This is a genomic window from Novosphingobium sp. Sphag1I (assembly GCF_056279125.1).
Genome location: NZ_JBWBQS010000021.1, coordinates 1 through 55645 on the forward strand (window position 1 = coordinate 1; position 55645 = coordinate 55645).

Annotated in this window: 58 protein-coding genes and 3 pseudogenes (1 of these 61 cut by a window edge); 39 read left to right on the forward strand and 22 right to left on the reverse strand. The window is 59.8% G+C overall.

Annotation, left to right across the window (positions count from 1 at the left end):
- Window positions 1-324: 324 nt before the first annotated feature.
- Window positions 325-3216: a Tn3 family transposase gene (locus tag ACZ9HU_RS19370; RefSeq protein ID WP_476107426.1), complete on the reverse strand. Its 2892-nt coding sequence runs from the start codon at window positions 3214-3216 to the stop codon at window positions 325-327.
- Window positions 3217-3341: 125 nt separating this feature from the next.
- On the opposite strand from ACZ9HU_RS19370, the gene ACZ9HU_RS19375 reads away from it, so the two are divergent.
- From ACZ9HU_RS19375 to ACZ9HU_RS19385, 3 genes are all read left to right on the forward strand, one after another.
- Complete coding sequence (locus ACZ9HU_RS19375; RefSeq protein ID WP_008832583.1) at window positions 3342-3962, forward strand: recombinase family protein; 621 nt, start codon at window positions 3342-3344, stop codon at window positions 3960-3962.
- Entirely contained in the window at window positions 3959-4489 is a 531-nt protein-coding gene (locus tag ACZ9HU_RS19380) for a GNAT family N-acetyltransferase (protein WP_007686150.1), read from the forward strand. The genes ACZ9HU_RS19375 and ACZ9HU_RS19380 overlap by 4 nt, the downstream gene beginning before the upstream one ends.
- 224 nt (window positions 4490-4713) lie before the next feature.
- A complete protein-coding gene (locus tag ACZ9HU_RS19385; protein WP_476107429.1) occupies window positions 4714-4989 on the forward strand; it encodes a hypothetical protein in 276 nt (91 codons plus the stop codon).
- Here ACZ9HU_RS19385 and ACZ9HU_RS19390 read toward each other — a convergent pair.
- From ACZ9HU_RS19390 to copC, 6 genes are all read right to left on the reverse strand, one after another.
- Window positions 4956-5786, reverse strand: a complete 831-nt coding sequence (locus tag ACZ9HU_RS19390) for a lytic transglycosylase domain-containing protein (RefSeq protein ID WP_476107431.1) — start codon at window positions 5784-5786, stop codon at window positions 4956-4958. The two genes, ACZ9HU_RS19385 and ACZ9HU_RS19390, sit on opposite strands and share 34 nt — an antisense overlap.
- Before the next feature lie 349 nt (window positions 5787-6135).
- The gene (locus ACZ9HU_RS19395; RefSeq protein ID WP_476107432.1) at window positions 6136-6564 is read right to left on the reverse strand and encodes a DUF411 domain-containing protein; all 429 of its coding nucleotides are present in this window, start codon (window positions 6562-6564) and stop codon (window positions 6136-6138) included.
- Between the two features lie 61 nt (window positions 6565-6625).
- A complete protein-coding gene (locus tag ACZ9HU_RS19400) occupies window positions 6626-7306 on the reverse strand; it encodes a PepSY domain-containing protein (RefSeq protein WP_476107433.1) in 681 nt (226 codons plus the stop codon).
- Between the two features lie 73 nt (window positions 7307-7379).
- Window positions 7380-9698: a heavy metal translocating P-type ATPase gene (locus ACZ9HU_RS19405; RefSeq protein WP_476107434.1), complete on the reverse strand. Its 2319-nt coding sequence runs from the start codon at window positions 9696-9698 to the stop codon at window positions 7380-7382.
- Window positions 9699-9734: 36 nt separating this feature from the next.
- A complete protein-coding gene (gene copD / locus ACZ9HU_RS19410) occupies window positions 9735-10670 on the reverse strand; it encodes a copper homeostasis membrane protein CopD (RefSeq protein WP_476107435.1) in 936 nt (311 codons plus the stop codon).
- 4 nt (window positions 10671-10674) lie between these two features.
- Window positions 10675-11058 (reverse strand): copper homeostasis periplasmic binding protein CopC, encoded by a 384-nt coding sequence (gene copC, locus ACZ9HU_RS19415; RefSeq protein WP_476107436.1) that lies wholly within the window; start codon window positions 11056-11058, stop codon window positions 10675-10677.
- 138 nt (window positions 11059-11196) lie between these two features.
- On the opposite strand from copC, the gene ACZ9HU_RS19420 reads away from it, so the two are divergent.
- The 8 genes from ACZ9HU_RS19420 to ACZ9HU_RS19455 all read left to right on the forward strand — a co-directional run bounded on the left by ACZ9HU_RS19420 (window position 11197) and on the right by ACZ9HU_RS19455 (window position 18266).
- Entirely contained in the window at window positions 11197-11469 is a 273-nt protein-coding gene (locus ACZ9HU_RS19420) for a hypothetical protein (protein ID WP_476107438.1), read from the forward strand.
- Window position 11470: 1 nt separating this feature from the next.
- Window positions 11471-11905, forward strand: coding sequence for a periplasmic heavy metal sensor (locus ACZ9HU_RS19425; RefSeq protein WP_476107439.1), 435 nt, complete (start codon window positions 11471-11473; stop codon window positions 11903-11905).
- Window positions 11902-12468 carry an RNA polymerase sigma factor gene (locus ACZ9HU_RS19430; RefSeq protein WP_476107440.1) on the forward strand — a complete coding sequence of 189 codons (567 nt, stop codon included), beginning with the start codon at window positions 11902-11904 and terminating at the stop codon, window positions 12466-12468. The genes ACZ9HU_RS19425 and ACZ9HU_RS19430 overlap by 4 nt, the downstream gene beginning before the upstream one ends.
- Window positions 12469-12533: 65 nt before the next feature.
- Entirely contained in the window at window positions 12534-14465 is a 1932-nt protein-coding gene (locus tag ACZ9HU_RS19435) for a copper resistance system multicopper oxidase (protein ID WP_476107441.1), read from the forward strand.
- Window positions 14462-15580 carry a copper resistance protein B gene (locus tag ACZ9HU_RS19440; RefSeq protein WP_476107442.1) on the forward strand — a complete coding sequence of 373 codons (1119 nt, stop codon included), beginning with the start codon at window positions 14462-14464 and terminating at the stop codon, window positions 15578-15580. Before ACZ9HU_RS19435 ends, ACZ9HU_RS19440 begins: the two co-directional genes overlap by 4 nt.
- 21 nt (window positions 15581-15601) lie before the next feature.
- Window positions 15602-17125, forward strand: a complete 1524-nt coding sequence (locus ACZ9HU_RS19445; RefSeq protein ID WP_476107444.1) for a PAS domain-containing sensor histidine kinase — start codon at window positions 15602-15604, stop codon at window positions 17123-17125.
- Complete coding sequence (locus tag ACZ9HU_RS19450) at window positions 17115-17723, forward strand: response regulator transcription factor (protein ID WP_476107512.1); 609 nt, start codon at window positions 17115-17117, stop codon at window positions 17721-17723. Before ACZ9HU_RS19445 ends, ACZ9HU_RS19450 begins: the two co-directional genes overlap by 11 nt.
- A gap of 93 nt (window positions 17724-17816) precedes the next feature.
- Window positions 17817-18266 (forward strand): response regulator, encoded by a 450-nt coding sequence (locus ACZ9HU_RS19455; RefSeq protein WP_476107447.1) that lies wholly within the window; start codon window positions 17817-17819, stop codon window positions 18264-18266.
- A gap of 13 nt (window positions 18267-18279) precedes the next feature.
- Here ACZ9HU_RS19455 and ACZ9HU_RS19460 read toward each other — a convergent pair whose 3' ends face one another.
- From ACZ9HU_RS19460 to ACZ9HU_RS19470, 3 genes are all read right to left on the reverse strand, one after another.
- A complete protein-coding gene (locus ACZ9HU_RS19460) occupies window positions 18280-19305 on the reverse strand; it encodes an MFS transporter (RefSeq protein WP_476107449.1) in 1026 nt (341 codons plus the stop codon).
- 197 nt (window positions 19306-19502) lie between these two features.
- A complete protein-coding gene (locus tag ACZ9HU_RS19465) occupies window positions 19503-20303 on the reverse strand; it encodes a copper resistance protein B (RefSeq protein WP_476107514.1) in 801 nt (266 codons plus the stop codon).
- 107 nt (window positions 20304-20410) lie between these two features.
- Window positions 20411-22096: a copper resistance system multicopper oxidase gene (locus ACZ9HU_RS19470; protein WP_476107517.1), complete on the reverse strand. Its 1686-nt coding sequence runs from the start codon at window positions 22094-22096 to the stop codon at window positions 20411-20413.
- Between the two features lie 85 nt (window positions 22097-22181).
- Here ACZ9HU_RS19470 and ACZ9HU_RS19475 point away from each other — a divergent pair, with 85 nt between their 5' ends.
- Window positions 22182-22475, forward strand: coding sequence for a hypothetical protein (locus ACZ9HU_RS19475; RefSeq protein ID WP_476107451.1), 294 nt, complete (start codon window positions 22182-22184; stop codon window positions 22473-22475).
- Between the two features lie 138 nt (window positions 22476-22613).
- On the opposite strand, the gene ACZ9HU_RS19480 is transcribed toward ACZ9HU_RS19475, so the two are convergent.
- From ACZ9HU_RS19480 to ACZ9HU_RS19510, 7 genes are all read right to left on the reverse strand, one after another.
- A complete protein-coding gene (locus ACZ9HU_RS19480) occupies window positions 22614-22982 on the reverse strand; it encodes a hypothetical protein (RefSeq protein ID WP_476107453.1) in 369 nt (122 codons plus the stop codon).
- 110 nt (window positions 22983-23092) lie between these two features.
- Entirely contained in the window at window positions 23093-23530 is a 438-nt protein-coding gene (locus ACZ9HU_RS19485; protein ID WP_124811422.1) for a four-helix bundle copper-binding protein, read from the reverse strand.
- A gap of 215 nt (window positions 23531-23745) precedes the next feature.
- Window positions 23746-24105, reverse strand: coding sequence for a hypothetical protein (locus ACZ9HU_RS19490; protein ID WP_476107455.1), 360 nt, complete (start codon window positions 24103-24105; stop codon window positions 23746-23748).
- Window positions 24106-24116: 11 nt separating this feature from the next.
- Window positions 24117-24569: a MerR family transcriptional regulator gene (locus ACZ9HU_RS19495; protein WP_124811420.1), complete on the reverse strand. Its 453-nt coding sequence runs from the start codon at window positions 24567-24569 to the stop codon at window positions 24117-24119.
- Window positions 24570-24713: 144 nt separating this feature from the next.
- The gene (locus tag ACZ9HU_RS19500) at window positions 24714-25058 is read right to left on the reverse strand and encodes a hypothetical protein (protein ID WP_292694195.1); all 345 of its coding nucleotides are present in this window, start codon (window positions 25056-25058) and stop codon (window positions 24714-24716) included.
- Window positions 25059-25159: 101 nt separating this feature from the next.
- Complete coding sequence (locus tag ACZ9HU_RS19505) at window positions 25160-25522, reverse strand: hypothetical protein (protein ID WP_476107458.1); 363 nt, start codon at window positions 25520-25522, stop codon at window positions 25160-25162.
- Window positions 25523-25639: 117 nt separating this feature from the next.
- The gene (locus tag ACZ9HU_RS19510; RefSeq protein ID WP_476107461.1) at window positions 25640-27016 is read right to left on the reverse strand and encodes an MBL fold metallo-hydrolase RNA specificity domain-containing protein; all 1377 of its coding nucleotides are present in this window, start codon (window positions 27014-27016) and stop codon (window positions 25640-25642) included.
- A gap of 476 nt (window positions 27017-27492) precedes the next feature.
- Here ACZ9HU_RS19510 and ACZ9HU_RS19515 point away from each other — a divergent pair, with 476 nt between their 5' ends.
- Window positions 27493-28149: an LOG family protein gene (locus ACZ9HU_RS19515; RefSeq protein WP_292694200.1), complete on the forward strand. Its 657-nt coding sequence runs from the start codon at window positions 27493-27495 to the stop codon at window positions 28147-28149.
- Window positions 28150-28295: 146 nt separating this feature from the next.
- Window positions 28296-28610 (forward strand): hypothetical protein, encoded by a 315-nt coding sequence (locus ACZ9HU_RS19520; protein WP_292694203.1) that lies wholly within the window; start codon window positions 28296-28298, stop codon window positions 28608-28610.
- A gap of 119 nt (window positions 28611-28729) precedes the next feature.
- Here ACZ9HU_RS19520 and ACZ9HU_RS19525 read toward each other — a convergent pair whose 3' ends face one another.
- Entirely contained in the window at window positions 28730-28948 is a 219-nt protein-coding gene (locus ACZ9HU_RS19525) for a hypothetical protein (RefSeq protein ID WP_292923840.1), read from the reverse strand.
- A 194-nt stretch (window positions 28949-29142) separates the two neighbouring features.
- Here ACZ9HU_RS19525 and ACZ9HU_RS19530 point away from each other — a divergent pair, with 194 nt between their 5' ends.
- From ACZ9HU_RS19530 to ACZ9HU_RS19555, 6 genes and pseudogenes are all read left to right on the forward strand, one after another.
- A complete protein-coding gene (locus ACZ9HU_RS19530) occupies window positions 29143-30462 on the forward strand; it encodes a type II restriction endonuclease (RefSeq protein WP_084280823.1) in 1320 nt (439 codons plus the stop codon).
- 90 nt (window positions 30463-30552) lie between these two features.
- Window positions 30553-30795 (forward strand): DUF2933 domain-containing protein, encoded by a 243-nt coding sequence (locus ACZ9HU_RS19535; RefSeq protein ID WP_124811417.1) that lies wholly within the window; start codon window positions 30553-30555, stop codon window positions 30793-30795.
- Complete coding sequence (locus ACZ9HU_RS19540) at window positions 30792-31454, forward strand: methyltransferase family protein (RefSeq protein ID WP_138012913.1); 663 nt, start codon at window positions 30792-30794, stop codon at window positions 31452-31454. Before ACZ9HU_RS19535 ends, ACZ9HU_RS19540 begins: the two co-directional genes overlap by 4 nt.
- 24 nt (window positions 31455-31478) lie before the next feature.
- Window positions 31479-31793, forward strand: coding sequence for a YHS domain-containing protein (locus tag ACZ9HU_RS19545; RefSeq protein WP_138012912.1), 315 nt, complete (start codon window positions 31479-31481; stop codon window positions 31791-31793).
- Complete coding sequence (locus ACZ9HU_RS19550; protein ID WP_138012911.1) at window positions 31783-32064, forward strand: DUF5676 family membrane protein; 282 nt, start codon at window positions 31783-31785, stop codon at window positions 32062-32064. Before ACZ9HU_RS19545 ends, ACZ9HU_RS19550 begins: the two co-directional genes overlap by 11 nt.
- 201 nt (window positions 32065-32265) lie before the next feature.
- Window positions 32266-32415, forward strand: a pseudogene (locus ACZ9HU_RS19555) (transaldolase family protein); the annotation flags it as partial.
- Here ACZ9HU_RS19555 and ACZ9HU_RS19560 read toward each other — a convergent pair.
- Window positions 32375-33528, reverse strand: a protein-coding gene (locus ACZ9HU_RS19560; protein ID WP_476107468.1) for an IS3 family transposase whose coding sequence is annotated in 2 segments (ribosomal slippage) — window positions 32375-33276 and window positions 33276-33528 — 1155 coding nt in all. Because the reading frame shifts where the segments join, the coding sequence is not laid out codon by codon here. The pseudogene ACZ9HU_RS19555 and the gene ACZ9HU_RS19560 sit on opposite strands and share 41 nt — an antisense overlap.
- Before the next feature lie 338 nt (window positions 33529-33866).
- On the opposite strand from ACZ9HU_RS19560, the gene ACZ9HU_RS19565 reads away from it, so the two are divergent.
- Window positions 33867-34235: a DUF1622 domain-containing protein gene (locus ACZ9HU_RS19565; RefSeq protein WP_072384129.1), complete on the forward strand. Its 369-nt coding sequence runs from the start codon at window positions 33867-33869 to the stop codon at window positions 34233-34235.
- Between the two features lie 14 nt (window positions 34236-34249).
- On the opposite strand, the pseudogene ACZ9HU_RS19570 reads toward ACZ9HU_RS19565, so the two are convergent.
- A pseudogene (locus ACZ9HU_RS19570) lies at window positions 34250-35064 on the reverse strand (IS5 family transposase).
- A 218-nt stretch (window positions 35065-35282) separates the two neighbouring features.
- On the opposite strand from ACZ9HU_RS19570, the gene ACZ9HU_RS19575 reads away from it, so the two are divergent.
- The 15 genes from ACZ9HU_RS19575 to ACZ9HU_RS19645 all read left to right on the forward strand — a co-directional run bounded on the left by ACZ9HU_RS19575 (window position 35283) and on the right by ACZ9HU_RS19645 (window position 50235).
- Window positions 35283-35669, forward strand: a complete 387-nt coding sequence (locus ACZ9HU_RS19575; RefSeq protein ID WP_292943967.1) for a hypothetical protein — start codon at window positions 35283-35285, stop codon at window positions 35667-35669.
- A gap of 10 nt (window positions 35670-35679) precedes the next feature.
- The gene (locus ACZ9HU_RS19580) at window positions 35680-37671 is read left to right on the forward strand and encodes an FAD-binding oxidoreductase (RefSeq protein ID WP_476107474.1); all 1992 of its coding nucleotides are present in this window, start codon (window positions 35680-35682) and stop codon (window positions 37669-37671) included.
- Window positions 37671-38354: an iron reductase gene (locus ACZ9HU_RS19585; RefSeq protein ID WP_476107476.1), complete on the forward strand. Its 684-nt coding sequence runs from the start codon at window positions 37671-37673 to the stop codon at window positions 38352-38354. Before ACZ9HU_RS19580 ends, ACZ9HU_RS19585 begins: the two co-directional genes overlap by 1 nt.
- The gene (locus tag ACZ9HU_RS19590) at window positions 38342-39046 is read left to right on the forward strand and encodes a cytochrome c3 family protein (protein ID WP_476107477.1); all 705 of its coding nucleotides are present in this window, start codon (window positions 38342-38344) and stop codon (window positions 39044-39046) included. The genes ACZ9HU_RS19585 and ACZ9HU_RS19590 overlap by 13 nt, the downstream gene beginning before the upstream one ends.
- Before the next feature lie 614 nt (window positions 39047-39660).
- On the forward strand, window positions 39661-42084 hold the full coding sequence (locus ACZ9HU_RS19595) for a glycosyltransferase family 4 protein (protein ID WP_476107478.1): 2424 nt from the start codon (window positions 39661-39663) through the stop codon (window positions 42082-42084).
- A gap of 33 nt (window positions 42085-42117) precedes the next feature.
- Window positions 42118-43566 carry a F0F1 ATP synthase subunit beta gene (atpD, locus tag ACZ9HU_RS19600; protein ID WP_476107480.1) on the forward strand — a complete coding sequence of 483 codons (1449 nt, stop codon included), beginning with the start codon at window positions 42118-42120 and terminating at the stop codon, window positions 43564-43566.
- Window positions 43563-43982: a F0F1 ATP synthase subunit epsilon gene (locus ACZ9HU_RS19605; RefSeq protein WP_072384140.1), complete on the forward strand. Its 420-nt coding sequence runs from the start codon at window positions 43563-43565 to the stop codon at window positions 43980-43982. The genes atpD and ACZ9HU_RS19605 overlap by 4 nt, the downstream gene beginning before the upstream one ends.
- The gene (locus ACZ9HU_RS19610) at window positions 43979-44266 is read left to right on the forward strand and encodes an AtpZ/AtpI family protein (protein WP_083554958.1); all 288 of its coding nucleotides are present in this window, start codon (window positions 43979-43981) and stop codon (window positions 44264-44266) included. Before ACZ9HU_RS19605 ends, ACZ9HU_RS19610 begins: the two co-directional genes overlap by 4 nt.
- Window positions 44242-44529, forward strand: a complete 288-nt coding sequence (locus tag ACZ9HU_RS19615) for an N-ATPase subunit AtpR (RefSeq protein ID WP_476107484.1) — start codon at window positions 44242-44244, stop codon at window positions 44527-44529. Before ACZ9HU_RS19610 ends, ACZ9HU_RS19615 begins: the two co-directional genes overlap by 25 nt.
- On the forward strand, window positions 44526-45215 hold the full coding sequence (locus tag ACZ9HU_RS19620; protein ID WP_072384142.1) for a F0F1 ATP synthase subunit A: 690 nt from the start codon (window positions 44526-44528) through the stop codon (window positions 45213-45215). Before ACZ9HU_RS19615 ends, ACZ9HU_RS19620 begins: the two co-directional genes overlap by 4 nt.
- Window positions 45212-45454, forward strand: coding sequence for a F0F1 ATP synthase subunit C (locus ACZ9HU_RS19625; RefSeq protein WP_072384143.1), 243 nt, complete (start codon window positions 45212-45214; stop codon window positions 45452-45454). The genes ACZ9HU_RS19620 and ACZ9HU_RS19625 overlap by 4 nt, the downstream gene beginning before the upstream one ends.
- Before the next feature lie 9 nt (window positions 45455-45463).
- Window positions 45464-46216 carry a F0F1 ATP synthase subunit B family protein gene (locus ACZ9HU_RS19630; protein ID WP_476107486.1) on the forward strand — a complete coding sequence of 251 codons (753 nt, stop codon included), beginning with the start codon at window positions 45464-45466 and terminating at the stop codon, window positions 46214-46216.
- On the forward strand, window positions 46200-47717 hold the full coding sequence (locus tag ACZ9HU_RS19635; RefSeq protein WP_476107487.1) for a F0F1 ATP synthase subunit alpha: 1518 nt from the start codon (window positions 46200-46202) through the stop codon (window positions 47715-47717). The genes ACZ9HU_RS19630 and ACZ9HU_RS19635 overlap by 17 nt, the downstream gene beginning before the upstream one ends.
- The gene (locus ACZ9HU_RS19640; RefSeq protein WP_476107488.1) at window positions 47714-48586 is read left to right on the forward strand and encodes a F0F1 ATP synthase subunit gamma; all 873 of its coding nucleotides are present in this window, start codon (window positions 47714-47716) and stop codon (window positions 48584-48586) included. Before ACZ9HU_RS19635 ends, ACZ9HU_RS19640 begins: the two co-directional genes overlap by 4 nt.
- A gap of 56 nt (window positions 48587-48642) precedes the next feature.
- Complete coding sequence (locus ACZ9HU_RS19645; protein ID WP_476107489.1) at window positions 48643-50235, forward strand: oleate hydratase; 1593 nt, start codon at window positions 48643-48645, stop codon at window positions 50233-50235.
- Between the two features lie 169 nt (window positions 50236-50404).
- On the opposite strand, the gene ACZ9HU_RS19650 is transcribed toward ACZ9HU_RS19645, so the two are convergent.
- Both ACZ9HU_RS19650 and ACZ9HU_RS19655 read right to left on the reverse strand, forming a co-directional pair.
- Entirely contained in the window at window positions 50405-51694 is a 1290-nt protein-coding gene (locus tag ACZ9HU_RS19650; protein WP_476107519.1) for a glycoside hydrolase family 130 protein, read from the reverse strand.
- A 263-nt stretch (window positions 51695-51957) separates the two neighbouring features.
- Window positions 51958-52772: pseudogene (locus ACZ9HU_RS19655) on the reverse strand (IS5 family transposase).
- A 721-nt stretch (window positions 52773-53493) separates the two neighbouring features.
- Between ACZ9HU_RS19655 and ACZ9HU_RS19660 the strand changes: the two are divergent.
- The 3 genes from ACZ9HU_RS19660 to ACZ9HU_RS19670 form a co-directional block, all read left to right on the forward strand.
- A complete protein-coding gene (locus ACZ9HU_RS19660) occupies window positions 53494-53856 on the forward strand; it encodes a hypothetical protein (protein WP_292632550.1) in 363 nt (120 codons plus the stop codon).
- 352 nt (window positions 53857-54208) lie between these two features.
- Window positions 54209-55441: a TolC family protein gene (locus tag ACZ9HU_RS19665; RefSeq protein ID WP_138012902.1), complete on the forward strand. Its 1233-nt coding sequence runs from the start codon at window positions 54209-54211 to the stop codon at window positions 55439-55441.
- Window positions 55438-55645 carry the 5' portion of an efflux RND transporter periplasmic adaptor subunit gene (locus tag ACZ9HU_RS19670; RefSeq protein WP_476107491.1) on the forward strand. Its footprint extends 1025 nt past the window's final position, so 208 of the gene's 1233 nt are visible here — the first part of the coding sequence; its start codon is at window positions 55438-55440; its stop codon lies off the right edge, out of view. The genes ACZ9HU_RS19665 and ACZ9HU_RS19670 overlap by 4 nt, the downstream gene beginning before the upstream one ends.

Consider the following 55645-nt stretch of genomic DNA (forward strand, 5'->3'; position numbering starts at 1 on the left):
AATGCCAGTCCATGCCATGATACACTCCATCTCTTCGCAAAGGGGCGTGAATCACAACATGCTGGTATTGCTCAACAACTTTCGGGGCGGGCTCTAAAACTTGTCTAAGGCCACCTAAAATGCCTTCAGACTTTTCTTGATAGATCCAATCTGCCACCAAGACTGCCGCATTCGGCATTTAACCGGTACATCTTCGGCAGGGGATAAACCGGTGCCCTGTGAAAAAGGTGAGATATGGCGCAGGTCTCTTCCGTTATCGCAGACCGGTCCTCTGTTTCGTCACATTTAGCCCCCATGGGGGTGTTTGCGGGAGGGGGCGAAATCCTACGCTAAGGATTTTGGCCAGCGATATTCGCCGGTGAGGTTGATGTGCTCCCAGCCCAGGGGGGATACATGGGCGAGGAGATCGGGCGGGACAGCGGCGCCATTGGCGGCTCGGCTGCTGACGACATCCCCGAGCTTCATCGTGTTCCAGAAGATGATGATGGCGGCGAGCAGGTTCATGCCGGCGATGCGATAGTGCTGACCTTCGCCTGATCGGTCCCGGATTTCGCCACGCCGATGGAAGCTGATGGCGCGCTTCAGCGCATGATGGGCTTCGCCTTTGTTGAGGCCGATTTGGGCCTGGCGTTGCAAACCGGCGTCGAGAATCCAGTCGATCATGAACAGCGTCCGTTCGACACGGCCGACTTCCCGAAGAGCAAGGGCCAATTCATTCTGGCGAGGATAGGAGGCCAGCTTCCGCAGAATTTGGCTGGGGGCGACAATGCCGGCGGCGATCGTGGCCATGACGCGCAGGATGTCGGGCCAGTTCCGCTCGATGAGCGGCTCATTGATTTTACCGCCGACCAGGCCCCGCACATTGGCTGGCGTCGCACCGGGAGTGAAGGCATAGAGCCTTTTTTGTGGCAGGTCGCGGATGCGTGGCGCGAACCTGTAGCCGAGAAGTGAGCAGGCGGCGAAGACGTGATCGGTAAATCCGCCCGTATCAGCAAAGTGCTGACGGACATGGCGGCCTGCGTCATTCATGAGCAGCCCGTCGAGAATATAGGGGGCCTCGCTGACGGTCGCCGGGATGACCTGGGTAGCAAACGGCGCATATTGATCGGAGACATGGCTGTATCCTTTCAAGCCTGGGACATTGCCGTATTTGGCGTTGACCATGTTCATGGCTTCGCCCTGCTCGGTGGCGAGGAAGAACTGTCCATCGCTGGAGGCGGAGTGCCCCTGTCCCCAGAACGCGGCCATGGGAAGATCGGCATGTGCCTCCACGATCATGGCGAGCGCCCGATCATAGGCACTGCCTTCAATATGCCAGCGCGCGATCCGCAGCAATTCCCAGAAACTGTGCGTATTGGTCGCCGCTGCCATCTTGCGCAGGCCGAGATTGACGCCCTCTGCCAGCAGAACGTTCATCAGCCCTATCCGGTCCACGCAGGGTGTGCCGGTGCGCAAGTGGGTGAAGGCTTCGGAAAATCCGGTCCGCTCATTGACTTCCAACAACAGGTCGGTAATCCTTGCGGGCGGAAGCTGCTGATATAGATCGAGCACGAGATCCTCTGCACCTTCCGGCGTGTCGGCCTTGAGCTTGTCGATCTGAAGTCTGCCATTCTCGATGATGCCGCCGGGGATTGCTCCAGCCCGGGCCGCACGGCCGAGTTCCTTCAACCGTTCATCCAGTCGGGCCTTACGTTCCGCAAGCCATTCATGCGGTCGCAGCGGCACGGTAAGGCGAGCGGTCTGCTCTATCGCCTGGGCCGGGACCAGTATTTGCTTAAGGTCGGCATAGCGACGTGACCCCGCCAGCCATATATCGCCAGACCGAAAGGCATCGCGGATATGGAACAGCACGGCGATCTCCCACAGCCGGTGGTCCCCGGCAGGCTGAACGCGAAGATGGCGATGCCATTTCGAGTTCGGGCGCAGGAAGTCGATTGGCGGCGCGGCCTTGATGCCGCGTTGAAGGATTGCGACTGCCGCCAAAAGGGGCGTCGCGATCGGCGCCGCCTGCATGTCGAGGAGGCGCAGCATCCGGGGTGCATAGAGGCGGAAGCGGTGATAGCCGTCCAGCACACGGCTGAGCGGGTCGGCCGCGAGCACGTTGGTCAGTGCGCCCGCTGTGGCGACGAGGGTTCTGAACCGCTCCCAGCCAAACCCCATGGCGATGATCCCGTCCAGCGCCGTGCCATCGTCCTGTGCCCCCAGCAATGCACCGCCGATTTCGGCAAAGGATTTCAGTGTGTCCCGAACGGCCGCCTTTTCGTCGGCGATCCTGGTGCTGCAAAGGCGCTCGGATGCTCGATAGAGACGGCCGACGATGCGGTCATGGGTTTCCACCACGGCATCGGCCAGCGATGCCCGCCATTCCAGCGCGCACACCGCGAGGATCGCTAGCCGCCTTTCTTCGGGCAGGTCCCGCATACCATCAGCATAATAGCGCTCGCCCTGCCGGCGCAGCCGGGCCACTCTATGCGGAGGCACGCCGGTCACAAGGTCTGCGGGAAGATCGACGTCCTGAAGATATTCCAGTCGATCCATCAGACGATTGGCAGCGGCGGAGTTCGCGCCAACCTCAATTTGCCGCAGCCAGACAAACCGAGTGATGCGGCCGTCCACCGTATCCTCCAGCAAGGCGGCCAACTGCTCGCCAAGAGCCGGCGTGATCCGTCCAGCGATACGCTCCTCAATCCGGCGCTCGGCATCGACCAATGCATCGGCGCACAACCGCTCGATCGTTGAGGGAGCTGGAAGAATTGTGCGTGTGCGGCGGCATTCCTCGACAAAGTGGCGGGCGAGATCCTCGTTCGATGTTGCCGTCTCGGCCTCCCGCGCGATCCATTCACGCAGATCCCGCGCGCCGCGACCTGAAAAGGCGCGGTAGCCATAAATTCTGCGCAGATCTGCCAGATGCTCGTGCCGCGTTTCCTCGCGCGAGGCATAGGGAAGCAGATCATCGCCGCTCAGCCCGAGCTGGGCCGCGATAAAATCTGTCACTGGCGCCGGGATTACTTCGCCCGGTGCCAGCACCCGACCGGGAAAGCGCAGCACGCACAGTTGCAGCGCAAAGCCGAAACGGTTGTGGGCGCGACGGCGCTGGCGGATATGTCCGAGGTCCTCGTCGCTGAGGGTGTAATGCCGCAGCAACTCGCCCTGATCGACCGGCAAACGGAGTAGCGCGTCGCGCTGGCGATCGGTCAGGGTCACGCGACGGGGCATGCATGTTCCTTTTTCTATCCGACTCAATGTTTGAGATAGCTTGATTGCGATGCTGGTTGAGATACACAATGGCATAGTCAAATGCCTATGCTCGCCCCGCCACCTCAAACCTTCGTTTGTGATCCATGCTGATCGGCTACGCCCGCGTGTCCAAAGCCGACGGCTCGCAGTCGCTCGACCTGCAGCACGATGCCCTTCGCGCTGCCGGTGTCGAGCCAGGCAATATCTATGATGATCGTGCATCCGGTAGCCGTGATGATCGCCCCGGTCTTGCCGCCTGCCTGAAATCGTTGCGCGACGGCGATGTCCTCATCGTTTGGAAGCTCGACCGGCTCGGCCGAACGCTCACCCACCTGGTCAGCACGGTGCAGAATCTGTCGGATCGCGGTATCGGTCTGCGGGTGCTCACCGGCAAGGGCGCGCAGATCGACACCACGACGCCATCGGGCCGGATGGTGTTCGGCATTTTTGCCACACTGGCGGAGTTTGAGCGGGATATGATCCGCGAGCGCACCATGGCTGGCCTGGCCGCTGCCCGCGCGCGGGGACGCAAGGGTGGCCGCAAGTTCGCCCTCTCCAAGGCCCAGGTGCGGCTCGCTCAGGCTGCTATGGCCCAACGCGACACGTCCGTTTCCGACCTCTGCAAGGAACTCGGGATCGAGCGCGTCACTCTCTACCGCTATGTCGGTCCCAACGGGGAACTCCGGGATTACGGTCAGCGCGTGCTTGCTGCCAAAACGCGATGATGATGACGGGAGCCCCGATCAAACTTACCCAAGCGGACGCCGCAGACGTTGCAGACCTGTACAACCGTTGCAGCGACTATTTCCTGTTGCAGGACGGGGCCGCGCCCACGCTGGACGATGCTCGCGAGCTTTTCTCCGATGTGCCGCCCGAAAAGAGCGCCCACAATCAAGCTGTCCTGGGATGGAAGGGGCCTGGCGGCCTATATGCAATCGCGGCCATCCTCCGCGATTATCCGCGTGATGGCACATGGTATCTCGGCTTCATGATCGTAGATGCCGCACAGCGTGGTCGTGGCGTCGGACGCTCAATTTACTCGACGGTCGAAAGCTGGGCCGCTGCGAGAGGTGCCACAGAGATTCGGTTGGCCGTGCTGGAAGCGAATGAAGCGGCAGAGCGATTTTGGCGTTCTCTCGGCTTCATTGAGTATCGGCGCGTTGGGCCAGACACCTTCAAAATGCGTAGCCATCGCCGGATAGAACTGAGCCGTCGCCTTTCTGGCGCGACCGTAGAAGGCAGCAACAAGTAAGATCTCGCGCCGGCTATCTGGGCGAGCTTGGCGTAGGATTCCGCCCCCTCCCGCAAACGCCCCCTTCTATCTCGAGGTATTGACCTGCCGGCGAGGCTCGATCGAGGTGGATCTGCGTCCGGCGGTAATCCACGAAGCTGCACGGCGAGCATATGACTTGCTTCTCTCGCACCAGGAGCGGGTCATGCAGAACAGCCAGACCCTTCAGGCCTGATCGAGTACGCATGGGCCCCGAGAACATTGCAGCGTGGACCCATCTCTATGCCGCAGTTGGGCTGCTCGCTGCGATTTGCTCGGGGTGTGCGCTCCTCAAGACGATCTACGACATCCGTACGGGAGTGATGGCGCCGCCGACGGGTTTAGTGCTGCGCTGGTTGCTCTGGTTCCCGAAGGTTTGGCTGCATTTTCAACTCAGCTACCTCTGCGGGTTTCCAAGCATTCTGGCCATCGCCATCCTGTATGCGCACTATATCGGATTTGCCGCATTCATGCCCTCGTAGGTTATGAGAGACACCTCGCGGTAGCCTGAGGTTCGTACTGCGATGTTGGCCGCCATAGCCCGCGCGGCAGCGGTCGAATTTGAGCCTCCAAGTTTGGTGAGGCGCACCCAATTGGTTGTGATGGCCTGCACGTAATTACGGGTTTCCGGGATTGCAGGAATATTGCCCAGCGAGAGTGAACGACGTTCTGGCCCCGCATTGTACGCAGCCAAGGCCAGATCGACGCGTCCAAAGCGATCAAGCTGCTGGCGAAGGTAGCGTGCCCCTGCCCTCATGTTGGCCAGCGCATCCCAAGGGTTACTAAGCTCTAGATTTCTCGCTGTTGCCGGCATGACCTGCATCATGCCCATCGCACCCGCCCCACTTAGTGCCCAAGCCTTGTATCCTGATTCCTGAGCAATGACCGCGTCGAGAAGGCTCTCAGGAAGCCCGTTTTCGCAAGCTATTGCGGTCATTGCTGCAAAATAGGCTACGCGGCGGTTCTCCACCTCAGGAGACAACCACCAGGTCGGGCGATACCTATTCTGCAGGCACGATGACGAGGTGGAAGGCGCCAGGATCGCCAGAGGTTTCGGTTCGAAAAGTCCTGACGGGTCGTTTCCGCCAATAGCGTGGGTTCTATCAGCGCTTCGGCGCGCATCGGCCGGCTCAACCAACCCTTCAAAGTGGGTGCTTAACGCGGCTCCGACAGCCCCTTGCTCATTTCTGGCTGTCGCGGAAAACGGAGAAAAATTGACAAGGTAGACTTCCCTAGCCTTCGCGGCCGAGACGCAAATCATTGCGGCAACGACGATCAAACTACAATTGGATGAAATCACGACGCACCCTTCCAAGGTGGCGTGCGGATCTGACAGGGAATGCGCGGTATCAGAAAATCAAAGATCGAAAGCAGAGTCAATCTCTGCGTAAACCCATCAGACGAGCCAAGCAGCGGCCCAACGACAGATATGTCGCGTTGCCTAGGGATGGAGCAGATGTTCCGTAAAGTGTTATTGCGGCTTCAGCGAGCCTCTTTTCTTGACGCTGCATGGCCCCGGACGTTTGCTATCACAAGAATACGATATCGTCGCCTCGCAGACCCGGAAAATCGAGCAGCTGAACAGAACTTTGACACGCCAAAGGCAACTCTACGAGCCGCCTCGCCCCTCAATGTCTTGCATAGATCCGCGTCCCGTCTCCGCCAAAGGCGATGACGTTGTATCGCTGGGCTGGAACGCCCGGAACATCCATTCCCGCAGACCCAAGAGGCATCCCCGCTACAGCCAAGCCCTTAACTCCGGCAGGCCGCAGCTTGAGCACCCGCTGCATATCGGAAATTGGCACATGGCCTTCAAAGATCATCCCGTCGATAACGGCGGTGTGGCAAGATGCCAATGCGCTCGGGACGCCAGAGTTGCGCTGGAAGGCCACCCTGTTGCGATCATCGATCACCCTCACATTGCGACCAAAGGCCTTTTTCACCTGCGCCGCCCACTTCTCGCAGCAACCGCAACCCGGATCGCGGTGCATCACCACGTCACTTGCGGCAAGCGCGGGGCTCGCAAGCAAAGCCAAACCCAGAATTATTGATTTCACTTCGTACCTCCAATCATTCGTGATCAATTAATTACAAGAACAACTTTTGCCTTGAACTGGATCAAATTGTCGCCCGGCGCCTTCTTATCTTGATCGGGAACCGCATGATGAGGAGCGCGAGGCCGGTGAGAGCAAAAATCATGCCCGAGGCAGCGAATGACACTAGCCAGATGTTGTTGAAATTGTCGTGCTCCTTCCAGTCCATGATGTGCAAGCCCCACAAGAAGTCGTAGACCCGCCAGGTGCTGGTCCGGACCGCGAGGATCCTCCCGGTCTCACCGGAAACATAAACGTGCGTTGTACCGTCGATGGCAACTTGCCAGGCGGGTAACGGTCCCCGGAATTCCGGTGACAGGTCCTCGACTTGGGTGACTTTGAGCGCAGGGTTCCCGCCGCCCTTCCAGCTTTCCCGAGCTATTTCAGCCGCCTGATCCATAGAGATCCTTGGCATTCGGACGCCGGTAGACGGATCGAACAACAAGGTCCTTCCGTTTGTCTTCGCTTCGGCCACCAGGCGGCCGTGGTGCATGCGAAGAGTAAGCTCTTCGACTGGGCCGGGTATCGTGCTCAGCAACTCGCCAAGCGGGCGCACAGCCGAAATACCAGCGATTGGCGGCTGTGCCTTGCGATCGACAAGGTGTTCTCCGCGCACGCGCTCTATGGGCAAAGCACTCATCACAAGGCCGCTCGTCATCCAGATGAGGACCTGCAATCCAACGATCAGAGACAGCCATTTGTGCATGCGGCTTGCTGTCAAATGCACTCTGGTACGTAGGGATCTCATGAAAATCTGACGTCCTGTTGTCGCGGCTTGCTTAAATGGTGGCCCGGTTAAGTCGAAGCGCATTCGTCACCACGCTAACGGATGACAGCGCCATTGCTCCCGCCGCAATCATTGGTGATAGCAGGATGCCGAACAGCGGATAGAGAAGACCTGCCGCCACCGGTACGCCGGCGGCATTATAAATAAAGGCAAACACCAGATTCTGGCGGATGTTCGACATTGTCGCCTGGCTCAGGCGGCGGGCGCGGACGATGCCCATAAGATCGCCCTTGAGCAGCGTCACGCCGGCACTTTCGATGGCGACGTCAGTCCCTGAGCCCATGGCAATCCCGACGTCGGCCGCGGCAAGCGCCGGGGCATCATTCACGCCGTCGCCTGCCATGGCAACCACGCGGCCCTCGCTCTTCAAGCGCGCGACAACAGCGCTCTTCTGATCGGGGAGAACGTCCGCCTCGACCTCGTCTATCCCGAGCCTGCGCGCGACCGCCTCCGCCGTGGTCCGGTTGTCACCCGTCAGCATGACAACGCGGATGCCTTCGCGGCGCAAGGCATCGAGTGCCTCGGGTGTCGTCGGCTTCACCGGATCGGCGATCGCGATGGCGCCAGCGGCCTGTCCATCAACGCCGACAAAGATCGCCGTCGCGCCTTCGCGTCGCAGATTGTCTGCTGCTGCCGCAAGCGCAGACGTGTCGATGTTCTGCTCAGTCAGGAAGCGTGCGTTGCCGAGCACGATCCGCTTGCCGTCGACTGTGCCCAGAGCGCCCCGCCCTGTGGGGGAGTCGAACTCGGCGACCTGGGCCAGCACGAGGCTACGCGCCTTCGCGGCCTCGACGATGGCGAGCGCAAGCGGATGCTCGGACGATTGCTCGACCGCCGCAGCAAGACGCAGCACGTCTTCTTCCGAGTGACCTGGCGCAGGCACGATCGCAGTCACCGCCGGACGGCCCATGGTCAGCGTCCCGGTCTTGTCTACAACTAGTGTGTCAACCTTCTCCAAGTGCTCGAGTGCTTCGGCATTTTTGATGAGCACGCCAAGGCCTGCACCCCGGCCGACGCCAACCATGATCGACATTGGCGTGGCGAGACCCAGGGCGCAGGGACAGGCGATGATCAACACGGCGACGGCGGCAACCAGGCCATAGGCAAAGCGCGGCTCTGGCCCCCAGATGCCCCATCCGGCAAACGCGAGCACGGCGATGGCGATAACGACGGGCACGAACCAGCCCGAGACCTGATCGGCCATGCGCTGGATCGGCGCGCGCGAGCGCTGCGCCTCGGCGACCATCTGGACAATGCGGGCGAGCATGGTGTCGCGCCCCACCTTGGTCGCGGCAATCACCAGTGCGCCGGTCTGGTTGAGCGTCCCGCCGATAACGGTGTCACCCTTGGCCTTGGTAACGGGCATGGATTCGCCGGTCACCATGGATTCATCAAGCGAAGAGCGGCCATCCTCGACCGTTCCATCGACAGGCACCTTTTCGCCAGGACGGACACGCAAGCGATCACCGACCCCTATAGCTTCGAGGCTGACCTCTTCATCGCTGCCATCGGCAAGAAGGCGTCGCGCGGTCTTGGGAGCAAGGCCCAACAATGCCTTGATTGCGCCAGAGGTGCGCTCGCGGGCCCTGAGTTCCAGGACCTGACCCAGGAGAACCAGCACGGTGATCACCGCAGCGGCTTCGAAATAGACGGCAACACTCCCATCGGCATTGCGGAACGCCGGTGGGAACAACTCAGGCGCAAGCGCGGCGAACATACTGTAGACCCATGCGACCCCGGTGCCCATCGCGATCAGGGTAAACATGTTAAGGTTCCGGGTCTTGAGCGATGCCCAACCCCGCACGAAAAAAGGCCAACCCGCCCAAAGCACGACCGGCGTAGCCAGCACGAGTTGGATCCAGGTCGAGAGCTGCATCGGTACGATGTGATGAAGCGCGGGGAAAATGTGGCCGCCCATCTCCAGCACCAGCACGGGCAGCGCCAGTACAAGGCCGATCTTGAACCGCCGGGTCATGTCGATCATTTCTGGGCTGGGACCGCTGTCGAGACCTACTTCCGCCGGCTCAAGCGCCATACCGCAGATCGGGCAAGCCCCTGGGTGATCCTGCCGAACCTCGGGGTGCATCGGACAGGTCCAGATCGTGCCGGCGGGCGCTTCGACGGACTCAGCGGGCGCCAGATAGCGCTCTGGATCAGCGACAAATTTGGTGCGGCATTTGTCGCTGCAAAAGTGGAACGCTCGATCACCATGATGGGCATGATGTAGGGTCACGGACGGATCGACATTCATGCCGCAAACGGGATCACGCACAGTTTCTGGTTGATGGTTGCCAGTGTGATTAGGAGTCATGTGTCTGTTCTCCAGCTACCGCGCATATCGGAGGGTTCACGATGCCCCCGGCATTGGGTTTGGTGCCAACGTCCCGAGCCATGCCACCAGGATCAATATCCCGATCCCCAAGCCAAATTCCAGAACTATGCTCCGTCGCAGCGGCTTAAGGGTTCGCTCAGGATCACGCCTCTCGACGGCTGCGATGAGGGAGGGCGTGAGCCGGAACCGATTGACCGCAGCCAAGGCGAGCATGCCGACGAACAAGATTATTTTGAGGGCCAGAAACTGCCCATAGGGCGCCGCCAGAGCAGCCCAGGGATCTCCGTCGCGCAAAATGAAGTAAGCGTTTGCGAGGCCGGTCAGCAGCAAAACCATAACCAATGTGGACCCCAGCGTTGCAAAGTCGGCAAGCACTCTGCAAGTCTGCCGTGCCTTGCCGACTTCGCCACTTCCCGGACGAAACAGCATCCACAAGAATCCTGCCAATGCGCCGATCCAGATGGAAGCCGCGATGAGATGAAGAATGTCGGCTGCCAGATGCACCCATCCGACCGTCCCATCGGTTGCCGCGCCGTGACCGGACCAGGCCAAGGTGGCCAAAGCCACCCCGCTTACCAATGCCTGAGCCGTCGAACTGGACAAACGCCACAGGGATGCTGCCAGAGCCAAAATAATCGCCGCTACCAGGGCGGCAAGGCGGACCTTGAGAGCCAGGCCCAATGCCGTTTCATCAAGCAGAGATTGAACGGTGGCTCGGTCCACCTCGGCAAGCGGCATACCGGTCATGCTGCTGACCTGCATGGCGAAGCCAATAACCGACAGCGCCGCCGCCAAAACCGCTAAAATCAATATTACCCATGAATGTCGGACATCGGCATCGGACGGGTGATCACCGCCGAGCGACAGGCGCTTGAATGCGGTCAGCCCGAACAATAGTCCAAGGCTGACGAACAGCGCCCACCTCAGGGCTATGATCCCCCAGTCCGCCACGCGATCAGCGCACGGTAAAAGCGAGAGTGCCGCTAATGCGATGTGTGTCGCTCGAGACCACATGCCACTGCACGCTATAGGTGCCCGCCATGAGGGGCCTCCCGAATGTCGCGATCAGGGCCTTGCCATCATCACTGACCGAAGTCTTGTAACCGGTCATTTTCATGTTGTGGTTGGGCATGCCTGGCATGCCGGTCATCGTGACTTCCATGCCCGAAACAGCGGCGACGAGAGGCTCGCTGAACGTCAGGGTGATGCGATTGGTCGGGGCAGTGGCGGCCTTGTCGGCCGGCAGTGCTGTCACGAGCTTCGGATGGGCGAGCGCCGGCGTGGCAATCGCGGCTCCGGCAACCAGGACGCTTGCAATCAAACTGCGAAACTTTTTCATGAATGGCTCCTTTGGGGGCTCAGGGTGCCCATGTTGAATACGCGCCGCGCTTGGACACCCCTCAAAATTTTCTGGGTCCCGATGAGGGCATTTCACCTTTGCTGCGTATTCATCCATGGATATGGGAGAATTTGAGCCATGACAGACATTGATCGACTTCTTGAACGACTGCGCGACGAGCCGACCCCCGCTCGCCTCGCGTTGATTGACGACGCTGTCCTGTCGGAGCTTGCCAGACGGCGGGCCATCGTTCCAATCAACCGAACAGGCCTCAGCCTCGCGGCAGCGATAGCCTTGTTCATCGGGGTTGGTGGTTCGATGATGTCCGGTGCACCTGCCGACGCCGCACCCATTTCCCCTCTCGGCGTTCCGGTCGCTCTGGCACCTTCAACCTTGCTGATGTCGCGCTGACATGGCTTGGCGAAAGACCCTCGTTTTCGCGCTCGTTGCATTCGCATTCGCGGTCATTGGAGCACTTGCGGGTCAGGCCTTGATCCGCTCTGGCTCGCCGGAAAGCGAGTTGCATGAGATGCTGCACCACCAGCTTGAACTCGATGGCAAACAGGAAGCACAGATCGAGGTGATCGAGCAGCGTTTTGCGGTGCGTCGCCAGGCTTTGGAACTGGAACTTCGCGCGGACAACGCACGTCTCGCCGAGGCGATCGAGTCCGAGCATGGATATGGCCCAAAGGTATCCGAGGCAATCGACCGGTCGCACGATGCGATGGGGCAGATGCAGAAGGAAACGCTTGAACATATCTTTGCGATGCGATCAGCCCTGACCCCGGAACAGGCGTCCAAATTTGATCGGGCGATCGTCAAGGCGCTCACAGGCAGGGAGCAGTGACAGGGCAGCTCTCTGAGCTCGAAGATCAGGACTTGGCTTCGTTAGCCATCGGCGGAAACCAGACCGCTTGTAGCGAGCTTGTCCGCCGGCATCGTGATTGGGTGTACAGGCTTGTTCGCGCGCAGATCGGCGATGCGGATGAAAGCCTGGATGTCACACAGGGGGCATTCATCGCGGCGTTTGGCGCCCTTGACCGCTTCGATCGGGCGCGCCCTTTCAAGCAATGGCTGGCTCGTATTGCTTTGAACAAGTGCAAGGACTGGAGGCGGCGTGCGCTGGTGCGCAGGTTTATGCTTGCAGCAGCCCCTTTGACGGAAGCTGAAGAAGTGGCTGATCCGGCTCCAGGAGCTGACATAGCGGCCTCCGACCGATCCGAATTAAAAGCGACCCTGAAGGCAATTTCCGAATTGCCCGCTTCATTGCGCGAACCCCTCATCCTCCGGACCATTGATGCGCACACACAGGCGGAAACCGCGCAGATCCTGGGGTTGAGCGAGAAGGCTGTCGAAGCGAGAGTTTATCGGGCGCGAGCACGCTTGACGGACAAACTCAAAAAAATTTGAGGGGTCGAGCAACGGGCTGCGTATTCAATGACAGCGGCCCCGATCTCATAGGCAGAAACACCCTCATGACAGTCATTGTCGGACGTAGAGAAATCCTTCGTGGCTCAGCCCTGGTGGGAGGAAGTATCGCCCTTGCCTCCTTCTTTCCGGCATGGGCCAAACCTGTATCTTCCGGCATCGCAGCGCCGCTTCCCACCGTCAGCGGTGAAGACATCAAGCTCACAATCGCCCGCCAATCGATGATGATTGACGGGAAGGCGTTCCGCGCGATCGGTGTGAACGGCACGGTTCCAGCGCCCCTGATCAGGCTGCGCGAAGGTCAGCGGGTGCGGTTGCACGTCCACAACCAGCTTGAGGAAGACAGTTCGATCCACTGGCACGGTCTGCTCGTTCCACCGGAACATGATGGCGTGCCCGGGGTGTCATTCCCCGGCATCAAGCCAGGCGGAAGCTATCTTTATGAGTTCGATGTAAAGCAAAACGGCACTTACTGGTACCACAGTCACTCGGGACTGCAGGAACAGGAAGGCCATTACGGACCGATCGTGATCGATCCGGCGGGGATGGATCCTGTCCAATATGAGCGGGAGCATGTCATTGTGCTTGCGGATCATAGCCCGCTTTCTCCTGCTGCGATCTTCCGTCGGCTGAAGGCCAATCCGGGCCATTTCAACTTTCAACGTCAGACCTTGTCAGGCCTGCTCGGAGGGAAGGATCAGCCCCTCAAGGAGCGTCTCGACTGGGGTCAGATGCGCATGGATCCGGCCGATATTTCTGACGTGACCGGCTCGACCTATACATTCCTGGTCAACGGGCATGGACCGGAAGACAATTGGACGGCCCTCTTCAAACCGGGCGAGCGCGTGCGCCTGCGGGTAATCAACGCGTCAGCCATGACCACCTTCAATGTCAGAATTCCGGGTCTCACCCTGCAAATTGTGCAGGCTGACGGGCAAAATGTCATGCCTGTCGATGTTGACGAGTTCCAAATCGGGGTTGCCGAGACCTACGACGTTGTCGTCCGCCCCACCGCAGACTTGGCCTATACCTTTGTCGGCGAAGCCGTTGATCGTTCCGGCATGGCCCGTGCCACATTGGCTCCGCGCCCAGGCATGAGCGCTGCGGTTCCGGCCCTTCGCAAGCGCCCATTGGCGACGATGAAGGACATGGGAATGGACATGCCCGGCATGGGGGGGATGGACATGAAGGGTCGCGGAGTTGACCCAACCGCTGAACAGAACGCGTCCGCAGGTCTGGCAACGGCTGCTGCCGCTGCCGCTGCCGGATCGGCGATGGAGATGGGGACCACGAGTGCGCCATCCGGCCCCGCAGACATGTCGGGTATGGATCACTCCTCGATGGCCAGCATGGACCATGGCGGCATGGCGGGAATGGACGGAGCGTCCGGGATGGCGGACCATTCAGGCCACCAGATGGGATCAATGAAGATGCGCGACTTCGGCAATGCGCCGCAAGTCAAGCGTGACCCTGGAGTCCAGACAATCTCCCCCATGCCAGTCGATCGCATGGGGGACCGGGGACAGGGCCTGCAGGATGTCGGCCACAGGGTGCTCGTGTATACAGACCTTATAGCACTCGAGCGAAATCGCGACGTCAGGGCTCCGTCGCGCAGCCTCGATATCCATCTTACCGGGAACATGGAACGCTTTATGTGGTCGTTCGACGGGCGGAAGATGTCAGACGTTCATGAGCCGATCCCTTTCACCGAAGGCGAGAGGGTGCGCGTCAATCTGATCAATGATTCCATGATGGCGCACCCCATCCATATTCATGGACACTTCTTCGAATTGGTCACCGGCCATGGCGACCGTGCGCCAAGAAAGCACACAGTTATCGTGCAACCTGGCGGGATCGCCACGTGGGACTTCACGGCCGATGCTGTCGGCGACTGGGCATTCCACTGTCATCTCCTTTACCACATGCATGCTGGCATGATGCGCGTTGTCAGTGTCCGTCCCAAGGGAGACGCGGCATGAGCACGCTTCGCACAGCATTAATAACGGCGGCCACCTTAGGCCTGTCCGTTCCGGCGTGGGCACAGGACCATTCGATGGACAACATGCCGGGCATGGAAATGCCGGCTCCAAAAAAGGCAACCCCCAAAAAAGCCAAGGCGTCTCCCGCAAAACCAAAGCGAGCGACGCCTGCTCCCGTCGAGAAACCCCCGGCACCTGCAGCCCTGCCTGCGGCACCTGAGGTCGATCACAGCAAAATGAACCACGGACCAACAAGCGACGCCGTGATGGACCATGGGGCGATGGACCATGGGACAATGGGCGAAATGCCGATGCCAGCTGCGGAAGGCGAAGCGGCCCCAGAAGGCATGGCCATGTCGGGCACTGCATTGCCTGCTGGAAGTGCGCCGCCACCCCCTGTCCCAACGGATCGCTATGCCGACCGTCAATTCCCTTCCGACGAAATGGCGCGCGCTCATGCGGAAATGATGAAGGAGAGCGGGGGGCTCAATTTCGGCGCGGCACTTCTCAACATCGCAGAATATCAGGCTCATCGCGGCCGTGATGGCTATCGATGGGATGGTGAGGCCTGGTACGGCGGCGACATCAATCGGCTGTGGATCAAGAGCGAAGGTGAAGGCGAGCTTCGCCGTGGTCTGGACAGTGGCGATGTGCAACTTCTGTACAGCCATGCCATCGACCCCTACTTCAATCTGCAGGCCGGTGTACGGCAGGATATAGGACCATCGCCGCGCCGCACCTATGCAACCATTGGTTTTGAGGGCTTGGCTCCCGGGATGTTCGAGGTCGAAGGCGGCGTCTTCCTGTCGAACAAGGGCGAGGTCATTGGACGGGTCGAAGGCTATTACGACCAGCGCATCACACAGCGCCTCGTTTTCCAGCCACGCGTCGAGATCAATTTCTCCGCGCAGGACATTCCGGAGATTGCGATTGGCTCTGGCCTGTCAAATGTCGAACTCGGCGCGCGGCTCAGATACGAGATCAAGCGTCAGTTCGCGCCCTACATTGGCGTTTCGTATTACCGCAAGCTTGGAGACACAGCCAGCTACGCGAGGGCTCGTGGGGAAGATGTTCACGCCACAAGCTTCGTGGCGGGCGTCCGGTTCTGGTTCTAGTCTGGAGGCGAACAAAGGGGCATGGATGAAATTGCCGGCGGCAATGCGGAACTGAGCGATCTTGTGCGCCTTGCGTTTGCGCAATCGGCGAAGCACGTTCAGCTCATTCTTGATCCGCACGGAAAGATCCTCGCGCTCAATGGCGAAGGCCATCGAGCGGACCAATGGGCGTCTGCCGAGTGCGTGGGCAGCTCGCACGAGTTGTTTTATTCATCTGAAGAAAGGGCCGCGGGCCTGCCCGATATTGATCTGGCCACAGCGGCGCGCGAGGATGGCTACGAGCGGGAAATGTGGCGTTTGCGGCGCTCGGGCACCGAATATCTGTCGCGAATGACGATTACGGCCTTGCGACATGAGAACACTCTGCACGGCTTCCATGTCATTGCCCGGGATATCACGCACGAGGCGGCCATTCGCGCGGTGAACGACACGCGTGAGCAGCACCTCCAGTCGATCCTGGATACCGTCCCGGACGCGATGATCGTCATCGACGAACTCGGACTGATCGTATCCTTCAGTGCCGCCGCACAGCGCCTCTTCGGATATGAAGAAAGCGAGGTCGTGGGCTGCAATGTGAGCTGCCTAATGCCTCCGCCCGACAAGGAGCGGCATGACGACTATATCCGGCATTACCGAGACGGAGGAGAGCCTCGTATCATCGGGATCGGGCGCACGGTGACAGGCCGTCGTCGTGACGGAACAGACTTTCCCATGCACCTCTCGGTCGGCGTCGCCGGGCATGACGGAGACCGCGTCTTTACTGGCTTCGTCCGTGATCTCTCCGAGAAAGAACGCGACGATCTCAAAATGCGCGAGCTGCAGGCCGAACTGATCCATGTGTCGCGTCTCAGCGCGATGGGGACCATGGCATCCACCCTGGCGCATGAACTGAATCAGCCGCTGACGGCAGTTGCCAACTACCTTGAGGAAACGAGAGACATTCTCTCCGATCCCCAAGGCACCCCGATGGCGATAGTTCAGGAGGCCCTGTCGGAGGCGGCCAAGGAGACCTTTCGGGCCGGTTTCATTGTCAGGCGTCTGCGTGAATTTGTCGCGCGCGGTGAAGTCGACAAGGATGTTGAGAAGCTAAGCCAAGTTATCGACGACGCAGCCCAGCTGGCTCTTGCGGGCGCCAAGGAAAGGGGTGTTCGCACCCTAGTGAACCTTGATCCGCGCGCGAGGCATGTGTTGGTGGACAAGGTCCAGATCCAACAAGTCCTGGTCAATTTGCTCCGAAACGCCGTCGAAGCGATGGCCTCGTCAACAGTCCGGGATCTTCATATCGCAACTTGCAAGCGTCCCGACGGGTTCATCGAGATCAGCGTTCGGGATACGGGGCCGAGTGTCGCCGCAGAAATCAGGCCCCGCCTTTTCGAAGCCTTCGTCAGCAGCAAGATTGACGGGATGGGGCTGGGGCTATCGATTTGCCGAACGATCGTTGAGGCCCATGGTGGACGCATTGCAGCAGAATATCCGGACGATGGCGGCACCATTTTCAAGTTCACCCTGATCGATGCCGATGCGGAGGAAGATGATGAACGCTGACCGCGTTGTGCACCTTGTGGATGACGAGGAGGCAATCCGGAAGTCTGCCGGGTTTGTGCTGTCCCGGGCCGGGTACAAGGTTCATCCCTACGGCTCTGGAGTCGAGTTTCTCAAGCACGCAAAACACGCTCCAATTGGCTGCGTTTTGCTGGACGTGCGGATGCCGGACATGGATGGGCTCGAGGTTCAGCGGGTGATGGCCGAGCGCGGGATCAACATGCCGGTCATCGTTCTGACCGGACATGGTGATGTAACCACGGCTGTGCAGGCCATGAAGGCCGGCGCCGTCGAGTTTCTCGAAAAGCCTTTTGAAAAGGCCACACTGCTCGATGCATTGGAGCGCGCATTCGGGCGACTGGAGCAGAATGACGCGCGTGAAATCGAAGAGCGGGAGGCTCACACCAAGATTGCAGCGTTGACACCGCGCGAACGGGAAATTCTCGAAGGCCTCGCCAAGGGCTACCCGAACAAGACGATTGCATATGACCTTGGCTGCTCGTCCCGCACGGTCGAAGTGCACAGGGCGAGCCTGATGCAGAAGCTGGACGTCCACAGCCTTTCCGATCTTCTGCGAATAGCTATTGCAGCGGGCCTTTAGCGGATTCGAGCCGCGGCTGCGATATCTACGTACGGACTGCTTTCGCGCACTCTGCGACTGTCGCTGGAATCGATTTTCACAATCTCGGAACCCATGTCCGACGGACTCATCAACCTCGACGTAAAGCGACTCAAGGTTCTCGTCACCGACGATGAGGCTAGCATTCGCCGATCGCTGCAACTTTTGCTGCACGCGAAGGGCTACGACGCGCACTGCTACACAACCGCGTCTGCCTTACTGGCAGATCACGAGGCGCGCTCGGCCGATTGCATCATCGCCGACTACAATATGCCTGATATCGACGGCATCAGCTTACTCCAAGCGCTCCGGAAAACCGGCTGGCGCGGGGACGCCATCTTGATTACGGCCTATTGCAGCGATGACCTGACGCGGCGCGCCAAGGCTTGCGGATATGCAGAAGTTGTCGCGAAACCCTTTATCAGGCGGCCCATCCTCGACGCGCTGCAACGCTTCTGCGAATGTCGTCAGGCTGGCGATTGTGCGCATCAAGGCGGCAGCTGCGCACCTGATTGCGATTGCTGAATGCGCCCCGGACTTACCCGGGTGAAGTATCCTTGCGCCAGATGAGGGGCAGCGCAAAGAGCAAGACCGTACAAACGGCGATAATGCTCCAGAGGACAGTTTTGTGCCATTCGCTGCGTAGGAATGCCGTCGCGATTGGCACGCCGACCTGGCTGATACTTGCAAAGCCGTGCTGAAGGCCAAGTCTGAAGCCCGAACGGCTCCTAGACGTGCTGATCCAGAAGCTGGCAATCAGTCGCAAAGTCGCTGCACTCCACCCCGCGGCAAAAATTGTGGCCGCAATGGCAGGGCCAGTGCGCGCAGCGGAGAATTGCCAAAGCGCGATGCCTTGCACGATCAACATCACCGCCGCGAGGCCGACAGGCCGATCTACAAGCCAGTTGAACCGGGCATGAAAGCCTTGGGCACCCAACATGGCCAGACCGCAAAGACTGAGCATCCATGCGATATGCTCACGCTGGAACAGCGCATCGGGGCGATGCAGAACGAGGCTGAGATGAATGGCTGCGAGGCCGCCCGTTCCGGTGATTGTAAGACCCAGCAACAGTAACACGAGCAACGTCGAATTGTCATTTGTTGGCAGGTCGTCGTGGGGCACTCTACAATAGTGGCTCTCGGACGATCCAACCATCACCAAAGAGCCCACTAAGCCTATGCCGATACCGAAAGCCAGGAGCGGCATGTCGGGTAATATCCGTGCCGATCCCTCGGCAAGGAGGGGACCCGCAAAGTCTCCAAGGAACAAGGAGGCTGTCAGCATCGTAAAAAGGCCCGCCTTCTCATGCGGATCGCAGGCGACTTGATGGCCGACCAGAAGGCAGAGCGGAACAATCGCGCCAAAAGCCAATCCCGCGACGGCACGCAGACCATATAACACAACAAGTGACGTAGCACCGGTGAGCGCCGTGGATGCCGCCAGCGCCAAGACTGCAAAGAACAGAAACAATTGGAATCGGTAGCGGTCGGCAAGTGCCCCGGCGAAAGGGGCCGCGATCATGCCGCCCAGCGGAAAAATGGCGCTAAGAACCGCCACGTGCATCGCATGATTGATCGCGCCCCTGCCACCAAGCTCCTGGTCAACAAGGTCAGGGAGCCAGGGGAGAAATGCTGTGTTTGCCGCAGCTGCCGCACCTATTGCTAGCATTGCAGGAGCCACGGCTACTTTCACGGATCGGCGGGGCGGACTGTCAGTGTTCAGACGGGTTCCAGTATGTGCAGAGAGCTTGGGACCTCCCCTTACCACCACAACCGCAGACCAGCTACAAACCGGTGCTCGCCTGGTCCTTCTCCACGCGACCGCCTGAAATCAGCAGTGCCCCCGAGCGCTCGTTCCCAGACATAGCCGATGTACGGTGCGAACTTTCGCGAAACCTCGTAGCGCATACGCGCGCTCAATTCGACGTTGCTGAACCCGCTGCCCAACTCGCGATCTCGAGATTGCTTGCTATAGACATTGGCCTCGACCTGAGGGGTCAGGATCAAACGATTGGTCAGCAGCGCTTCATAAGACAACTTGGCACGAGCCGCCAAGCGCCCGTCCGAGCCTACATAGCCCGTCAACTGCACATCGAACCAATAAGGGGCCAAACCCTCTACGCCGGCAGCAAGCCAGGTAGTCGCTCCCTTGCCGATATCCTGGCGCACACCGACCAACGTTCCCCAATAAGGCCCGGTCGAATGCCACCAGAGGGCTTCGGCGCCCGATTCGGGATCAAGCCGTTCTTCCTTGCTGTTTTTCAAGCCCTGAGACCTGAGCCATAATTTGTTGCTGTCGGTTCCGTTGATCACCAGGACCGACCAACCGATACCCTGACCTTCGTTGCCGCTGGCAAACTCCAGTTCGTCTACGAGAACTTTCGGGATCGAGATCTGATCGGCCATTTCGTAGTTGGGCAAAGTCGAATTGCGGTAGCCGTCAGAATAATCGTCGGAGTTTCGCGCGTCCGCAGGGGCCTTGCCGCCCTGCATCCCGCCCATCTCCATTTTCGTGGGAGCAGCGGGCATATCCATGCCCTGCATGTCGCCCGACATATCCATGCCGGAATGATCTTCCTTCGGCGCAGGAGGAGCTTCCTGTGCGGCCGCGGGAAAGGCTGCGGCGAGGCTTGCGATAGCGGCAAGAACAACAATGTTCGTTGTGGTGCTCATGCGACGACAACCTCGCGGAACATGCCGGCAGCCATGTGGTAAAGCAGATGGCAATGGAATGCCCATCGGCCCATGGCGTCTGCGGTTACGCGAAAGCTCAGGCGCTGCGCAGGCTGCACAACGATCGTGTGCTTGCGCACCTGGAACATGCCTGCCGCGTCCTCCAGGTCACTCCACATCCCGTGAAGATGCATGGGGTGGGACATCATCGTGTCGTTCACGAAGGTGACCCGCAGGCGCTCGTTTGGCCGGAAATGCAATGGCTTGGAATCGTTGAGCTTGATCCCATCAAGCGACCAAATGAACCGCTCCATGTTACCCGTCAGGTGCAGTTCGATATCACGCCCAGGCTCGCGGGGATCAGGGTCTCCATTCGGGCTCTTGAGGTCGGCATAAGTGAGCACGCGCCATGGACGACCGCGCAATCCAGCGCCGGGATCGTCGAGGTTGGTGCGCGGATTATCCACCCGCATGTCATTGTTGGCGCCATACTCGGTGCGCGCATGCCTCGCCGGCGGCGGCATCTCCATCATGCCGTGACCAGTGTGTCCGCCTGCCATTGCCGCCATCGCGCCCATCATATCGATAGGTTCCAACCAAGGACGCTGATCTAGGGCAGGAATCGGGCCGGTCATGCCCGGTGAGGGCGCGATCGTGCCCCGCGCAAAACCTGTCCGGTCCATCGATTGCGCGAAGATCGTGTAAGGCTTGGCATCGGGCATGGTAAATTCGACATCATAGGTCTCGCCCGGCGCGATCCGGAATTCGTCGACTGTGACCGGCTCCACCTTCTGGCCGTCCGTTGCAACGATCGTCAGGGGCAATCCGGGAATGCGAACGTCGAAGAACGTTGCGGTGCCGGCACCGACAAAGCGTAAGCGAACCCGCTCACCGGGGCTGGCCACCCCAGTCCAATTGCCCGCCGCCGTCGTTCCGTTCAGAAGATAGGTATAGGTAGCGGCCGAAACGTCGCTGTAGTCAGTCGGGTTCATCCGCGACGCATTCCACATCTGCCGCTTCTTGATGGCCGCCGCGAGTCCGATTTCCCCGGCATCCTTGACGAAGTCGCCGACAGTGGGCTGTCCGAAATTATAGTAATTGCTCTGCTTCTTGAGATTGAGGAACACCTGCAAGGGCGGCTCATCGGTCCAGTCGCTCAGCATCACGACATAGTCTCGGTCTGGACGCCTGACCTGTCTTTCCCGTGGCTCGATCACGATGGCCCCAAAAAGCCCAGTCTGCTCCGCGAGTGTATGTGCATGGTACCAGAACGTGCCAGACTGACGGATGGGGAAGCGGTACGTGAAGGTTTCACCCGGTGCGATCCCGCCAAAGCTGATGCCCGGTACTCCGTCCATCTCGGCCGGTACGATCAGGCCATGCCAGTGCACGCTTGTCATTTCGTCCAGCTTGTTGTGGACTCGCAGCGTCACGGTATCGCCCTCTCGGAAGCGCAACGTCGGCGCGGGAACGCGGCCATTCACTGCCGTCGCAATACGACGTTTGCCCGTATAATTTACGGGCAAACCTGCAATCTCGAGATCGAATTCCGTACCCGAAAGCGCGGCGCCGCCGTCTGATCCGGAGGCCCAGGCGGGCAACGCAAGACTGGAGGCCACCCCTCCAACAAGGAGGCCTTGAACAAACCGTCGACGTCCAATTGCAGGCATAACGAATGGCATATTCACGAGAAGGAGATCCTTATATAATTGACGTTGGGTTTGCGAACTACTGACTTTTAGGAGACTTGTCCGTAGTACTATTGTGATGTCGCGGAAGAATAAACCAATAGCTTTTCTTAAGATCGCCTTCTACTATATGAACATGGGCAAAATGCTCGTCGAATATCTGATCGACTTCCACATGTCCGACCAATTTGCGATATCGGTGCGCCTGCCGATATACCTCCAAAACTTGGCCCTGATGCGCTCCATCAAGCCTTCCGAGGCAGACCACAGCTCCGCCAGAATCGACACGGACGACCTCACCACGCATGAAGAAGCTATGGCCGATGCCAAGCGCATATGCTGGCGATACTGCAACGACTACTGCAGCCATTGAAACTGTCGCAAGAACCTTCCGCATCATGGCATTTCTCTCATTTGGCTATCTGGTGACATGGTGCGGCGATGCATGAAGGGCCCGCCGCAGGGGCGCGCGGCGGGCCGCCCAGCCCCGGACATTTCCGTGAGCCGAACTCTACATGTCGCTCATTGGCATAGGCTTATCCGCCGACTTCATGCTTTTGGGTGGGCAACAAGCTTTTCCCGATGGCATGGGCATCGGTGTCTGGCTTTGTGCAGCATCGGGTGCCATTCCGCCTCCAGAAGATTGCTGCATGTTCTGCATGCCCATTTGATGATCATGCATCATCCGATCATGCATCTGCTGCGCGCCATGATCCATGCCCTGCATGTGCTCCTTACTTGGAGCTGACGGAGTCGGTGTAGCCTTGGGCTTTGGCGCCTGCACCACTTTCATGCCGGGAGGAAGTTCATCGGCCAACACGTAGCCGGATCCGGCCACAGCCAGCCCCAAAAGAGCAAGATAAATTGCTGACCAACGCATATTCCGATCTCCAGCTATTGCTGCGTTACTTCGTGAACACCAAATTGAGACCACGTTGATGCAATGCTGGCATCCGTATCGGTATACGTAATGTGCGAAGCTAGATCCTATTATCCCATCGTCGCCATGTGCCTGCAGCTTTCCGAACAGCTCCGACAACTCTCCACACAACGTGCCAGAGAGGGGTTGCTACCTTGTTGGCCACAGGCGCGGGCACACCTCTCGCAAACCTCGGCACAAGCCTGACAGAGCACCGCATGCAAGGGCGAACGTCTGATCATGGAGTTTGCCGTAGTTTGGCAGATCTCCGCACAATCGCTCAACATCGCAGCGAGTTGCAATGCAGTGGCGCTGGCCCCCATCACGGTAAGGCCAGCGGCTGTCTCCAGGCACATCACATGCGACGCCCAGCACAGATCGATGCAATCCTTCATCGGCATTGGCATAGGCATGCCGCGTTCGCCATCATTCTTGCCACTGGCCTGACCAGTAACACCTGCCACTAGCAGAACAGCTCCCCCTCCCAGTAGTTTGCGTCTTTCCAACATACATTTTCTCCGGATCAAGGTAAAATTCACTCATCCAGACACTGGATTTATTCTCCTGTAATGCCTTAATTGGAACCCAAGCTACTTGCAGAAAAATTTGAAGCCCGCGAGACTGTGGCATGCCAGGACACTATCGTCCCAGCCGACCGCGAGCCGACAGCGTCGGCTCGCGGCCAGTCAAGGTGACACCGTGGGCTCTCCTCCGCCCATCCTGATCACATATCTTTCATTCCCCCGCCCTGCATGCCCGCGGCAGGATCTGCCGGCGGGGTGCTGGGGGCTGGTGAAGCAGGATGGTTCATGCCTGGCCCCATCCGCATGTTGTCGTGATCCATCCTCTGCCGCTGATCTGTTTCCATGCGATTGTGCATATCTTCCGCAGCTGCTGTGGCGCTTGCAGCTGTGGCGTCATCACGCACAGATGATGTCTGGCTATCTGTGGCATTTGTTGCCGCGCTGGACGTTGGGGTCGGCGTGGCCCCCTTATCCTTGCCGTTACAGCCGGCAAGCACAAGGGTGCCTGCCACTACCAGACTGCCGGTCATCCACCGAGCCTTACGATTCCAATTGGTCATGATCGATCCTTTCACACGAGTTGGTCCACTGGGCATTCTGCCAAATCACTGTTCAAGTGCTCGGCAGAACTCTTCTCGGTTCTCAGCCTCATCCAGAGGGGTTGCGAACAGGAAGCTTGAGAGGCGCTTGATTGATCGGCAAGCAACTGCTCAACTTGCCTTAAGCGGCCGATGTTGCTCTCTGCGGCGATCAGTTTTCCGCGGGTTACAGCCAGCAAATCTTCGACGCGCGACGGAGCAGCTGCGGATGCTTCGAGCAGGTCTCGCGTCTGCTCGAGCGTAAAACCGAGATCCTGCACCGACCGAATGAATTTCAGACGGGCGAGCTCATCGTCATTGTACAAGCGGTATCCTGCCTGACTTCGCGCGGATGCCTGGAGAAGGCCAAGCCTTTCATAGTAGCGGATCGTGTCGCGACCCACCTCCGCTGCAGCAGCGAGTTCGCCAATCTTGAAATTGGCCATAGCATCCGTCTCCAATCCGCAGGCCCAAGCTTATCTTTCATTTGTACCTGCAGCCAATGATGTTCACTCTTGCCGATCGCCGCCTTTTTTGGGCGTGTTGTCTACAAGCAACGCTGTGCGTTCACTGACCGATCAATGGTGTCGTTATAAATCTATAATATCGATCATGTTTATTTCACCATCAACTACCGATACATGAGCATAATGGTCATCTATTATCTGATCGATTGATACGTGACCTACAGTCTTCTGGCGATATTGCCCGGCGTGACGCCTGCGAAGGTAGACCGGTGCGGGGCGATAGATCTTAAACACTTGTCCGATTTCAGCACCGTCAACGCGGCCAATGCAAACAATGGGCCCGCGATAGTCAATTCCGATGATCGAACCTCGCATGAGCCAGGTATGGCCAATGCCTTGAGCGCTTGCTGGTACGCTGGCTGCGAAGAGGGGCACCTCAAATGCCATCATCACGTGAGCCTTGGCCACGCAATCCTCCAGTTCTTGTCACCAGCGCCGGTTGCTGCTGGCCCCTCCGTGCAGAGAACCCAACAGCAGCACGTTCAGGCGTCGGTCATGACCACGAGGGATCAGTGGCTGCGAGCCAGTTCGACGATGTCGTTCTTCGCAGGCATTCCGTCCACGACAGTGACATGGGCGAAATGGTCATCAAAAACATGGTCGATGCGAACATGACCGACATCTTGGCGATGGTAGCTAGGAGCGCCTGTGCCCTTGTTCGGACCCGGGTGATAGACGGCACGGACCACATTCAGGGTCTGGCCAACTTCTGCGCCATCGGCCTTGCCGATGCAGACGACAGTGCCGGTCTTGTCGACGGCGACAACAGTACCGCGCATGAACCACGTGTGGCCGATACCTTGAGCGAGGACCGGGGCAGCTCCAAGCATCGATATGCCTGCAATCGCAACCATGAGAGACTTCTTGATCATTTTCGACTCCTTCGTGAATTATTTAAGGCCGCCCCCAGGCCTTATGGGGAAGAGCCGTTCTTCAAAGTCCGGAGTAAGGACCAAGCTCCAAGCTCAACATACGTAATGGTCACATTTTCATGAGCCATGCGCGCGGGAGGTGAGATCGCCCCAGCTTCCGAGAGCAGGCGTGGTACATGTCCAATCTAGCTCGTGCCGAATCCGTTCGGCCAGACTGGCAGAGGCACTCGCCTCTCCGTGCGTGACGAACGTCATTTTCGGTGCTTGCGGCATGCCAGAAAGCCAACGCAAGATCTCGTTGCAATCAGCATGGGCCGACAGCATCGAAAGATTGGTTACTTCGGCAAAAACCGGCACGATCTCGCCGTAAATCTTTACCGAGGTCGCCCCGGCGACAAGCGCCGCACCTCGGGTACCGGCTGCCTGGAAGCCTGCAAAAAGCAGCAGGTTCTTCGGATCCGGGGCAAACTGTGCGAGGTGGTGAAGGACACGCCCGCCGGTCGCCATGCCACTTGCCGAAATGATGACCTTGGGATTGCTATCCGCCGTCAGCGCCTTCGACTCGTCGGCATCGCGTACATAGTGCGCTACGGCGCACGCGGCTTTGCATTCATCATGCGACAGGCGATGATCCCCCGAGTTTGCGCACATGATGCCGCTGGCGTCGATTGCCATGGGGCTGTCGAGGTAGACAGGCACGCCCTGAAGACGACCGGCCTTCTTCAAGAGAGACAGGTAGTAAAGGAGCGATTGGGCCCTCCCCACCGCGAAGGCCGGGATTACGACCGTACCCCCCCGGGCAACGCATCGCTCAATACACTCACCCAAGGCTTCTTCAGGTGAAACAGCGTCGTGCTCCCGATCGCCATAGGTAGATTCGACGACCAGAAAGTCAGCCAGCGGCGGAGGAGCGGGATCGAACATCACAGCGTCGTCATAACGCCCAAGGTCGCCCGAAAAGACGACCTTGGTTCCTTTCCAGTCGATCTCGATCGAAGCTGCTCCGAGAATATGCCCGGCGCGGTGGAAGCGGGCCGAAACTCCCGGGGCAACTTCGATGGACTCATCGAATCTGACGCCCTGAAAGTGCTCCAGCGCGTTCAACGCATCGTTCTGGGTATAAAGTGGCAGCGCAGGTTGGTGCCGCGAAGAGCCTCGACGGTTTGCGAACTGGGCATCCTTTTCCTGCAGGTGGCCGCTGTCCGGTAGAAGTAGTTCACAAAGCTCGGCTGTTGCCCGGGTGGTGAGAACCCGGCCCCTCCAACCATCACGGACCAAACGCGGAATGGCACCGGAATGATCGAGATGCGCGTGCGTCAGCAGGATCGTCTCTACCCCTGCAATTTCTGGCGGAGGGGGAGCCCAGTTGAGGTTGCGTAAATCGCGACCGCCCTGGAACAGTCCACTATCCACCAACAAGCGCGTGCTGTCATCCTCGAGGAGATAGCGCGATCCGGTGACGGTGCCGCTCGCCCCGAAGAACCCGATCGCCAATCCTCCGCCAGCAGGTCTTGGCTCCACCTCAAACGTGGCTTGAGGGGCCCGCTTGGCACGAAATGCCCCCGAGTTTTGTCCTTCTGGTGTCGATTCTTGTGCCCGTGCATGGACATCGCTCCCGCGCTTGTGGATTTCTGCATGGATTGGCTAGCCCATTGGGCTGCGACCATACGTAATGATCGCAGACGGACACAGCCGGGAACATGTGATGTTTACATATGGCGCGGCATTCGTCGCGCCAGCACTGAGACAGTCTCGCGAACGCAGCCTGAAAAAACCGATGACCACAAGATACATGCTTTGAACGGGACAAGAATGTGACTCCAGATGATACCCCATTCTGCAGCGCTCTAACGCCACATCCCTGTGAGCATTGCTTCCCCAGCCACCACGCAGCGGATTTGCCATCTTACAGGCTCGCCGCCTTGGATCAGGACTTCATTCTTGGGGACTCAATGCGCGGAGTTCGCTTCATGCTCGAATACGAGAAGGTGGAGGAAGCGTTGCGCGAATGGGGCGTCCTTTCAACCATTGTCGTATTTGGAAGTGCTCGCGTTCGAGAGGCGCAGACAGGCAGGAGGGGCGCCTGGTATGACGAAGCCCGCAAGTTCGGCCGGCTCGCCTCCAAGAAGGGGGGCGCGCTGACCCGCAATGGTGGCAAACGCATGAACGTGATCGCCACAGGAGGAGGACCAGGGATCATGGAGGCGGCCAACCGCGGCGCCCATGACGTCTGCGCGCCTTCTATCGGCTTCAATATCACGCTCCCTCACGAACAGGTCCCAAATCCTTACACGACGCCCGAACTCACATTCCGTTTTCACTATTTCGCGATCCGCAAGATGCATCTGGCCATGCGCGCCAGTGCGCTGGTGGTCTTCCCAGGTGGATTTGGAACCATGGACGAGATGTTCGAAATTCTGACATTGCGGCAGACCGGCAAGGCTCCTAAGGTCCCTATCATCTTGTTTGATCGAGCTTATTGGCAAAGCGCCATCAATTTGGATGTTTTCGCCGAGAACGGCATGATCGACAGCGAAGACCGCGACTTGTTTTCGTATGCCGATAGCGCCGAGGCTCTCTGGGCAACCCTCATTGACCAGGGGCTCAGTCCGGCTATTTCCGACTAAGCCCCTGCCCGGCTCCACCCGACCTGCGGGGAATTCCGCGCTAGATCCGAAGCATTCGTTATATACGTATATCGATGCCAATCTTGATCGCCACATAAGGCCCCTGAGGCTGGCCTAACCAAGGCTGCCAAGGAAAGGACCGCTGTATGCGCAAGACAACGATGATTTTTGCCGCCCTAGGGTTGCTGGCTTCCGGCACCGCTCCGGCATTAGCCGATCAAATGCCCCCCGGCATGAAGGATTTGCCCGCTCACAAACATCCTGCAAAGCCGAAGCCCAAGCACTCTGCAGGGTCTCAGCACCGTCCGGCGGGCCAGACGGGCGGACATAAAATGTCCGGTGGTCACATGATGTCCGGAGGGAATATGATGAAAGGCGGACACATGATGCAGGGGGGGCAGATGCCAATGACCTCGCCGACGCCGCCTGCTCCCAAGAAATCAGGTGGCGGCTGCTGCTGAATACCGCGATAACTCCGAGATAGTAATCGCTGGCACCTCATGCTTCCAAGGTCCGCCGCCTCGTTGGGTGGCGGACCTTTATCATATTTAGATAAGCTTACATCCTTTGGGCTCGCAATCTATTGCGTCTTGCCGAGGATTTCCATGCACCGAGAATGCGATATGTTCATGGGATTCAACCCCATGCCTTTCATCTCCTGATGGTCATGCCGGGTCCCGAGACCCATATCACTTTCCATCTTCCGGCAGCTTTCCACCTCAGCCGAGGTAGCGGGAACAGAAGCACAGGCCCCCAAAGCCATCGTGACCATGGCTGCAATTGGAATGTATTTTTCCATAGATCCGTCCCATCATGAACAAGGTGTTCCTCCTGCGGGCAGATCTTTATCGTTTCATAATGGCGCCTATCCAAATGTCAGTCAACCAACTCGGCTGCGTGAGCCGGATAGCCTGATGCAATTATGTCACAAATGAAAGGCGGGGACCGGGAAACTCCTTGCGCTTTCGAAAGCGCAATCGCATCCCTGCAGCCATGAGCCAACTAATCGAAACGAATGATCAATCCTGCGTTCCGAATGCCTTGGTGCGCCAATTGATCCTGCAGTGGCGCGAAGATCCCGGTGCGACTTACAGGGGTTGGTTCCTCTGGGAGGAGCGCCTGAAGAACTTCCGCTCAATCCGCCGCGGCATAGCACAAGTCGTATCTGAGATCGAGCAAGGCACATTTGGCGTGACCTACCGCAACTCCTCGCTGGAAACGGTCGTTCACTCGATTGCCGAACAGCGACAGATTTTTCGGGGCGCGGATCACGCTTTCCTCTGGAAGCCCAAACTACGCATACCCGATATCTACGAAGACGCCGCGAACCAGAGAGCATTTGGTCAACTGCTCGCCAACTGCGCCTGTTGCGACACCGCTGATGCGATCATCAACCACATCCACGCAATCGACCGCAGGAAGATCAAGGGTCTCGGGCCAGCGGTGGCCAACCTGCTTTATTTTCTGCACCCAACGCTCATCCCGCCGTTCAATACAGCAATCGTGAAGGGTTATAACGCCGTAGCAAACGCAAACGTGAAGCTTGGGAGCTGGCCGCACTTCCTCGCAATGCGAAGCGGGGTCATCGAATTCAATGACCGCTATCGCGATCTGCTTTCGAACGATCTCGGCGCGATCGGCGGGTTTCTGTTTGACGTCGGTTCAGGACGCTACCCAGTGCCGCCCCAAACGACCGATGCCTCCAGCGTCACCGACTGGAATGCGCGACTGCAGGCTGCACGATCCGAAGCCGAAAGCTTGAACAAGCTATCGCTATCCAACCAGGAGAGCGACCGCACGCATACAGAGGTCCAGGCCTGGCTGCGCGATCTTGGCAAGTCCCTGGGGTTTAGCGTCTGGATTGCCGCCAATGACCGGGGGCGCCTTTACCAAAACGCGCCTTTGTCGAAAGGATGCTTGGACCAACTGCCCCCGAACCTGATGAGTTGTCCAGGAGCAGATGCCATTCGTCTGATCGATGTCTTATGGATCGACGAAGCCAATCAGTCTGTCGCCGCCGCCTTCGAGGTCGAGCATACGACGTCAATCTATTCGGGTATCGTCCGCATGCTCGACCTGGCGCTGAGTGGCGACAGCCTTCACGCTACGGCAGGCTTGTTTCTGGTCGCACCTGACGCGCGCGAAGGCGACGTGCGAGCGCAGCTCCAGCGCCCTGCATTCAGCCGCATCGGCGATCTGGATATTGCCTACCTTCCGTATGGCGAACTTGCTCGACATCGGGATGCCATCGCGCGCTTCGGCTCGGGTCTCAAGGGGATCAAGGCTATCGCCAGCCCGCTCGGTCGGACCTGACCAAAAGCTTGTCAAAATGTGGTGTTTACGGATGGAGGGATTGAGGTCAGCGAGCCACCATGGCCACTCCTATTAAATGCGGGACGTGCCATGGATTGTTGCGGCAATGACAATAAGAGGAAAAATGCTGCGCCGAAATCAGTGCGGAATGGCCGTTGGTGGTTCGAGAAACTCGCGTTCCTGACGTTTTTTCTCGTCGGTGGATATTACCTTGTGACCGAGCATCGTGCTCACCTGTTTGGTTTTCTACCGTACGCCATATTGTTGATTTGCCCGATCATGCACTTGTTCATGCACAAAGGGCATCACCGTAGCAGTGGAGATGGGAAATGACCCACTCTGACACTCCGGCTTATGGCCTTTGGGGACTAGCATTCGTCAACGCGGCGATCTTCATTTTCTTTGCTTTCAGTTTCTTCAAGCCTGAAACCAAGCGCGATTGGCGCAGTTTTGGTGCGTTCAGCGCCTTTCTCGTAGCGCTATTTGCAGAAATGTACGGATTCCCTCTGACGATCTATATTTTGTCAGGCTGGCTGCAATCGCGCTTTCCAGGGATCGACTGGTTCTCACATGACGCCGGACACCTTCTCGAAATGATGTTCGGGTGGCGCGTAAATCCGCATTTCGGTCCATTCCATATTGCCAGCTTCGTCTTCATTGGCGGTGGTTTTATGCTGATTTCATCTGGCTGGAAGGCTCTGCATTCCGCCCAACAGCATCATGCACTGGCCACTACCGGTCTCTATGCACGGATGCGGCACCCCCAATATACAGGGTTCATCGCAGTGATGTTCGGCTTCCTGCTGCAGTGGCCGACCTTGCTAACGCTCGCGATGTTTCCAGTTCTGGTCGTTATGTATGTGCGCCTCGCCCGCCATGAAGAGCGTGATGCAATCCGCGAATTTGGCGACCAATACCGGCAATACATGGCACTCGTGCCCGGTTTCATTCCGAGACTTGGATACCGCGATCACAGTCCAAGCGGTCGCTAGCGCAGCAATTAAGAGGAGCGTATCGTGGGAACTGTCGCATACCTTCTCGTCTGGGGCCTGCTCTTCATGTTCATGATGCGCTTCGGCTGCGGTGCGCACGTTATGGGGCACCATAGACATCACCGGAATGACAACGACATGCAGGATCATACGGCACAAGCAGTCGATCCGGTATGCGGCATGGCTGTGGATACAGCCAGCGCCAAGACCGCCGCGATCGGAGGCCGGGTATGGCATTTCTGCTCGGGGGCATGCCGTGACAAGTTCGAAGCCAACCCGCAGCTCTATGCGGCGCCTGGCAATATCGCGCCATCAGGAGAACCACGCCATGCCGCATGATCGCCATCAGCCGGCTTTGATCCCGGTTTTCACCAGTGGGTTTGCACTGAGCCTGTTCTTTTCGGTGAGCTACATTCTGTGCATCTTGGGTTACCTTTTCCTGCCCGGCCTACCGGTGCAGCATTCCGCCCTCGCCATCTTTCTGCCGGGGTTCCAGTTGCTGAGTTGGAAGACCTTTCTGCTCGGCCTTGGCGAGGCATTTGGCTGGGGTTGGTACATCGCGCTCGTCTTCGGGCCGCTTTACAATTTTCTGGCCTCGAGGAGTGCATAAAACTGAGAAGCTGGGCCAAGTGTCCTGGGTCTTTGTGTCGGCCGGAACGTCAGCCCGATCACGTTGGGTAGCCTCAGAGCCTTAGCCAATACGCTCAGCTTAGTGAGATATCATGCGTCATTCTCAATAATAAGAGCGCCATTCGGGGCGTCTGATCGAGAGGAGCTGCAGATGACCAGCCGCTTGAACGAGCTTCGCGGAATGGGCCAGGCAGTATGGCTCGATTTCGTTGACCGCAAGTTCCTCGCAGACGGCGGGCTGCGCAAGCTTGTCGGCGAGGACGGCCTAACTGGCGTCACCTCCAATCCGTCTATCTTCGAGAAGGCGATGGGCCACGGCGATACCTATGAGGCCGGATTTCAGTCGATCCTTGGTAATGCCGATGCAAGTGTTCAGGATATTTACGAAAGCCAGGCGTCCGATTTCCCAAAGACGAATGGGGCCGGACATGGTTGTAATCGTAGCGCCAGATGGCCAACTTCCGGCGGGCATCGGCCAGGCTGTCGAACAGTTCCTCATTGAGGAACTCATCGCGCAGCGATCCGTTGAAGCTCTCGATGAACCCGTTCTGCTGGGGCTTGCCGGGATCGATGTAATGCCATTCGATCTGGTTCCTGGCGGCCCATTCGAGGATGGCCCGACTGGTGAACTCGGTGCCATTATCGCTGACAATGCAAGCCGGTTTGCCGTAGAGCCGCACCAGCGTGTCGAGTTCGCGTGCCACGCGTGCCCCGGATATACTGGTGTCCGCGATCAGGCACAGGTTTTCACGGCAACAGTCATCATTGATGGCCAGAATCCTGAACTTGCGCGAGGCGCCGAAGGTGTCGGACACGAAGTCCATCGACCAGCGTGCCCCCGGTGCTAGCGGCACAGGCATCGGCGTGCGGCTGCCCCGCGCCCGTTTGCGCCCACGCCGCCGGCGCACTGACAAGCCTTCCTCCCGATAGAGCCGGTAGAGCTTCTTGTGGTTCATGATCATCCCCTGGCGTTCGAGCATGATCCCGATCCGCCGGTAGCCGAAGCGGCGGCGCTTGCCCGCAACCTCCTTCATGGCGTCACGGATGGCGCTGTGGTCGGGCGGGCGTTCGCGCCGAACCGTTTTGGGATCGACACCAATCAGCCCGCAGGCCCGGCGTTGCGAGATCTCGTATTCCCGCAACACCCGCAGCACCGCGTCCCGCCGCTGGCCCGGTGTCGTCAAACTTTTCCCAACAGATCCTTCAGGATGGCGTTGTCGAGCATGCTGTCCGCCAACAGGCGCTTGAGCTTCCCGTTCTCGTCCTCAAGCTGTCGCAGGCGGCGGGCGTCGGATACCTCCAATCCGCCGTATTTGGCCTTCAGCTTGTAGAACGTCGCCGTGCTCAGTCCGTGCTTGCGGCAAACCTCCACAGTCGGCAGCCCAGCCTCCTGCTCTTTGATCATCCCGATAATCTGCGCCTCGGTGAAACGGCTCTTCCTCATACGTCTGCTCCTTCCTGTGGCAGACTCTACATCAGAATGAGGGATCTTTCGGGGGGCAGGTCAGCAAATGGGTCCTGCGAGGGAACACGTTATTCTACTCATTGGCATTGCCGAAGGGATCAATTGCAGGGCCGTTAACGAAGCGCATGGATATAATTGAACATAGCCCCAAACGGATTGTTGCCATTACCGGACGAAGGGTCCGGCATGTAATGCACCGATGCCCTTGATCCCTGCATGAGCATTATATCTCGATTTGAGAAGAAAAACTCGTTCCTAGACGGAAAGTTATAACCTAAATGGCCCGGCAATGCCGGTGGTAACGGGGGGGTAGTTTGATGGACAGCATTCTCATCGAGGCTATCCACTGGATCACGCGTGCGATAGAAATCACGGGTACGGCGATCATTGTCGTCGGTGCGGGTTACTCGCTTCTCAGATTCCTACTGACAGCGGCAAAGGGCTTGACCGATGAAGGTTCTGTTGGAAGTTTCCGCTCAAATCTGGGGGAAGCCATCCTCTTGGGTCTCGAATTCCTGGTTGCAGCGGACATAATCAATACCATAGCTATTCAGCCAACGCTGAACAGTTTGGCCGTTCTTGCGGGCATTGTGCTTATAAGGACATTTCTGAGCTTCTCTCTTGAAGTTGAGATTAAGGGCCGTTGGCCTTGGCAAAGGGCAACAGGAGTCCACCGCGATGACTGAATAGCAGTTCGGTTTTAGGTTTCGTGGACAAAGGGTATCCACTGGAGGACTGACACGAGATTGACAAAGCCGAGGTAAGATTCCTTGGTTTTGTCGTATCGTGTTGCGATACGCCGCCAGTTCTTGAGTTTGTTGAACAGGCGCTCGACGAGGTTGCGCCAGCGGTATTTTTCGCGGTCGTGCGCGATAGGCTCGCGCCGGTTGCTCTTGGCTGGGATGACCGCTTCGACGTCGGCTTTCGTCAGTTCCTCGCGGATGGCGTCGGCGTCATACCCCTTGTCGGCCAGCAGCGCCTCGATCTTGTCTGCGATCATGCGGAACAGCGGGCCGAAGCCCCGGATGTCGTGGGTCTGCCCTGGTGTCAGGACAAATCCGAGCGGGCGGCCTTTGGCATCGCATCGGGCGTGGAGTTTGGTGCTGAAGCCACCGCGCGATCGGCCAAGCGCCTCGGTTTCCTGAGTCCCTTTTTTATGCCGACGGCACAATGATGTGCCCGGACCACGGTGCTGTCGATCATGTCGGCGGTGGCGTCGCGCTCTACCATTCCAGCCAGCGTTTCCAGCATCGCGTCGAACACCCCAGTCGTAACCCAGCGCCGATAGCGGCGGAACACGCTGTTCCACTTGCCATATTCGTCAGGAAGGTGTCGCCACTGCGAGCCTGTCCGCGCAATCCACATCATGCCTTCGAAATAGAGGCGGTTATCCTGCGCCGGTCGGCAACCGCGACCATACTCAGACGGCAGAAGCGCACCAATGATCGCCCACTCGTCGTCCGCCAGTCCAATCCGCTCGCCCAACGCTGCCTCCAAAAGGCAGCCTTGAATCAAGGCACGAGTCCACTGTCAACCTTTGTCCACGAAACCTAGCACATGCACCCAATCACACAGTCGTCGCTCTACCGCCAGCGCGCATCCATCGGCCGCTCCGTGCCCCACTTTTTTGGGTTCACGGACACTACGTATATCAGCCAGTTTGAGGAGTCGTCCATCAGGGGCATCGCGGCTCGCCAAATTATCGCCGGTCGTTTTTCAACGGAGGAAAGATCATGATGAAAAGTCGCACTTCCTATCTTTATTCGCTGGCATTGATAGGCGGCGTTCTTCTGTCTCCCAGCCTTGCTGCGGCCCAGAGCCAAGGAACAGGACAGGCCTCAACCCAGCCCCCCATGTCTCCCAACGGCAGTGCAATGCCGTCCGGTGGGATGATGGAAGGTCATGACGCGATGCCCGGCATGCAAGGCGGCATGCAAGGCGGCATGCAAATGCCTAAACCCGTTATGGCACAGGACAAGTCAGGATGCTGCGCCAAGAAGATGAAAACTATGGGAAGGTCGAAGCACAGCCCCAGACATCGCAGGCACGCCAAGCCGGCCGCCGCAAAGCCTGCACCGATGCCCGCCGACAAGCCAATGCCCATGCAGGACGATATGTAAGATTATCAGCATGAAGCGTCCGCTCCATCAAATCACTACTCACCGAACTCTCTGGAGTCGGATTGGCTACCGGGTTCTGATCGCACTGACGGTGATGCTCACATCACCGTCGGTCGTGGCGCAAACCGCTGACGAGCACGCTTCGCATCATCCAGGCGGAGGCGGGGCAGCTCCAGCCATGCCTGCCGCAGCCAGCGGCACCGACATGCCTGCAACACAACCCATGGGAGGCTCGGGCACTGACCCAATGGCCGCCATGATGAAGCAGATGATGTCACCGTCGGCCGGATCTGCCGGGCCGGGAGGTATGGGTGGCACAGCCGCGCCCTCCGGCTGTTGCGGGCCAATGGGTGCCAAACCCTTCTACCCCTCGCTGATGCAATGGCCAGCGCTGACCGACGAAGCGCGGCGGGCCGTTCGAGCCGAAGCGCTAAAGCGCCTCGGCTCGGGGACCGAAGTGCTGACTGCCGAGCAATCCCGACTCCATCACGCGCTTGCGTCCAACGACTTCGTAGCTGCCGGTGACGCCATCAAGGGGGCTCGCGAAGGCCTTGCCCAAGCCGACAGCGGCGTGAGCGCCCTCAAGGGACTGGAGGAAGGCAAGGCACCCCGCGAGATCGCTCTCACATGGTTCAAGAACCAAAATGGAATAGGCGGAGCTGAACAAATGGCGACGGATAGCGGCCTTTCCTGGTGGCACATCATTGGAATGGTACTGCTCGCGGCGGCACTCCTTGCCGCCCTGCTCTTGCGGCAGGCTCGGCTTCGTCGCATCGCGAGCCTTGTCGAGCGACTGATGCCAGGGTCGCCCACAGCACAAACTGCAATTGGCGCTCCGGCTGCACCCACAGCGATGGCACAGCCCGCTGTTCTCGCAGGCATGCCACAGTTGTCTGCCGAGACTAATGCTCCGCCGCCCGCTCAACGCCCTTGGAAGGGGGTGCTGCGCATCAAGGCGATCTTCGACGAAACGCCGAACGTGAAAACGTTCCGCTTAATGGAGGCGAACGGCGGTCCCATCCCGTTCACTTTCCTGCCGGGGCAATACGCAACAATCACTTCGGAAATCGACGGACAGAAAGTCCGTCGATCCTACACGATCTCATCATCCCCCACCCAGCGCGACTATATCGAACTCACGATCAAGCGTGAACAATATGGCCTGGAGTCGCGTCATCTTCACGATCATGCCGATACCGGCGATCTCCTTGAAATATCTGCCCCCGCCGGCAGGTTCTTCTTCACGGGGAAGGAAGCCGACGGCATCGTTCTGATCGCCGGCGGCGTTGGCATCACGCCAATGATGAGCGTTCTGCGAAGTCTCACAGACCGGTCCTACGAGCACGACATTTTTCTACTTTACGGCGTGAATACACCAGAAGATCTCATTTTCCGCGATGAGTGCGATCATCTGGCACGTCGCCATCCCAAGCTTCACGTCGCGTATACCGTCGCCAAAGCCGAAGGCACCGATTGGCAAGGCCAGGTGGGCTACATGACGGCAGATTTCATAGCGGCCTCGGTACCCGACATTGCGAAACGACGAGTCCACTTGTGCGGCCCACCCCCCATGATGGCTGCAGTGAAAGAAGCGCTCGCTCAGCTCCAAGTCCCATCAGACCAGGTTAAAACCGAAGAGTTCGCTCCGCTCAAGGGTGGCCCAGTCATGGAAGCCGAACCCTCGGAACCTGTTGCGACACCGGCATTCACCGCTGATCAGGCCGTGCCGATCCCGTCTGCACACGCCACCATCACATTCTCAAAGTCCGGCAAGGCAGGCCCCCTCGCGCCGGACCAGTCGGTGCTCGAAGCCGCCGAGGCGATTGGCGTAGCGATTGATTATGATTGCCGAGCTGGCACCTGCGGTCGGTGCAAAGTGCCACTCCGCCAGGGTCAGGCAACCATGGAGGTCGAGGACGCGCTCGCCGCGGATGAGAAGGCAGCGGGAATCATCCTCGCCTGTCAGGCAAAATCGACGGGTGACCTGGTGGTGGAGGCCTGATGACCGAAACCGAAAAAATCACGGTCGGAGGCCTGGTCAGTGTGCTAACGCTGATCGTCCCCGGATTTCTTATCCATTCCGCGCCCCGCTTCCCGGGCAGCCTTGCCGGGAGCATGTTCGGGATCGCCGCCGCGCTTCTGTTCCTGCTCCTGCTGTCCTACACGGCGGTGAAGCGGCAGGCCTGGATCAAGGAGCGGACCAAAGGCTCCATCTCGCTTGGGGCGCTAATGGGGTTTCACGTCTACGCCGGCGCAATCGGGGCATTGCTCGGCATCATTCACTCCGGCCACAAGTTTCAGAGTCCGCTCGGTGTGAGCCTTGTGATATCGATGCTCGCGGTCGTCGCGAGCGGATTCATCGGGCGATATTATCTTGCGCAGGTCAGCCAGGATCTCCGGCTTCAGCAAAAAGAGCTCAAGCTGCTTCGCGACCGCTACGATGGGTTGGCCACAGTTTCCGTAGCCTGGACCCGCGATAGCGTCGTCGATCCGTCAGGACTGAGGCTCGATCATCTGCTCGGGGCCATTTCAGATCTCGAATTTACAATAATGGCACGGGATGCGATCAAGCGCACCCTCGCGCGGTGGACTGTGTTCCATGTCGCGGTTGCGATTGTGATGTATGGCCTGATGGCATTGCACATTTGGGGCGGCTACTATTACGGCCTTCGGTGGCTGCCGTGAAGCGAACCACAATCCTTTACCTGGTGCTTGCGACGATCGCGCTGCTCGCCGCCGCCGCCATCCCTTTCACCGTCTACCGATCGGGGAGCACGGCGCTGCCTCAATGGTCATCGGCAGTCCGTCCCGGCCCCCTGTCAAGCGCACACGCGTTTCTTGAAGGCAAATGCGAGAGCTGCCATACTCCCAATCAAGGCATCAAGGCCGCAACCTGTATCGCATGCCACGCTTCTGCTCCTGAACTCCTGATGAAACCAGCGACCGCCTTCCACGCCAACCTGAAGGAGTGCACGGGTTGCCACATCGAGCATCAGGGCCGCACTATTCGTCCTGTCAGGATGGATCACCAGGTCGTCGAGGCGATTGCGAAGCGTACTACGGGACAAGTTGCAAAACTCGACTGCCAGTCCTGCCACGCGCCTCGGGATATCCATAAGGGATTCTTCGGACCCGAGTGCGCAAGCTGCCACACAACGGAAAGCTGGAAAATCAGCGGCTTCTTGCATCCCAGCCCGAAATCAACCGAATGCTCGCAATGCCACAAGGCGCCGCCGAGCCATTATATGATGCACTTTGAAATGATGGACAAAATGATCAGCGGGGAGAAACGCGCGCGCGTTGATCAGTGCTTCAGTTGTCACCAGACGGACTCGTTCAATAACATCAAGGGCGTCGGTATGGTCAAGGTACATTGAGCGATCATTTTGCGCAGGTCTATCTGTGAGCCGTCAACATTGCGATCCCGTAACCATCGGCGATTCTATCACCAGGCCAGATTGCACAATGACCTCGCACCAAGATCCAATCTAAGACAATCGGATGCGCCACTTGCGCACGTGTCGATCGCGACAAATTCCTGCCGGCGCTGTCGCAGAAATGAACATTTCCCGTCGCTTGGCTACCGGGGCAGATTTTCATTCCACGAAGTATCGCCCCAACTGCACCCGATAATCCGTGCAGAATTGCCACCCATGTTCAGGGCCGACGCCAATACGGGAGTCAGTTCTGCTGGACAAACCGACAGCGGGATGTCCGTCGCTGCGCTTAGTGACAGCACGATCAAACGATATCGGCCATTCTGGCAAGCCTCACTGGAAGCCAACGAAGCCTTGACCTGCGATGTGGCCCCTTTCCTGCAAGGGGAGCGTGTTTCACGGACAATACGTATAGTGCGGCAACCGCGACATTCGGCATGCAAGTGCCTCATCGAACTTCGACGGGCAGGCCTGGACGCATTGCGCAATGGCAATACGCGCCGCCGCGTTCGTGTTGCCGACTCGAAAGAGATCCATTTGGTTAGAGGTTGAACATGAACGGTCCCGTCCTCACTCCCCGGCCTAGCCGCATCGCTCTTATCGGGACATGCGTGCCGCGCCATTGCGGTATCGCAACCTTCACAAATGATCTCCAGCAGGCGCTGAGCACTGCCGATCCGAACGTGGCCGCGGCGACAATTGCCATGACCGACGACAAGAGTGCCTACGCCTATCCCGATCAGGTCCCGCTGGAGATTCAACACGCAGACCCCGCCTCCTATGAAGTAGCGGCGGACTTTCTGAATGTTGCTGATATCGAGATCGTCTCACTGCAACATGAATTCGGGATTTTCGGCGGTGAGGCGGGTGAGCATGTCCTCGGCCTGGTGCGCGGCCTGAAAGCGCCACTGGTCACGACGCTGCACACCGTCCTTGCCAGCCCCAATCCAGCGCAGCGCCGTGTCATGGACCAGCTCATCGCCAGCTCCGCTCGCCTGATAGTGATGGCCGACAAGGGGCGCGAGATCCTGCAGGATGTCTATAGCGTCCCGGCTGACCAAATCGCGGTGATTCCACACGGGGTACCGGATCGATCCTTTCTGGATCCAGCCATGGCGAAGCATGATCTGGGCCTGGCAGATCGAACCTTGCTGATGACCTTCGGACTATTAGGACCGGGCAAGGGTATCGAGACCGCTATCCGCGCGCTGCCCGGTCTCGTTCAGGACAACCCCAAGCTCCTCTACCTGATCGTCGGCGCAACCCACCCCAATCTGGTGCGCGACGAAGGGGAACGCTACCGCGAAAGCCTGACAGCACTCGCCAGCGAGTTGGGCGTTAGCGAACATGTCCAGTTCGTGGGCAGATACCTCTCGCTTGACGCGTTGCTGGATTATTTGGCCGCATGTGACATTTATCTGTCACCCTACCCCAACGAGGCACAGATCGTTTCCGGGACGCTGGCCTATGCGATTGCGCTCGGCAAAGCCGTTGTCTCAACGCCGTTCTGGTACGCGCAGGAGCTGCTGGCAGACAATTGCGGCTTGCTCGTCCCGTTCGAGCAGGCAGACGGGTTCGCAACGGCCATTCGCAGATTGATCGACGACGATACATTGCGAAGCGAAATTCGGACGAACGCCTATGCTCGTGGTCGGGCAATGATCTGGCCGAGAGTGGCGGAACAGTATTTCGAAGTATTTTCAACCGTCCGATTGGAGCGGCGTTCGGCAGGCGCAACCATCATCGGATTTCCACCGATCCAACCAGGCAACACCCCATTGCCACATGTCTCGACGGCCCATCTCGCTGCTCTCACCGATTCGGTCGGTCTGATGCAGCACACCAAATTTGCGGTGCCCGATCGAAGACATGGCTATTGCCTAGACGATAATGCGCGCGCGCTGCTCGTCTTCACCGAACTCGCGGCATTGCGCCCTTTGACGGCGCAAGAGGAACAGTTGCACCTCACATACGCAGCCTTTGTCGAGAGCGCCTGGTCACCACAGACCAACCGGGTCCATAACTTCATGAATTTCGATCGGACGTGGTTGGAGAGCGATGGTGCGGATGACGCTCTGGGCCGCACGATTTGGGCGCTAGGCACCGTTGCTCGGCACAAAGACGCCCGTTCGCTGGATGGCTGGGCCGCAATCCGGGTGCTGGAGATCGCGCCCGTCTTGATGGCGTGTACATCGCCGCGCGCCTTGGCCTATGGTTTGCTCGGCATATCTGCGTTCCTGGAACGCTTTCCACGCCATCGCGGATTTGAGCGCCTCAGGGGCGAGCTAGCCAATCGGCTTTTCCAGCGCTGGTCCGACGCTGCCAGGCCTGATTGGATCTGGTTCGAGGATAGGCTGGGCTACGATAATGCCCGTTTGTGCGAGGCGCTGATTGTCAGCGGCCATGACACCGGCAAGGAGCACTATCTCGATGCAGGCCTTGATTCGCTACGCTGGCTGATGAAACTGCAAACAGCCGAACGCGGTCATTTCCGGCCCATCGGAACAGAAACTTTCGGTGCCGATCATCGGCATCCGAATCCCTTCGATCAACAGCCACTGGAAGCCTGGGCGGCCGTCAGTGCCTGTTTGACCGCGGCGCGTGTCACTGGAGACGCCGTCTGGCAAGGTGAAGCGAGCCGTGCCTTTGCCTGGTTCCTTGGCCAAAACGATCTTCGCGTTCTAGTGGTGGATATCGAGCGCGGCGCCTGCTTCGATGGATTACATCCCGACCGGCGCAACGCCAATCAGGGCGCGGAATCGACGCTGGCTTATATCGCGGCGTTGACCGCGATGCGGCGCACTCCGTTTGCCCAGCCTGACTTGCCACGTATTTCGGAAATGACGACCGCACGATGTACATGCCACCTCGGCGGAGCCAGCGAGGATCCAATCGATACCGGCGCGGCTGGTAGCTGGCTTATGCCGGACGTTGAATTGGGTGTTCGATCCACGACGCAGCTGGCGACAGCCAATTGAAGCGCCCTCGATCCAGGCAGGCAGACAGTCATCATGCCCGCCACTGATCCACGTCCGCAGACCTATCCAGGCCAAACAGGCCTATCCGATGCCGGACACGTTATTGCCGTGCGCGGCCCGGTCATCGACGTGGTCTTCCCGAAGGGGAAGCTCCCGCTGGTCGACGAGGCGTTGCTCATTCACTGGGACAGGCCCGACGTGCTGATGGCGGAGGTGCAGAGCCATATCGACGATCGCACGGTGCGCGCCGTAGCGCTGCAGGCCACCTCGGGCCTTTCCCGTCATGTCGCGGTCGAGGCAACCGGCGGCCCTGTAGCCGTGCCGGTTGGCGCTGCGGTGCTTGGGCGACTGATCGACGTCATCGGCAGGATTGGCGACGGCGGAGACCCATTGCCCGCCGACGTGACGTTGCGCCCGATTCACCGCGCGCCGCCGCCACTCCATGCTCAAAGTTCCGCGACGTCGCAATTTGAGACGGGGATCAAGGTGATCGACCTGCTTTCCCCGCTCGCGCAGGGTGGCAAGGCGGCAATGTTCGGAGGCGCCGGTGTCGGCAAGACAGTGCTGGTAATGGAACTGATCCACGCCATGGTCGCGCGCTATGAGGGCGTATCCGTGTTTGCCGGTATTGGCGAGCGATCGCGCGAGGGACACGAACTTCTGAACGACATGCGCGGATCAGGCGTGCTCGACCGCACCGTGCTTGTCTTTGGACAGATGAACGAGCCGCCCGGCGCGCGCTGGCGCGTTGGGCTGACTGCGCTAACTGTGGCTGAGTATTTTCGCGACGAGCAGCACCGCAACGTGCTGCTGCTGATGGATAACGTCTTCCGCTTCGTCCAGGCCGGCAGCGAAGTTTCGGGGCTGCTCGGGCGACTGCCGTCCCGCGTCGGCTATCAACCGACCCTGGCAAGCGAAGTCGCCGCGCTGCATGAGCGAATCGCCTCCGTCGCTGGCGCGGCAGTGACCGCGATTGAGGCAGTGTACGTGCCCGCCGACGATTTCACCGATCCCGCCGTCACCGCCATTTCCGACCATCTCGACAGCACCGTCGTACTATCGCGTTCGATGGCCGCGGAGGGCATGTATCCCGCGGTTGACCCGCTCGCTTCGGTCTCGATCTTGCTCGACCCGCTGGTGGTGGGCGCCGAGCATTACCGTATCGCGGAAGAGGTGCGCGAGACGATCGCGCAATACCGCGCGCTGCAGGACATCATCTCGCTGCTCGGCGTCGAGGAACTCGGGCGCGACGACCGGCTCATCGTTGATCGCGCGCGCAAGCTGCAGCGATTCCTGACCCAGCCGTTCGTCGTCACCGAGGCGTTCACCGGTACGCCGGGGCGCTCGGTGCCCCTCGCCGAGACGCTAAAGGGTTGCGCGGCGATCCTCGCCGGCGAGGCAGACGACTGGGCCGAGAGTGCTTTCTACATGATCGGCGATTTCGAGGAGGCGCGCGCGCGCCAGGCGGGAGCCCCCAAATGAGGCTGTTGATCACCGATCCCGCGCAGATCGTCGCGGATCATCCCGATGTCGATGCGGTCCGCGCGGAAGATGCGACCGGCAGTTTCGGCATCCTGAAGGGCCATAGCGATTTTCTGACCGCGCTGGAAATATCGGTCGTCTCTTGGCGGCACGCGGACGGACGGCAAGGCTTCTGCGCGATCCGCCAGGGCATCCTGACGGTTAGCGGCGGTCGCGACGTGCGGGTCGCGACGCGCGAGGCGCATATCGGTGACGATCTCGACACGCTCGAACGCGACGTCCTAGCCCGCTATCGCGAGCGCATCGACGCGGACCGGACCGACCGCACCGCCGCCGCGCGTTTGCGCACCCAGGCGATCCGGCAGATGGTTGCGGCACTGCGCGGCGGCGCGGCCACCAGCGACATACGCCCGTGAGCGACCCCCTGCCCGACCGCGAAACCCGGCTGACCAAGGCGGTACGCGTGCGCGCCGATCGCCGCAAGGCATGGGCGCGCGACGGCGCCCCGTCGCTGGCGCGCAATCTCGGCCAGATCGGCGCGCTTGGCTGGACGATCACCGTGCCGATCCTGATTTGCCTCGCCGCCGGGCGTTGGCTCGACCATCATTTCGCCAGCGGAGTGTTCTGGACGGCGCCGTTGATAATGATCGGCGCAGTGTTCGGCGGTTGGTCGGCATGGCGCTGGATCAACAGGCGATGATGGCGGTCGCCATTCCGGCTTTCGGGTGCCTCGGCGTGGCCGCAGGCGCGATCCATTTCCTGTCCCTGCGCAAGGATGTCAACCTCGTGGTCGTCGGCGGCTCCACCTTCGCGGCACTGGGCTGGCGGCTCGGACGTCTGGCGGTCACGATCGGGACGCTCGTTTGGGCAGCAACGCAAGGAGCGCCCGCGCTCGTGGCAGCAGCAGGCGGGTTCCTGCTCGCGCGGCACCTGATCCTCCCCCGACTAAGGCTGCCATCATGATCAGCTCGCCGTTCGACACGCAAGTCCTGCTCATGGTCGGTCCGGTACCGATTACGACGCCGGTCGTCACCACCTGGGGAATCATACTGCTCTTGAGCGTAGGATCATGGCTGATCACGCGTCGCCTCGCGCTCAAGCCGTCGCGAGCGCAAGCCGCGCTCGAGCTCGTCGTCGATATGTTTTCAGTCCAGATCCGCGAGACTATGGGAGTCGCCCCGGCCCCGTATCTTCCGCTGATCGGGACGTTCTTCCTTTACCTGCTCGTCGCCAACTGGTCGTCGCTGATCCCCGGCGTCGAGCCCCCGACCGCGACGCTGGAGACCGATATCGCGCTCGCGCTGATCGTGTTCGGCGCGACGCTCTGGTTCGGGATCCGCGCGCTGGGCGTTAACGGCTATGTCCGCAGCTTCGCCCAGCCTTCGATCCTGCTCGCGCCGCTCAACCTGATCGAACTGTTCACGCGCAGCCTGTCGCTGACCGTTCGCCTGTTCGGCAACATGATGAGCGGGGTATTCGTGATCGGCATCGTACTCAGCCTGGCAGGGTTGCTCGTGCCGATCCCGCTCATGGCGCTCGAACTGCTGACCGGCGCGGTACAGGCCTATATTTTCGGCGCACTGGCGATGGTCTTCATCGGCGGTGCGGTCAGCGAAACCACTTCGATTCAGCAAAAGGCAATGACATGAATTGGATCCATTTGATAAGCATCATGGGCGCCGCGCTAGCGATCTCGCTCGGCGCGATCGCCCCCGCGCTGGCGCAAGGAAAGGCCGTCGCCGCAGCGATGGACGCTATTGCACGACAGCCAGAGGCTGCGGCCACCGTTTCGCGCACGCTGTTCGTGGGCCTGGCGATGATCGAGACCATGGCGATCTACTGCCTGGTCGTCGCATTGCTGCTGCTCTTCGCCAACCCGTTCGCCTGACCCAGAACAGTGCATATCAACTGGTGGACGCTAGCGCTCCAGGCGATCAACGTCCTTGTCCTGATCTGGCTGCTTAGCCGCTTCCTCTACCGGCCGGTGGTGGCGGCGATCGCAGCGCGTCAGGCGGCGGCCGACGCTCTGCTCGCCGATGCGGCGGCGGCGAAGGCGCAAGCGGAGACCGAGGCGGCGGCCCTCAAAGCCAGCAACACCGCTCTTGCGGCCGATGCGGAACGGCTTCGCGCCGAAGTTCGCACCGCCGCCGACGCCGACCGCGTCCGATTGCTCGAAACGGCCCAGACCGATGCCGAAAAGATGGGCGAAGCGGCCAAGGCTGGTATCGCCGCCGAACGCGACGCCATGCGCAAGGCGCTGGAGACTCAAGCGGCAACGCTTGCGGGTGACTTGGCCGCAAAGCTTGTCCAGCACTTGCCGTCGGCCGTGATCCACGAGGCAATGTTCCAGAAGTTGACCGACCAGCTCGCCGCCATGCTCGAAGTGGACCGCGCCAGAAGCTTTGACGGCATCGCGCTGACCCTCGTCACGCCCACCCCGCTCCACGACAGTGAACGCGCACGCTGCCGCGACGCCTTGGCGAAGCTCCTTCCGCTGCCACTCGACCTCGCGTTCGAGGAGGAACCGGATCTGATCGGCGGCTGCGAATTGCGCGGCGCGCACGTCCACCTCCGCAACAGCTGGCGCGCCGATCTGGACGATATGCTCGCCAACCTCGCGAAAGACGGAAACGATGCCCGAGACGCCTGAGAGCTGGCTGGAGCGCGCGCGCCAGAGCGTCGCGGCGACCGTCCTCGCCCCCGAACTGCGCCAGATAGGCCGCATCGACTCGATCGGTGACGGCGTCGCTATGATTTCCGGCCTGCCTAACGCCCGGCTCGACGAACTGCTGCACTTCGACGGTGGCCAGGCGGGCTTCGTCCAGACAATCGACGGCGAAACTCTTGGCTGCGTGCTGCTCGACGATGCCGACGGCGTGAAAGCGGGGGCCATGGTGACCGGCACCAACGCGGTTGTCCGCACGCCGGTCGGACCAGGACTCCTCGGCCGGGTCGTCGATCCGCTCGGCCGGCCACTCGATGGCGGCGCGGCCATCGCCACCGAAAGCTTCGAACCGATCGAACGCGCCGCGCCCGCAATCATCGACCGCGACCTGGTTGTCCAGCCGGTGCAGACGGGGACCTTCGTGATCGACGCACTGTTCGCGCTCGGCCGCGGCCAGCGCGAATTGATCGTCGGCGACCGCGCGACCGGCAAGACCGCGCTCGCGGTCGATGCGATCGTCAACCAGCGCTCCAGCGACATCATCTGCATCTACGTCGCAATCGGGCAGAAATCGTCGAGTGTCGCGAGGGCAATCGAACAAGTCCGTCGTCACGGCGCGCCCGAGCGATGCATCTTCGTGGTGGCGAGCCCCGCACAGGCGCCTGGGCTGCAATGGATCGCTCCGTTCGCTGCCTTCACCATGGGCGAATATTTCCGCGATCGCGGCGGTCATGTGCTGATCGTTGTCGATGATCTCACCAAGCATGCGGCCACGCACCGCGAGATCGCCTTGCTCACTGGTCAGCCTCCGGGGCGCGAGGCCTATCCCGGCGACGTCTTCTATCTCCACAGCCGCTTGCTGGAGCGCGCTGCCAAGCTTTCGCCCGCCAAGGGCGGCGGCTCGCTCACCGCGCTGCCTATCGCCGAGACCGATGCGGGAAATTTGAGCGCCTATATTCCAACCAATCTCATCTCGATCACCGACGGGCAGATTGCGCTCGACGCCAAGCTGTTCGCGCAAGGGCACAAGCCCGCGGTCGATGTCGGCATCAGCGTCAGCCGCGTAGGTGGCAAAACCCAGGCGCGCGCACTGCGCGACGTTTCGGGCAAGCTGCGCCTGGATTACGCGCAATTCCTCGAGCTGGAGATGTTCACGCGCTTCGGCGAGCAGCCCGAAGCGCGCGTGAAGGCGCAAATTGACCGTGGGCAAAGGCTGCGCGCCTTGCTCAACCAACCCCAGTTCCAGCCATTGCGCGTCGTCGACCAAACTGCGCTGGCGCTGGCACTGACACAGGGAGCGTTCGACGCGATCGCCGTAGAGACGGTCACTGAGCTACGCGCGCGCTTGCCCGCCTGGCTTGACGCGCAGGCGGCGGAGACGGTCGCATCGGTCGAGAAAAGCGGCACACTGAGCGAACCCGATCGTGCAGCGCTGATCGCAGCAGTGGGCCGACTGACCAATAGCGTGGGACAGACCACGCCATGACCGAGCAGCTCGCCGATATCAGCGCCCAAATCGCGACCGTCAGGCAGCTCGGCGCGGTGGTCAACGCGATGCGGGGTATCGCCGCTGCCCGCGCACAACAGGGTCGCGCGCTGCTGCCAGCGGCACGTGCTTACGGCGATGTCGCGGCGCGCGCGATCGAGCAGGCGCTGCTGCTCGACGACACGTCACCCGTCACGCCGATGTCGCACCGGACCGCGCCGCCAGGCGTGATCGTGTTCGGCGCCGAGCAGGGCTTCGCGGGCACCTTTGCCGATCGCGTGCTCGACAGTGCCACTTCCGCGTTGGCAAATTCGCATGTTTTCCTGGTCGGCGACCGCACCGCGTCGCTGGCGCGCGAACGCGGGCTGCCCCTCGCCGCCACCTTCGCGGCACCGTTGCGCGCTGCCGCCATCATCGAGGTGGCCGCAGTGCTGATCGAGGCGGTCACGACCTATCTCGACACCAGCGGAGCGAGCCGGATCGACTTGATATTCCCGGTCTGGACCCCCGGGAAGGGCTTAAAGGTCACGCAGCGCCGCCTGTTGCCGCTCGATTTTGCCAGATTTAGCAGTGTCACCTCCACGTCACCGCTGATCCAGCTACCTCTGCCAAAATTGCTCGATTGTCTGACCGAGGAATATGTCTTCGCGCAGATCTGCGAAGCCGCCACCGAAAGCTTCGCCGCCGAGAATGAAGCGCGTGTCTCGACGATGGCATCCGCTAGCACCAATATCGCCGCTAAGCTCGAGACGCTGCAAGCGCTCGAGCGGATGACACGCCAGGAGGCGGTTACCGCCGAGGTGGTAGAACTGGCGTCGGGCGTTCGCTCGCGACGGCATCGACAGGCTGCCCGCGACAAATACCGATGACGTTGGTCAACCAAGCCCATCGCCCAAACCGAACTCCCCCAGCCAAAGAGGTCCGCATGACAAAGCCCGATCGCAGCCACACCCGCGCCCACCTCGTCGGTGGCGGGATCGCTTCGCTGGCGGCAGCCACCTTACTGATCCGCGACGGCGGACTTTCGGGGCACACCATCACCGTTTATGAGGAGCTCGACCGGGTCGGCGGCAGTCTCGACGGGTCGGGCGACCCGCACACGGGCTACATGGTCCGCGGCGGGCGGATGATGGAAAGCAAATATCTGTGCACCTACGACCTGTTCTCCTCAATTCCGACGCTCGACGGGAAGCAGTCCGTCACGCAGGAAATCTTCGAATGGAACGAGGTCATCAAGACCGGTTCCAAGTCACGTCTAGTGCGGGGCGCTAACAAGATCGATGCGCCCGAATTCGGCCTGTCAGAGCGCCACATCCTGACGATCGAGAAGCTGGCGATCGAACCCGAGACGCTGCTCGGCGACAGCCGGATTTCCGACCATTTCGACCAAGCGTTCTTCAAGACTAATTTCTGGTTCATGTGGTGCACAACCTTCGCCTTCCAGCCATGGCACAGCGCGATCGAGCTGAAACGCTACCTCGTGCGCTTCACCCACATGGTCGCCGGGTTCAACGAACTGCACGGCATCATGCGGACGCTTTACAATCAATATGACTCGCTGGTGCTGCCGCTGCGCAAATGGCTCGACGAGCGCGGCGTGGTGTTTCGCCTCGGCAGCAAGGTGACCGACATCGCGTTTGCCGACCGCGACGGCACGAATTTTGTCGAGAGCCTGACCTGCGAAAGTGGCGGCACGACCGAGCAAGTCGAAGTCGCGCCCAGCGACCTGGTGATCGCGACGTTGGGATCGATGACCGAAGGCGCCGCGATCGGCGGGATGGATAGCCCTGCGGCGCTTAACGACAAAAGCGTCGGCGGGGCCTGGGCCCTGTGGGACAAGATCGCCGCCGGCCGCCCCGAATTGGGCCGGCCCGCCAAATTCACCGACTATGTCGATGAATCGAAATGGCTCTCCTTCACCACCACGCTGAAGGACTCGGCGCTGTTCGACCGGATCCGCGATTTCACTGGCAACGTTCCGGGCGAAGGTGGCCTCATCACCTTCGTCGATTCCAATTGGCTGATGTCAATCGTGCTGCCGCACCAGCCACACTTCATTGGCCAGCCCGACAACGTGCAAGTGTTCTGGGGCTATGGCCTCAGCGTCGATGCTCCCGGCAATTACGTCGCCAAGCCGATGTCGGCCTGCACCGGGCGCGAATTGATGCAAGAATTGCTCGGCCACCTGGGAGAGATCGACCAGGCGCAGACGAGCCTGGAGGGCGTGATCTGCCTGCCATGCATGATGCCCTTCATCACCAGCCAGTTCCTCAATCGCGCCAATGGCGACCGCCCGCAGGTCCACCCCAAGGGCTATGCCAACTTCGCCATCACGGGACAGTTCTGCGAACAGCCCGATGACGTCGTCTTCACGGTCGAGTACTCGGTGCGGTCCGCTATGTCGGCTGTCTATGCGCTACTCGATATCGACCGGACCCCGCCCGCAGTGTTCAAGGGACAACTCGATCCTCGGAACCTCTACAAGGCGTTCCGCGCCTTGCATGACATGAACGATTGAAGGTTGGGACGATGGATAGCCGGTGGGCACAGCGGGTTTCAAGGGCTCTGACATAGCGACGAGGTCTTGCGGAATGCTCGGGACCGCCCGCCCGTTCTGAATTGGAGTCCGACTTCCCGGAAGGGCACCACCATCCGAGCGGTAATCGATTCTCATCAACTGAAGTAGCCTACTCCATCACACTCAGGAGGTTGTCGATCGAGACCGTAGCGAAAGCAGTGAAGCTGTCCGCAATCGCATAGGGTAGAAACATGGTCCGATCCTGAACGAGCGCACCGCAGCTATAGACGACATTGGGTACGTACCCGTCCCGTTCGTGCGGACTGGGCGCCAGGACCGGGCGCGGAGTCCGCGCCAGCAGCTTTGACGGATCATTCTTGTCGAGGAGGCATGCGCCAATGCAATAGTTGCGCACCGTGCCAACGCCGTGGGTCATCACCAACCATCCTTCGTCGATTTCGATCGGCGATCCGCAATTGCCCATCTGCACGAATTCCCAGGGGTAATTTGGCGTAATAAGCTTTGTGCCCCCTTCCCAGTTGAGCAATGAATCGGAGAAATGAAGCCAGATATTCTTGCCGTCCTGACGTCCAAGCATGGCGTATTTACCCGCAATGCGGCGAGGGAAAAGGGCCATGCCTTTTCCGCTCGAGGCCTGGCCGGTCAGAACGCGCATTTCGAACGATCGGAAATCGGTGGTGGTCAGCAATTCCGATCGCACTTCGCCACCGCTAAAAGCGGTATATGTTCCATGATAGACTATGCTGCCGTCATCCTCGCAGAAGCGCACAAGGCGCGTATCCTCAATGCCCTGCCTCTGGCTCGGCAGGACCGGAAAAAGCACCGTCTCCGAGATCGTGCGACTGCCGGCGCAGCACAGGCGTGCTGCTATCCCCTCTCCTCTCCCGCACGTATCGATAAGGGGCGATACAGATGTCGGGCTGGGATCATCGATCAAAAGTGCGCCGCCCGGTGTCCAGGTCCCGGTGCGGAACGTCACGGAGGACACATGTCCCTCGCCAATGCCTCGCAGCGACATTACGAAACGGAGGGTGTTTTCGGGGAGACCGGACTGGTCGGGGTGGAGTACCGCGCTTGGGTTGAACAAGGCGGCGGCCTCGTACGCAAATTCTTCGCTGAAGTAGGCGCCGATCAACCGCCGCTGCTTGGCGTTGATACGACCCACACCCTCGATACCGCCAGCGACCTCCTCGAACCGCCGAAGCAGCATCGTATCCACGTCACGGTGGTTTTCATCCAGAGACAATGTGACGCCTTTTAGCTGGCGCGCCAATTCAACCTCGTCAAGCGCCACGATCAGGTCCACGGTCTCTTGGGCACGTGACGTGCCGCCGGCGAAGTCTCGTGGGTAGTGCGGATCGAATGGCCGAACGACGGTCCGCGATGGATTGGGTCGAAGAACGCAATCATAGAAGTTAAGTTTTGCGCGTTGGATCATACCGACCGGCTCCCCTGTGCGTTCCTGCTTAATCAACACTGCCACTCCTCGTTGGAAAACGTATCGCAGCCGACTGTGGTATTCGGTGTAGCTTCCGTTCGCGGGATTGTGGACGGAAAGGCGACCCTTGCCCAGAAATCTGCCCGTAAACCCTGTGCTGTGAGGGCCTATAAGTAAATTCCGCAGAAGCCGGTTTTCCCGGTCGGGTATGTTTCTCTTTAAGATAAGCCATCGATTTCGTCGAAATCTCAGACGATTATTTATTAGGTTTCGTGGACAAAGGGTATCCACTGCAGGACTGACACGAGATTGACAAAGCCGAGGTAAGATTCCTTGGTTTTGTCGTATCGTGTTGCGATGCGCCGCCAGTTCTTGAGCTTGTTGAACAGGCGCTCGACGAGGTTGCGCCAGCGATATTTTTCGCGGTCGTGCGCGATGGGCTCGCGCCGGTTGCTCTTGGCGGGTATGACCGCTTCGACGTCGGCTTTCGTCAGTTCCTCACGGATGGCGTCGGCGTCATACCCCTTGTCGGCCAGCAGCGCCTCGATCTTGTCTGCGATCATGCGGAACAGCGGGCCGAAGCCCTGTATGTCGTGACTTTGCCCAGGCGTCAGGACAAACCCGAGAGGGCGCCCTTTTGCGTCGCATCGGGCGTGGAGCTTTGTGCTGAAGCCACCTCGCGATCGACCAAGAGCCTCGGTTTCCTGAGTCCCCTTTTTATGCCGACAGCACAATGATGTGCCCGGACCACGGTGCTATCGATCATGTCGGCGGTGACGTCTCGCTCGACCATTTCCGTCAGCGTTTCCAACATCGCGTCGAACACGCCGGTCGATACCCAGCGCCGGTAGCGCCGGAACACGCTGTTCCATTTGCCATATTCGTCAGGCAGGTGGCGCCATTGCGATCCAGTTCGGGCAATCCACATCATGCCCTCGAAATACAGCCGGTTGTCCTGCGCGGGGCGGCAACCCCGCCCCCTTTCAGGCGGCAGCAATTCCCCGATGATCGCCCACTCGTCGTCCCTCAGTCCAACCCGCTCGCCCAAGGCCGCCTCCAAAAGACAGCCTTGAATCAACCGACGAGTATTCTGTCAACCTTTGTCCACGAAACCTAGTGGATATCGAAGATGTTTGGGGCAGGCAGACAGACGAATTGCCGGGACGCTCAATCCACGGTCGAGGCTCTTGTCAATTCGAGCCGACCGCGCGTGGCGGTCACCCTTCCGTGAGGCAACATCCGTGACCTTAAAATACGGAGAAGGACCGCCGAAAATTTGATGAACTTCGACACAGTCGACCTGCGCTCCATCGGCCTTGCCTAGGGACCCGACCAATCCGCCCGCATCTATACAAACGATCTTTCCACGCCTGAAGATTGCATGCCCAACGCCTTATGCAACAAGCGGCATGCTTTCAAAAACAATGACTCACCAGACTGACAGCTACTGCGGCTTGGCCAACCTATTACAGGGACACAGGACTAAAAAAGGCGGCCAACCGTGTTGCCGTGATCCGCTGGGCTGCTGCGGCGGCAAACCAGGCCGTTGTTGATGCCAAGCACCTCGCCCGTGGTCCCTGGTTCATACAAGCAGCAGGTGGGCAGGGTGCTGCGCAACGGCAGACTACCCGGCCATAACGGCCAATCCCAAGCGCGAGCGAACTGTCGGAATTGATGATTATTCCTGCAGCGTGTTGCGCGATACGTTTTAATCATGGACATAACAGCATGCAGGAATGCACCGTCATTGGTAATTTTTGCTTCCCACGCTGTGCTGTTCCTGCCAGACAGGACATAACGTGGATCGTCGGCTCGCCTTCCTGCTTCTTATTGGAGCAATCCTTGGCCTTCTGGGGCAGGAATCAGCTTTCGCGCAGATGACCCTCAAACCGGTACAATCCGAAACGACCCAAATGGACCCCGACTGCGCCAAAGCAATGGGGATTACCGTTCAGCCATCATCGGATGACCAACCCTGCCAAGGGATGACCCCGGAATGCATCGCAAAAATGGGTTGCACCGTGCCCTTGGCTTTACTCCCCGGCAAGGTTGTTGATGACGTTCAGGCCCTGACGCTTTTCCAACCTGTCGTGTCCCCTGTTGCGGCACTGTGGGGACGTACGGTTCCGCCCGAGCCTGAGCCTCCGGCGCACATCGGCTGATCGCTGAGCGGGCTACGTCGGCTTTGCCGACCCCGTAGCTTCTGCCCATCGGACCGAAGGATCCACGTCAATCCGCGCCCGCGATGCATCCACTTGGGGCCTCCCCTCAAGATGGTTTACGCGAAATGGATATCCGACTGGCGCCACCCAAAAACCTGGTGAGCCGGCTGCCGCATGACTGTGACAGGACCGGATCGCCGCAGGCAGGTTGAGCAATTGCCTGGCCGATAGCGATAAGACACGACGGCCGGGCACGTGGCGCCGGTGAAGTTCCCTCGCTTCACCGGCGCCCGATTCGCCAAAGGCAGTCCTTCGCAATCGGCCTCGCACGTGCAGACCGGAAGACAATTGCATGCGTATATTATTCCTGGCACCGGCCTTGGCCACTGCGCTGCCTTGCGCGGCAGGTGCGGAACCACTGACTTTCGAAGCCGCGCTCGAACGAGCGGCGAACGCAGCACCTGCGCTCAAAGTCAGTGAGGCCAGCGTCCGCGCATCGCACGCTCGTGCGATTGCTGCCGGCCAGCTTCCTGATCCCACCTTGTCCGTTGGCATCGATAATTTTCCGATTTCGGGCCCGCCAGCCTTTCGTCCGCGTGATGAAAGCATGACCACCGCACGGATCGGGATCGAACAAGCATTCCCCAACCCGGCCAAGCGGCGGGCGGAGCAAACCCGCGCGCGGGCTGCGATCGGCGCGGCGGAAGCTGGACAAGCGGTCACGGCGCAAGACGTCCGCCTGGAAACGGCGCTTGCCTGGATCGATCTTTACTATGCCAAACGTCGCCTTGCCCAGTTGCGGCGCCTTGATGCGAGTCTTGGCGATTTACAGGCTACGGTTACGGCGCGGCTTGCCTCGGGTTCAGCCCGGCCAAGCCAGGCCTATGAACCCGAGCAGTTGCGCGCGGCGGTTAATGACCGGCAAGCTCAGCTTGAGGCTGAGGTGGCCAAGGCGCAAGCCCGGCTCGCGCGCCTGACGGGCGATCCCGATGCTGACGTTAGCAGCGATCCGCCCTTGCTCACGGTCGAACGTGAACGGCTGAGGGGCGGTATTGGCGCAACTCCGCGCCTGACCGCTCTTGATGCCGATGTCGCTGCCGCCGAGGCAGAGACTGATCTTGCCCGCGCGGCAAAGCGGCCGGATTGGCGGGTCAGCACCAGTTATGGCCGGCGCGATCCGGCCTATGGCGACATGGTTTCCGTCGGCGTCAGTATCGATCTGCCGCTGTTCTCGCGCAAACGGCAAGATCCGCTGATAGCAGCCCGCGAAGCCGAGGCGGACCGGGCACGGTTCAGCCGCACTTCGGGCGAACGCGATCTGAATGCGGGGCTCACGTCCGATCTTGCCGATTACGACATGCATCGCCGGCAACTCGACAACGCCAGGGCTACACTCGTGCCGCTCGCCAAGCGGCGGGCCGAGCTGGATATGGCGAGTTATGCCGCAGGCAAGCTCGATCTTGGCAGCGCGCTCCTCTCGAGCCTCGCTCTTGCCGAAGCTGAAGTCGATGCACTCGCCCGCGAAGCTGATGTCGCGCGCGACGCGGTCCGGATCAATTACACATACATGGAGGTGCGGCCATGAACTGGCACGCGAAGCAGACCGCGCGTTGGGGCGCAGGCATCTTGGCGATCGCCCTGCCGGCAGGCGCGGGCGGGTATTGGCTCGGTCATAGCAGCAGTCCCGGTACCGTGACGGGCGCCGGATCGGAGCGCAAGATCCTTTACTGGTACGATCCGATGGTACCCGCCGAGCACTACGACAACCCCAATTCACTGTCGTCGATGG

What these genes read in the sequence shown, in the direction of transcription:
- ACZ9HU_RS19470 (WP_476107517.1), bottom strand. Translation starts at nt 22,096, where the DNA reads ATGCCATTCGTTATGCCTGCAATTGGACGTCGACGGTTTGTTCAAGGC.
- ACZ9HU_RS19375 (WP_008832583.1), top strand. Translation starts at nt 3,342, where the DNA reads ATGCTGATCGGCTACGCCCGCGTGTCCAAAGCCGACGGCTCGCAGTCG.
- ACZ9HU_RS19575 (WP_292943967.1), top strand. Translation starts at nt 35,283, where the DNA reads ATGATGAAAAGTCGCACTTCCTATCTTTATTCGCTGGCATTGATAGGC.
- ACZ9HU_RS19385 (WP_476107429.1), top strand. Translation starts at nt 4,714, where the DNA reads ATGGGCCCCGAGAACATTGCAGCGTGGACCCATCTCTATGCCGCAGTT.
- ACZ9HU_RS19480 (WP_476107453.1), bottom strand. Translation starts at nt 22,982, where the DNA reads ATGCGTTGGTCAGCAATTTATCTTGCTCTTTTGGGGCTGGCTGTGGCC.
- ACZ9HU_RS19525 (WP_292923840.1), bottom strand. Translation starts at nt 28,948, where the DNA reads ATGGAAAAATACATTCCAATTGCAGCCATGGTCACGATGGCTTTGGGG.
- ACZ9HU_RS19405 (WP_476107434.1), bottom strand. Translation starts at nt 9,698, where the DNA reads ATGACTCCTAATCACACTGGCAACCATCAACCAGAAACTGTGCGTGAT.
- ACZ9HU_RS19645 (WP_476107489.1), top strand. Translation starts at nt 48,643, where the DNA reads ATGACAAAGCCCGATCGCAGCCACACCCGCGCCCACCTCGTCGGTGGC.
- ACZ9HU_RS19490 (WP_476107455.1), bottom strand. Translation starts at nt 24,105, where the DNA reads ATGACCAATTGGAATCGTAAGGCTCGGTGGATGACCGGCAGTCTGGTA.
- ACZ9HU_RS19460 (WP_476107449.1), bottom strand. Translation starts at nt 19,305, where the DNA reads ATGCACGTGGCGGTTCTTAGCGCCATTTTTCCGCTGGGCGGCATGATC.
- ACZ9HU_RS19435 (WP_476107441.1), top strand. Translation starts at nt 12,534, where the DNA reads ATGACAGTCATTGTCGGACGTAGAGAAATCCTTCGTGGCTCAGCCCTG.
- ACZ9HU_RS19450 (WP_476107512.1), top strand. Translation starts at nt 17,115, where the DNA reads ATGAACGCTGACCGCGTTGTGCACCTTGTGGATGACGAGGAGGCAATC.
- ACZ9HU_RS19495 (WP_124811420.1), bottom strand. Translation starts at nt 24,569, where the DNA reads ATGGCCAATTTCAAGATTGGCGAACTCGCTGCTGCAGCGGAGGTGGGT.
- ACZ9HU_RS19615 (WP_476107484.1), top strand. Translation starts at nt 44,242, where the DNA reads ATGGCGCTGGATCAACAGGCGATGATGGCGGTCGCCATTCCGGCTTTC.
- ACZ9HU_RS19625 (WP_072384143.1), top strand. Translation starts at nt 45,212, where the DNA reads ATGAATTGGATCCATTTGATAAGCATCATGGGCGCCGCGCTAGCGATC.
- ACZ9HU_RS19465 (WP_476107514.1), bottom strand. Translation starts at nt 20,303, where the DNA reads ATGGATATGTCGGGCGACATGCAGGGCATGGATATGCCCGCTGCTCCC.
- ACZ9HU_RS19550 (WP_138012911.1), top strand. Translation starts at nt 31,783, where the DNA reads ATGCCGCATGATCGCCATCAGCCGGCTTTGATCCCGGTTTTCACCAGT.
- ACZ9HU_RS19540 (WP_138012913.1), top strand. Translation starts at nt 30,792, where the DNA reads ATGACCCACTCTGACACTCCGGCTTATGGCCTTTGGGGACTAGCATTC.
- ACZ9HU_RS19520 (WP_292694203.1), top strand. Translation starts at nt 28,296, where the DNA reads ATGCGCAAGACAACGATGATTTTTGCCGCCCTAGGGTTGCTGGCTTCC.
- ACZ9HU_RS19455 (WP_476107447.1), top strand. Translation starts at nt 17,817, where the DNA reads ATGTCCGACGGACTCATCAACCTCGACGTAAAGCGACTCAAGGTTCTC.
- ACZ9HU_RS19440 (WP_476107442.1), top strand. Translation starts at nt 14,462, where the DNA reads ATGAGCACGCTTCGCACAGCATTAATAACGGCGGCCACCTTAGGCCTG.
- ACZ9HU_RS19585 (WP_476107476.1), top strand. Translation starts at nt 37,671, where the DNA reads ATGACCGAAACCGAAAAAATCACGGTCGGAGGCCTGGTCAGTGTGCTA.
- ACZ9HU_RS19400 (WP_476107433.1), bottom strand. Translation starts at nt 7,306, where the DNA reads ATGCACAAATGGCTGTCTCTGATCGTTGGATTGCAGGTCCTCATCTGG.
- ACZ9HU_RS19485 (WP_124811422.1), bottom strand. Translation starts at nt 23,530, where the DNA reads ATGTTGGAAAGACGCAAACTACTGGGAGGGGGAGCTGTTCTGCTAGTG.
- ACZ9HU_RS19370 (WP_476107426.1), bottom strand. Translation starts at nt 3,216, where the DNA reads ATGCCCCGTCGCGTGACCCTGACCGATCGCCAGCGCGACGCGCTACTC.
- ACZ9HU_RS19620 (WP_072384142.1), top strand. Translation starts at nt 44,526, where the DNA reads ATGATCAGCTCGCCGTTCGACACGCAAGTCCTGCTCATGGTCGGTCCG.
- ACZ9HU_RS19380 (WP_007686150.1), top strand. Translation starts at nt 3,959, where the DNA reads ATGATGATGACGGGAGCCCCGATCAAACTTACCCAAGCGGACGCCGCA.
- ACZ9HU_RS19580 (WP_476107474.1), top strand. Translation starts at nt 35,680, where the DNA reads ATGAAGCGTCCGCTCCATCAAATCACTACTCACCGAACTCTCTGGAGT.
- atpD (WP_476107480.1), top strand. Translation starts at nt 42,118, where the DNA reads ATGCCCGCCACTGATCCACGTCCGCAGACCTATCCAGGCCAAACAGGC.
- ACZ9HU_RS19640 (WP_476107488.1), top strand. Translation starts at nt 47,714, where the DNA reads ATGACCGAGCAGCTCGCCGATATCAGCGCCCAAATCGCGACCGTCAGG.
- ACZ9HU_RS19425 (WP_476107439.1), top strand. Translation starts at nt 11,471, where the DNA reads ATGGCTTGGCGAAAGACCCTCGTTTTCGCGCTCGTTGCATTCGCATTC.
- ACZ9HU_RS19420 (WP_476107438.1), top strand. Translation starts at nt 11,197, where the DNA reads ATGACAGACATTGATCGACTTCTTGAACGACTGCGCGACGAGCCGACC.
- ACZ9HU_RS19505 (WP_476107458.1), bottom strand. Translation starts at nt 25,522, where the DNA reads ATGATCAAGAAGTCTCTCATGGTTGCGATTGCAGGCATATCGATGCTT.
- ACZ9HU_RS19595 (WP_476107478.1), top strand. Translation starts at nt 39,661, where the DNA reads ATGAACGGTCCCGTCCTCACTCCCCGGCCTAGCCGCATCGCTCTTATC.
- ACZ9HU_RS19605 (WP_072384140.1), top strand. Translation starts at nt 43,563, where the DNA reads ATGAGGCTGTTGATCACCGATCCCGCGCAGATCGTCGCGGATCATCCC.
- ACZ9HU_RS19475 (WP_476107451.1), top strand. Translation starts at nt 22,182, where the DNA reads ATGTCGCGGAAGAATAAACCAATAGCTTTTCTTAAGATCGCCTTCTAC.
- ACZ9HU_RS19650 (WP_476107519.1), bottom strand. Translation starts at nt 51,694, where the DNA reads ATGATCCAACGCGCAAAACTTAACTTCTATGATTGCGTTCTTCGACCC.
- ACZ9HU_RS19635 (WP_476107487.1), top strand. Translation starts at nt 46,200, where the DNA reads ATGCCCGAGACGCCTGAGAGCTGGCTGGAGCGCGCGCGCCAGAGCGTC.
- ACZ9HU_RS19535 (WP_124811417.1), top strand. Translation starts at nt 30,553, where the DNA reads ATGGATTGTTGCGGCAATGACAATAAGAGGAAAAATGCTGCGCCGAAA.
- ACZ9HU_RS19530 (WP_084280823.1), top strand. Translation starts at nt 29,143, where the DNA reads ATGAGCCAACTAATCGAAACGAATGATCAATCCTGCGTTCCGAATGCC.
- ACZ9HU_RS19445 (WP_476107444.1), top strand. Translation starts at nt 15,602, where the DNA reads ATGGATGAAATTGCCGGCGGCAATGCGGAACTGAGCGATCTTGTGCGC.
- ACZ9HU_RS19565 (WP_072384129.1), top strand. Translation starts at nt 33,867, where the DNA reads ATGGACAGCATTCTCATCGAGGCTATCCACTGGATCACGCGTGCGATA.
- copC (WP_476107436.1), bottom strand. Translation starts at nt 11,058, where the DNA reads ATGAAAAAGTTTCGCAGTTTGATTGCAAGCGTCCTGGTTGCCGGAGCC.
- ACZ9HU_RS19665 (WP_138012902.1), top strand. Translation starts at nt 54,209, where the DNA reads ATGCGTATATTATTCCTGGCACCGGCCTTGGCCACTGCGCTGCCTTGC.
- ACZ9HU_RS19515 (WP_292694200.1), top strand. Translation starts at nt 27,493, where the DNA reads ATGCTCGAATACGAGAAGGTGGAGGAAGCGTTGCGCGAATGGGGCGTC.